Origin of the sequence: Tsuneonella rigui, from assembly GCF_003958625.1 — a bacterium.
In the GTDB taxonomy this organism is placed as follows: domain Bacteria; phylum Pseudomonadota; class Alphaproteobacteria; order Sphingomonadales; family Sphingomonadaceae; genus Tsuneonella; species Tsuneonella rigui.
Genome location: NZ_RSEL01000028.1, coordinates 220,698 through 278,368, shown reverse-complemented (window position 1 = coordinate 278,368; position 57,671 = coordinate 220,698). Strand labels below are relative to the sequence as shown.

Sequence of the window (57,671 nt, the reverse complement as noted above, 5' to 3'; positions counted from 1 at the left end):
TCGATGTCTGGGCGCTCGACGATGCCGGGGATGAGATCGCCTATCGGGGCGTTGCCGGCACGATCGACCGCGCCGACACCGCCGCCTACGCCCGCGCGGCCGACGCGATCAACGCGAGCGGCGCGGACGCGGTCTGGCTGCAGCACGAATACGGCATCTTCGGCGGCGCGGACGGCGAACTGGTGTGCGATTTCGTCGACCGCCTCGCCGCGCCGCTGATCGTCACTTGCCATACCGTGCTGACCAACCCGTCCGAGAACCAGCGCCGCATCCTCGAGCACCTGGTCGAGCGCGCGTCGCGCATCATGGTCATGTCGCAGCGCTCGCGCGACCTGCTGCTGCGCAATTACGATGCCCCGCCGCACGTGGTCGAGGTGATCGAGCACGGCGCGCCGGACCGTCCGTTCGGCCGCGAGGAAGAGTTCAAGGCCCGCCGCGGGCTCGCCGGCAAGACGGTGCTGACCACATTCGGCCTGCTCGGCCCGGGCAAGGGACTGGAGACGGTGATCGAGGCGCTGCCCGCGATCCTGGAGCGGCATCCGAACGTGCTCTACCGCATCGTCGGCGCGACGCACCCCAACCTCGTCGCGCGCGACGGCGAGAGCTACCGGGAGGGCCTCAAGGCCTGCGCCGAACGACTCGGCGTGGCGGACGCGATCGAGTGGGACGAAAGCTTCGTCGAAACCGACGAATTGCTCGACCAGCTCGAGGCGTGCGACATCTACCTGACCCCCTATCCGGGGCTGCAGCAGTCGACCAGCGGTACGCTCAGCTATGCCGTCGCGCTCGGTAAGGCGGTGGTCTCGACCCCCTACGTCCATGCCAGCGAACTGCTTGCCGACGGGGTCGGGGTGCTGATCGAGCCCAATTCGCCCGACGCGATCGCAAAGGCCGTGTGCGGCCTGCTCGACGATCCCTATGCGCTCGCGGCGATGAAGGCACGCGCCTATGCCCGCGGGCGCGAGACGATCTGGCCGCGCTTCGCTGCCGCCACCGCCGCGCTGATCGAGCACGCGGTCGCCGACCCGGCGCGCGAAGCGCCGCGCGCACGGCCGTCGTTCCACGCGGTGCGCGCGATGAGCGACGGCACCGGCATGTACCAGCACGCGATCGGCATCATCCCCGATCGCCGCCACGGCTACTGCCTCGACGACAATGTCCGTGCGCTGATGCTGGTCAACCAGGCGCAAGGCCTCGACCCGCACGAGCGCCAGAGCCTGGCGATGACCTACGCCGCGTTCGTGCAGGATGCGTGGAACCCCGACAAGCAGGGCTTCCGCAACTTCATGCGCTTCGACCGGTCGTGGTGCGAGGACCTGGGCTCGGAAGATTCCAATGGCCGCGCGATCTGGACCCTTGGCCGCACCGCGCAGGACAGCAGCGATCCCGACATCCGCGACTGGGCGATCCAGCTCTACGACCAGACCCTGCCGGCGATCGCCAAGAGCGAGAGCCCGCGCACGGTCGCGTTCGTCATGCTCGGCGCGGCGGCAATGCTGCGCGCCCGCCCGCACGCTCCGTCGGCCGAAGCGCTGCGCGACGGCGCGGAGTTCCTCGAACGCCTGCTCGGCGGCGCGCGGCGGCCCGACTGGGCGTGGTTCGAGGCGGTGCTCGGCTACGACAATCCGCGCCTGCCGCAAGCGCTGATCGAGGCGGGCGAGACGCTCGGCAACAAGAGCTGGACCGAGATCGGGCTCGAAACGCTCGCGTGGATCAATGAGCGGCAAACCGCCGCCGACGGCTATTTCCGCCCGATCGGTTCGGAAACGTTCGGCCGCGAATACGCGCAGCTACCGTTCGACCAGCAGCCGCTCGAGGCGCACGCCGCGATCGACGCCGCGCTCAGCGCCTACCGCGCGACCGGCGACAAGCGCTGGCAGGAGCACGGCACGGCGGCCTGGCGCTGGTTCTTCGGCGCCAACGACCGCGGGGTGGTGCTGGCGGATATGGAGAGCGGCCGCTGCCGCGACGGCCTGACCCCGCGCGGCGCCAATATGAATTGCGGGGCGGAATCGATCCTCGCGTTTCAACTCGGGCATTATTCCATGCTAGCGCTCGCCCCCGACGTGGCCGGCGATTCGAAGTCCGGCGCTGCGGGGAAGTTGGTTGAGCACCGAAACAAGGACGGCCAACGGCCCCTTGCATATACTTGAAACGCGGCTTCACGCCGACCCGTCGCGGGTCGTGCTGCGGCCGTTCCATCTCGGTTGGCAGGCGGCCCGCTCGGGCAGCAACCGCGCTTTGCGGCTGGTCGAGGACGTCGCCGCGCTGAGCGAGAACCGCGTGCGCGAGGAGTACCGCAAAGTGCTCACCGACTTCAAGGAACGCCACTGGCAGACCGAGGCGATGTTCAAGGATCGCTTCGAGGAGGTCGAAGCGTCGCTGCACCTCGGCGAGCGTGATTTCTCGCCGATGCGGCGCAAGCTCATCGGCGCCTACTTCTGCCACGAATATACCTATTCGGCCGCGGCGCTGATGAACCCGTCGATCGTGCCGCATCCCGACCAGTCGGGCTGTCTCGGCGGCGCGGTGCGCTTCGTAATGTCCCTGCGCGCGGTGGGCGAGGGGCACATAAGCTCGATCGTGTTCCGCGAGGGTATCGCGCACCCCGACGGCACGTTCGACCTGTGGCCGCAAAGCGCCTTCGCGACCTCGGTCGAGCTCGATGACGCCAGTCTCTACGATGCGGACCGCGGCGTGACCGTGCACCGCCACCCGGAAAGCTCGCTCTCGAACACGGTGATCTTCCCGATCACCGAGCAGCAGAGCGGCGGGCTCGAGGACCTGCGGCTGGTCCGCTTCCAGCACGGCAACGGCGATTACGAATGGATCGGCACCTACACCGCCTATTCGGGCAAGACGATCCGCTCCGAACTGCTGCGGACCGAGGACTTCCGCCGGTTCCTGCTCGAACCGATCGAGGGGCGTGCGGGCCGCAACAAGGGCATGGCGCTGTTTCCCGAGAAGTGCGGCGGGTACTACACGATGGTCGGCCGGCAGGACGGCAAGAACCTCTATCTCCTCCGCTCGCGCCGGATCGACCGGTGGGACAGCGAGGGCGCCCTGCTGATGGAGCCCAAGTTCCCGTGGGAGTTCATCCAGATCGGCAACTGCGGCAGCCCGATCAGGACCGACAAGGGCTGGCTGCTGTTCACCCACGGCGTCGGCGCGATGCGCAAGTACGCGCTCGGCGCGGCGCTGCTCGACCTCGACGATCCGTCGAAGGTGATCGGCCGAACCAAGGAACCGGTGCTGACCGCCGAGAATGCCGACCGCTCGGGCTACGTGCCCAACGTGGTCTATACCTGCGGCGCGCTCAAGGTCGGCGAGCGGCTGTTCGTGCCCTACGGAATCTCCGACAGCTCCGTCGGCTTCGCGACGGTGAAAATCGACGATTTGCTGCAACTTATGGTGTGACCGGAGCGTTGAGGTGGCGATCATGAGCGAACCCACCATTCACCCCGTCATCCTGTGCGGCGGCAGCGGCACGCGCCTGTGGCCGCGCAGCCGCAAGGCCAAGCCCAAGCCTTTCCTGCCGCTGGTCGGCGACCGCACGCTGTTCGAGGCGACGCTCGACCGCTGGCTCGACGAGGACCACTTTGCCGAACCGGTGATCGTCGCAGGGTCCGCGCACATCGAGCATATCGCCGAGCAGGCGGGCGAGGACGCGACGGTGATCGTCGAGCCTGCGGCCAAGAACACCGCGCCCGCGATCGGCCTCGCCGCCGCGCTGCTGCCCAAGGACTCGATCATGCTGGTGTGCCCGAGCGACCATCACATCGCCGATAGCGCGAGCTTCACCGCGGCCGCGCGCGCCGCCGCCAAGCTTGCCGCCGAGGACTGGATGGTCGCGTTCGGGATCGCGCCCGACCGGCCCGAGACCGGCTACGGCTACATCCGCACCGGCGAGAAAATCGAAGGCGGCAACCGCGTCGACCGCTTCGTCGAGAAGCCTGACCGGGCCACCGCCGAGCGCTTCCTTGCCGAGGGCGGGCACGCTTGGAACGGCGGCATCTTCGCCTTCCGCGCGGGCGCGTTCATGGACGAGCTCGAGCAGCACCGGCCCGCGATGGCGGAGGCGGTACGCAAGGCGGTCGCCGGTGGGCGCTACGAGGGTCAGCAGTTCCATCCCGCGGCCGAACCCTTTGCCGACATCTCCGGCGAGTCGGTCGACTACGCGGTGATGGAGAACACCACCCGCGCGGCGGTTGTCCCTGCCGACATGGGCTGGTCCGACATCGGCAACTGGGAAGCCCTGCGCGATGCGCGGCCGGGCGACGAGGCGGGCAATCGCACTTCGGGCCAAGTCGAGCTGGTCGAGTGCCGCAACGTCCTCGTCGAAACAGACGGCCCGCGCGTGTCGGTCATCGGGCTCGATGACGTGATCGTGGTGGTCGATGGCGACGAGGTGCTGGTCACCAGCGCGGCCGGCGCGCAGCTCGTGGGCAAGCTGTCGGGGGCGGCTAATCAATGACGAGGTGGCAATGAGCCGGGCACTCCCCACCAAGTCGGTCGAAAAGCCGTGGGGCCAGGACCACCTGCCGCCGCCTTTTGCCGCGCCGGAGGGTCAGCGCATCGGCGAGATCTGGTTCGAGCCGCCGGCCGAACTGCCGGAGCTGCTGGTCAAATACCTCTTCACCAGCGAGGCGCTGTCGGTCCAGGTCCACCCATCGGACGCGCAGGCACCCGCGGGCAGCCGCGGCAAGGAGGAATGCTGGCTGGTGCTGACCGCCGAACCCGGCGCCAAGCTCGCGGTCGGGTTCAAGGAGCAAGTCTCACCCGAGCAGATGCGCGCGGCAGCGCTCGACGGTTCGATCGAGGACCTGCTCGAATGGCACGCGGTCAAGCCTGGCGACTTCATTTATCTCAGCGCAGGGACGGTGCACGCGATCGGCGCGGGACTGTCGCTGATCGAGGTGCAACAGAACTCCGACATCACCTATCGCCTGTACGACTACGGTCGCCCGCGCGAGCTGCACCTCGACGAGGGGATCGCGGTCGCGAATGGCGGGCCGCACGATCCGGCGCTGCGGCGGCATGTGCCCGAGCGCGGCGACATCCAGCTGGTCGATGGTCCGCACTTCCGCCTCGACCGGCTCGACGGCGCGCCCAACGCAGCGACCGCCGCGCGCTACGGCGACAAGCCGCTGCTGGTCATTCCGGTGGATGGCCCGGTCACGCTGGCGGGAGAAACGATCGCAGCCGGCGAATGCGGCTTGGCCGACAGCCTATCCGCGATCACCTTCGGCGACTACCGCGCACTGATCGCGCAGCCGCTCTGACGGCGGCTTGACGAACATAGATTAGCAAGAGAAGCTGCTCCCCGGTCGCGGCAAGGGGGGAGGGCCCATGCGCCATTTGCGACACCTGCTCGGCGCGAGCGCGCTGCTGCTGACGCTGACTGCCTGCGATATGACGGTAACGGCGGGCGGATCGAGCCCGGCGGCGAGCGGCGACGGGACCGGCACCGTGCCGGTCGCGGCATACCCTGAGCGGGTCTATTGGGGTGACACCCACCTCCACACCGACAATTCGATTGACGCCTTCGGCTTCGGCGCGCGCCTCGGCCCTGAGGACGCGCTGCGGTTCGCGCGCGGCGAGAAGGTAATCTCGAGCACCGGGGTGCCCGCGCAGCTCGAACGGCCGCTCGATTTCCTCGTCATCGCCGACCACTCGGACGGGCTCGGCGCGACCCGGCGGCTCTACGATGCGCCCCGGATGCTGATCCGCGACGAGACGCTGCGCAAGTGGCACGACATGATGCACGAGGGGCCGCAGCAATCGCAGCGCGCGGTGGCGGAGCTCATCACCGCCGCCGCCAATGGGACGCTCCCCGCCGCGCTGCGCGATCCGGCCAACCAGGCCAAGGCGACCGAGGAAATCTGGCGCCGCCACCTCCAGACGATCGACCGCTTCAACGAGCCTGGAAAGTTCACCGCGCTCGGCGGCTTCGAATACACGCTGATGCCCGACGGCAATAACCTCCACCGCGTGGTGCTCTTCCGCGACGGCAGCGCGAAGACCAGCCAGGTCCGCCCGTTCCCCGGTCTCGGCGGCAACGTCGACGAGCTGTGGGACTACATGGACGCCTACGAGAAGAAGACCGGCGGCCACGTGCTGGCGATTCCGCACAACGGCAACGTGTCGAACGGGCTGATGTGGGAGCTGACGATGCCCGGCGGCGGGCCAATGACCGCCGAGTACGCGCGGCGCCGCGCGAGCCACGAACCGGTGGTCGAGGCGACCCAGATCAAGGGCGACAGCGAGGCGCACAAGTTCCTTTCGCCGAACGACGAGTTCGCGAGCTTCGGCGTCGCCGGATGGGAGCTCGGCAACCTGCCGCTGACCCGCCGGGCGACGCCCGACATGTTCGGCGGCAACTATGTACGCGAGGCGCTGAAGCGCGGTCTCACGATCGAGGCCCGGACGGGGGTCAATCCCTATCGCTTCGGCATGGTCGGCGGGACCGACAGCCACACCGGCCTGCCGACCGCGGACGAGAACAACTTCTTCGGCAAGCACACCGGCAACGAGCCGAGCCCCAAGCGGGTGATGAGCCCGCAGAACTTGGGCACCGATCAGGGCCGCTTCGGCTACCACTACCTCGCCGGCGGCTACGCGGGGGTGTGGGCCAGGGCGAACACCCGGGCTGAGATCTTCGACGCGCTCAAGCGGCGCGAGGTTTATGCCACCACCGGCCCGCGCATGACCGTGCGGATGTTCGGCGGCTTTGATTTTTCGCCGCAGGATTTCGGCGGCCAAGGTTGGGTCCAGGCCGGATATAAGCGCGGCGTGCCGATGGGCGGGGAGCTGGCTGACGGCGGGAAGGCGCCGGTGTTCATGATCGAGGCGCTGAAGGACCCGATCGGCGCCAATCTCGACCGGGTGCAGGTGATCAAGGGTTGGGTCGACGCGGGCGGCGTGAGCCACGAGAAGGTGTTCGACGTCGTCTGGTCCGACGCGGCAAAGCGGCCGATGTCGGGCGGCAAGGTCCCGGCGGTGGGCGACACGGTCGACCGGGCCAAGGCGAGCTACACCAACACCATCGGCGCCAAGCAGCTCCGTGCGCTGTGGCGCGATCCCGAGTACCGCGCCGGCCAGTCGGCGTTCTACTACGTGCGCGTGATCGAGATCCCGACCCCGCGCTGGGTGCTGTTCGACGCGCTGCGTTATCACCTCACGCTGTCGGCCGACGCGATGAAGGATGCGGTGGCGCAGGAACGTGCGTACTCCTCGCCGATATGGCTGATTCCGCACAAGACGTGACCGCAAGCCCATCGCGCCCGAGAGGCGTCTTTCGGAGGCTCGTGCGCGAGCCGCTGGTTCATTTCCTGGTCGCGGGCCTCGCGATCTTCGCGGTCCTGTCGTGGCGGGTACAGCCCGACGATCCGGCGAGCCGGGTGATCGACCTCAGCCGCGAGGACCAGGCGCGGCTGTCGGTCAACTTCGCCGAAGTCATGGGCCGTCCGCCGACGCAGGCCGAGCTCGACGCGCTGATCCAGCGCTGGGTGCGCGAGGAAGTGCTCTACCGCGAGGCACTGCGGCTCGGGTTGGAGGAAGGCGACGCGGTGGTGCGCAAGCGCCTCGCGCAGAAGATGGACGTGATCGCCGCCAGCGCGGCGGACGCCGAAAAGCCCGACAATGCGACCCTGGCGAAGTGGCTGCGCGACCATCCCGACCGCTTCGCGCAGGACATGCAGCTGACCTTCGACCAGCTCTACTTCACTTCGCGAGGCCGTGCGGTGGTGGCCAGGACCCTGCTCGAGGGCGGGGCCGACTGGACCAAGGTTGGCGATGCGATCTCGCTGCCCGCGCACTTCGACGCCGCCAGCCGCAAGACGGTGAGCGATGAGATGGGGCCGGACTTCGCCGCCGCCCTCGAAGGACTCGAACCCGCCAAGGCGTGGCATGGCCCGATCGAAAGCGCGCTCGGCTGGCACCTCGTCCGGCTGACCGCGAAGCAGCCTGGCGTGCTCCCGCCGCTGTCCGCGATCCGCGCGCGGGTGGAGGACGACTGGCGCGCCGAGACGGGGCGCGCGCGGCAGGACGCCGCCTACCGCACGCTCCGCGCATCCTACACGGTGCGGATCGCCAAGTGAGATTCCTCGCCGCGCTGGTGCTGCTGCTGTGCGCGGCGGCGGTATCGGCAGACGAACTGCGGCCCGGCTACATCGAGCTGCGCCAGCGCGACACCGCGCACTGGTCGCTCGGGTGGAAGCAGCCTCTGACGACGCCCGGCGAGCCGCAACTGGTGGTGCCGCTGATCCCGGCCAACTGCCGGATTGCGGACGGCCCGCACAAGCGTGTCGCGCCGCTCGCCCTGGTCGGCAGCGCGAACCTGACCTGCGTCGGCCCGCTAGCCGGCAGCCGGCTGGGGTACCGCGAAATCCTCGGCGGCGGAGACGTGCTGCTGCGGATCGCGCCGCTGGCCGGTAAGGTGCAGAGCTTCCGGCTGACCCCGGAAGCGCCTTCGACTGTAATGGCCGCGAAGCCTTCGGCGCTTCAGATCTGGCGCACCTACGGCGTGCTTGGGGTCACGCACATCCTCGCCGGGTGGGACCACCTGCTGTTCGTGATCGCGCTGGTGCTGCTGGTGCGGCGCGGGTGGGCAGTCGCGAAGGCGGTGACGGCGTTCACCTTCGCGCATTCGCTGACGCTGGCAGGAGTGACGCTCGGCATGGTCGGCCTGCCGCAGCAGCCGGTCGAGGCGCTGATCGCGCTGTCGATCGTATTTCTCGCAGCCGAACTGCTGCGAGACGGGCCGAGTGTGACTCTGCGCTATCCGTGGGCGATCGCGTTCGCCTTCGGGCTCGTCCACGGGTTCGGGTTTGCCGGTGCGCTCAAGGAGATCGGCTTACCCGAGGGCGAGGTTCCGGCCGCCCTGCTCGCGTTCAACTTGGGCGTGGAGGCAGGGCAATTGGCGGTGGTCGTCACCGTCCTTGCGGTCCTTGCGCTCATGCAGCGACTGGCGCGGCCAGCCTTCGCGCCGGCCATGCGCATTGCCGCGTACGGGATTGGCATCACCGCTTCGTACTGGCTGATCGACCGCCTCGTCGCTTGAGCCTCGCGGTTAGCTTGCCATTCACCCTCCTGCGCCTACATTCCACGGTGACGAAAGGACGGCGCACTCGATGAACGACGACAAGGATCCGCAAGGACAGGGCCCCGGCGGTCCCAACCCCTGGATCAAGAGCCTGATGGTGTGGGGCGGCATCTTCCTCGCGCTGCTGCTGGTGGTGTCGATGTTCGGCCAGGCCGGGCAGGCGCCGGGCTCCGCGATCGGCTATTCGGAGTTCAAGAGCCGGGTCGTGGCGGGCACGGTCAAGAGCGTCCAGATCGCGCCCGACAAGATCACCGGCACGCTGAAGAGCGGCGATACCTTCACCACTACGCCGGTGTACAACGATACCGAGCTGCCCAAGCTGCTCGATAGCGCGGGCGTCGCCTATTCAGGCAAGGAAGCCGAGCAGACGAACGTCTTCCTCGTCCTCCTGATCCAGTCGCTCCCGTTCATCCTCATCCTCGGCATCGCCTTTTTCGCGCTGCGCCAGGTCCAGAAGGGCGGGGGCGCGGGCGGCGCGATGGGCTTCGGCAAGTCCAAGGCCAAGATGCTGACCGAGAAGCAGGGACGCGTCACCTTTGCGGACGTCGCCGGCATCGACGAGGCGCGCGAGGAGCTGGAGGAAATCGTCGAGTTCCTGCGCGATCCGCAGCGCTTCTCCAAGCTCGGCGGCCAGATTCCCAAGGGCGCGCTGCTGGTCGGCTCGCCCGGCACCGGCAAGACGCTGCTCGCCCGCGCCATCGCGGGTGAGGCGGGCGTGCCGTTCTTCACCATTTCCGGCTCCGACTTCGTCGAGATGTTCGTCGGCGTCGGCGCGAGCCGCGTGCGCGACATGTTCGAGCAGGCGAAGAAGAACGCGCCGTGCATCGTTTTCATCGACGAAATCGACGCGGTCGGCCGCCATCGCGGCCACGGCCTCGGCAACTCGAACGACGAGCGCGAGCAGACGCTGAACCAGCTTCTGGTCGAGATGGACGGGTTCGAGGCGAACGAAGGCATCATCATAATCGCCGCCACCAACCGGCCCGACGTGCTCGATCCCGCGCTGCTGCGTCCGGGCCGTTTCGACCGACAGGTGGTGGTGCCGGTGCCGGACATCGACGGGCGCGAGAAGATCCTCGCCGTGCACATGAAGAAGGTGCCGCTGGCGCCCGACGTCAACGCGCGGACGATTGCCCGCGGCACGCCCGGTTTCTCGGGCGCGGATCTCGCCAACCTCGTCAACGAGGCGGCGCTCCTCGCTGCCCGCCGCAACAAGCGCCTGGTCGCGATGCAGGAGTTCGAGGACGCCAAGGACAAGGTCATGATGGGCAGCGAGCGCCGCTCGATGGTCATGACAGACGACGAGAAGAAGATGACCGCCTACCACGAGGCCGGCCACGCGCTCGTCTCGATGCACGAGCCGGCGTCGGACCCGATCCACAAGGCGACGATCATCCCGCGCGGCCGCGCGCTGGGCATGGTCATGCGCCTGCCGGAGCGCGACAACTACTCGTACCACCGCGACAAGATGCACGCCGACCTTGCGGTGAGCATGGGCGGCCGGGTGGCGGAGGAACTGATCTTCGGTCACGACAAGGTGTCGTCGGGCGCGAGCTCGGACATCCAGTATGCCACCAGTCTCGCGCGCAACATGGTCACCAAATGGGGTATGAGCGACAAGCTCGGCCCGCTGCAGTACGAGCAGACGCAGGAGGGCTACCTCGGCTACGGTGGTAGCCAGCGCACGATGGGCTCGGACGAGACCAACAAGCTGATCGACGCCGAGATCAAGGCGCTCGTTGAAGGCGCGCACGCGCGGGCGACCGACATCCTGAAGACGCAGGAGGACAAGCTCCACCTGCTCGCGCAGGCGATGCTCGAGTACGAGACGCTGAACGGCGACGAGATCAGGCAGCTGCTCGACACCGGCACAATCGATCGGCCCGATGCGCCCAGCGCGCCGACGGCCAAGCCGGTACGCGGGTCTGCGATCCCGAAAGCCGGGCGGCGGTTCGGCGGCGAGGCGCCGGCGGCGTCCTAACACCTCGACGTCGGCCCGGACTTGATCCGGGCCAGTGCTTGCCTTTGCGACGTCTGCGAGAAGGCAGCGCCGCCCCGGATCAGGTCCGGGGCGACGAGGTTGAAGGTGAGACTTAGCGCCGCACGCCCAGCTGGCTCGCGGCCTGCTCCAGTGCTGCCCTGCGCCCCGGATTGGCCGAGACCGCATCGTTGAACGCCTTGCTCGCCGCCGCATCCTGGCCAAGTGTCTTGCGGCTGCGCATCAGCATGATCCAGCCATCGACGTTCGCCGGATCGGCCTTCAGCTTGGCTTCGAGGTTGGCGACCATACCCTCCGCCATCGCGCGCTGCTCGCCCGGCGGGATGCTCCCGGCAGCAGCGATCTGTTCCTGCGACGGACCGGGAATCGCATCGAACGCCGGATGCGCGGGCTTGGGCTGCCGGCCGGTCGCGGCGGCGATGCGCGCGGTCACGTCGATGTCGTTGATCTTGCCGACCTGCTCGATCGTCCGCTTGAGATCGGCCTCCCACGGCGCCCCCGGCGGCGTCTCGGCAAGCAGCGCGAGCCAATCGTCGATCGCACCCTTGTGATCGCCGCCGATGTCGCGGTTCACCGCGAGGAAGTAGCGCGCCCGCGCATCCTTGGGATCGAGGCCGGCGGCCTTCTTGAACGCAGCCAGAGCGCGGGGCGGCATCGGGTTGTCCTCGCTCGCCATCACGAGCGCTTCGCCCAGGCTGGACCATAGCACGGCATTGCGCGGAGACGCGTCTGCGGCCTTCTGGTAGGCCGACGCAGCATCGACGAAACGTCCAGCATCGAAATAGGCAAAGCCGAGCCGCTGCCAGCCCGCCGAGTCGCCCGGATTGGCCTTGGCATCCGCCTCCAGCGCCGAGAGCGCATCGCCCGTACCCGCTGCGGCGGGAGCCGGCGGCGTGGGGTCGTACACCAGCCGCCAGCCGATCGTGCCGACCGCCAGCGCGACCGCCGCCAGCGCCACTATTGCACCCTTGCCGACCGGCTTTGCCACACCCATTCCCCTCGATTGTCGCGGCCGAACTAGCAGCGCACCGGATTCGCGGCAAACCCGCTGGATATCTGCGCTCGCCTGCTTAAGATGCGGACAGACCTGAGGGGGTGGGTGTGGCCGGGACGGACGGCATTGTCGATGTGGCTATCGTAGGGTCCGGCCCCGCCGGGCTCAGCGCCGCCGCGCATGCCGCGGCGAAGGGCATGAGCCACGTCCTGCTCGAGAAGACCGACCACCTCTCGGATACGATCTACAAGTATCAGAAGGGCAAGCACGTGATGGCGACGCCGTCGCATCTCGTGCTGCGCGCCGATCTCGATTTCGATGCCGGCAAGCGCGAGGCGATCCTCGACACCTGGAATCGCCAGCTCGGCGAGGCGCAGGCCAACGTCATGCTGAATGCCGAGGTCACCGCGATCGAGGGTGCGGCGGGCGACTTCAAGCTCACGCTCAAGAACGGCCGGACCGTCCGCGCCAAGGCGGTGGTCATGGCGATCGGCACGCAGGGTAACCCCAACCTCGTCCGCTGCCCTGTCGGTGAGGGCGCGGTGGTGCAGTACCAGCTCGACGATCCCGGCGAGTACGTCGACGAGCATATCGTGGTGATCGGTGCGGGCGACGCGGGGATCGAGAACGCGATGGGTCTCGCGGCCGACCCGCAGCAGGGCAACAAGGTCACCATCGTCAACCGCAGCCGCGACTTCGCGACGGCGAAGGCCGCCAACGTCCAGGCGCTGCTGGCGATGGAGGGCGAGGGCCGGATCACGGTCATGCTCGAGACCACCGCCTCGGCGATCAACCAGGGCGAGATCGTGTTCGACACCCGCGACGGCGAAGTGCGCGCGCCGTGCGACCGAGTGATTGCCCGCATGGGCTCCGCGCCGCCGCGCGCCTTCGTCGAAGCAGCTTGCGCCGAATTCGAGGAGCGCGAGGGCAAGCGCGCGATCAAGGCGGGCACCGGCATCGCCTTCACCAGCGCCGACCGCGTCGCCTATCCCCGCCTGACCCCAACGTTCGAATCGACCGTTCCCGGCATCTACGTGATCGGCGCGCTCGCCGGGTACCCCCTGATCAAGCACTGCATGAACCAGGGGCACGACGTGATCGAGTTCCTCGCCGGGAACACGAGCCTGAAGCCCGCCGACGAGCCGATCCTCGAAGAGAAATTTGCCGATCTGCCCGGCAAGCAGTCGGTCGACGAATGGCTCGCCCTGTTCGGCCGCAACGTGGTGATCCTGCAGGAGCTGTCGACGCTCCAGCTGCGCGAGTTGATGCTCGATTCGGACGCGCGCTATTTCAAGGCGGGCGAGGTGATCTTTACTCGCAACGATCCCGGTTCGTCGATGTTCGCCATCGCGCAGGGATCGGTAGCGGTCGAGGTGAACCCGAAGGATCCGTCGGTCACCGTGCCGATCGGCGAGGGGCTGATCTTCGGTGAGGTCGGCCTCATCTCGGGCCGCCGCCGCGGCGCGACCATCCGCGCGGCCGAGCCGACCATCGCGCTCGAATTCTCGCGCAACGCCGCGCTCAAGCTGCTCGCCACCGCGCCGAGCGCGGCGCGCGCGGTCAACCGCATCTCGATCGAGCGGCAGCTGCTGCAGATGTTTGGCTCGGGCCTCACCAGCGAGGACCTGGAAGAGATCGTCGAGGCGGCGGTGGTCGAGGACAAGCGCGCCGGCGAAGTGATCATCGAGGAAGGCGCCGACGACAAGGATGTGTTCGTGATCCGCCGCGGTTCGGTGGTGGTCGAGAAGAGCATCGGCGGCCACCCGGTGTTCCTCAATTACCTTCCCGCCGGTTCGTACTTCGGCGAAATGGCGGTGATCGACGGGTCGAAGCGCACCGCCACCGTCAAGTCCGCCATCAAGAGCCAGGTGGTCCGCTTCCCGGGCGACGCGTTCAACCGGCTGCTCGAACGCAAGCCGGCGCTGCGCGAGAAGGCGCTCACGGACATGGCCGCGCGGCGCAAGCTCAACGCCTTCGTCGAGGAACGCAAGGAGAGCTTCGGCGACGCCGCCGACTATCACTCGCAGACCGCGCAGTTCCTGGTCGACAACGGCATCGGCGAAGCGACCGACGTGCTGCTGATCGACGAGACGCTGTGCGTCGGCTGCGACAACTGCGAGAAGGCCTGCGCCGACAGCCACGACGGGCTGAGCCGCCTCGACCGCGAGGCGGGGCGCACCTACGCGCACCTCCACGTTCCCACCTCGTGCCGCCACTGCGAACACCCGCACTGCATGGCCGACTGTCCGCCCAACGCGATCAAGCGCGGTCCCGACGGCGAGGTGTTCATCGACGAGACCTGCATCGGCTGCGGCAACTGCCAGCGCAACTGTCCCTACGGCGTCATCCGGATGGACGCCAAGCCGCCCAAGAAGCCGGGCCTCCTGTCGTGGATGTTCTTGGGGCTCGGCCCCGGCCCGGGCGAGGCGAGCTATTCGTGGCGCAAGAAGAAGGCCGAGGCCTCTGGCAAGGAAGTGCCCAAGGTCGCGATCAAGTGCGACATGTGCTCCGGCATCGAGGGCGGTCCCGCGTGCGTCCGTGCCTGCCCTACCGGCGCGGCGATCCGTGTGGGCCCTGAGAAATTCCTTTCGGTCGCGCAGATCGGCAAGGTGGGCTGATGGCGACCCTCGCCCCGGAAAAGGCCGGGCGGCCGACCGACCACGAGAGTTTCCTCGTCCACAAGCGCTTCCGCTGGCTGTGGATCGCGGTCCTGCTCTGCATCGCTGCCGGGGTGGGCTACGCCTACGCCGACGTAAAGCCGCGGCCCAATGGCGGGTCGTGGTACGGCTACACGCTTGGCACCATCGCGCTGCTGCTGATCGTCTGGTTGTCGCTGCTGGGCGTGCGCAAGCGGGCGATGACCGAGGGGCGCTGGTCGCTCAAGGCGTGGACCAGCGCGCACGTCTATCTCGGGTTGTCGCTGGTGGTGATCGCGACGCTCCACACCGGGTTTCAGCTCGGGTGGAACATCCACACGCTCGCCTACGCACTGATGATGCTGGTGATCGCCTCGGGCCTCTACGGCATCACCGTCTATGCCAAGCTGCCCGAGAAGCTCAGCAACAACCGCGGCGAGATGTCAAAGCGGCAGATGGTCGAGAGCCTCGCCGCGCTCGACCGCCAGCTCGATGCGGCCGCCCAGCCGCTCGCGCGCGAAGAATCGGACCGGGTGATCGCCGCGCTCGAACAGGACCCGTTCCGCGCGGGGGTGTTGGCGCGCCTGACCAATTCGTACCCCGGTTGCCGGACCGCCCGCGCGCTCAAGGATTTCGCTCGCGATCACGAACTCGACGCCCACGAGCAGCGCGTGGCAGGATTGCTTCATAAGCGCGCCGCGCAGCTCGCACAAATCCGCCGTCAGATGCAGCTCCGCGCGCTGCTCGACGTGTGGCTTTACGTGCACATCCCGGCCACCGTCGCCCTGCTCGGCGCGCTGACCGCGCACGTCGTCAGCGTGTTCTTCTACTGGTGAGCGCGGCGTGAGCTTCCGCCTTCGCCAGGTCGATACGACCGCCACCGGGCGCGAGATCGTCCGCGAGCGGATGATCGAGGGCAATGTCCTGACGATCGGACGTTCGGCGGAAAACGATATCGCCATCCCCGACCTCGCGGTCGAGCAGCACCATGTGCGGGTGACCGCCGAAGGCCGCGCGCTGACTTTCGAGGCGATGGGCACGCTGGGCTTCACGCTCAACGGCCGCACTCGCCAGCTCGAGACCGACGACGACGGCTCGGCGGAGCTGGTGCTCGGCGCCTACCGGCTCGATTTCGCCGCCGGGCCGGACGGCGAGTTCGAGGTGACCCTTCGCAAGCGCGAGCAGCGCGAAGGTGGCAAGGGCGATGGCACGCACGGCTTCACTCTCGCGAGCGCACTTCCCGGCAAGCGGCCGGTCGCGTGGGTGCTGCTGGTCGCCATCTTCCTCGCCTTCCTCGCGATCCCCATCTGGTCGTTCACGCACCGCGAGCGGGTGAAGCCCGATCCCGACAAGCCCGGCCAGGTGCTGATGGACGCGAGCTGGACGCCGGGGGCGCTCAGCACCGCGCATCACAAGCTCGAGGGCAATTGCGAGTCCTGCCACACCGACGCTTTCGTCGCGGTGCGGGATGAGGCCTGCCTCACCTGCCACCAGACGATCGGCGACCACGCCGCGCGGCCCAAGCTGACCCTCGCGCGCGGGCCGATGTCGTGGGGCGACCAGCTCCAGCGCGAGGTGGCGGACGTGTTCCACAAGCCGGGCGCGGGTGCCTGCACCGACTGCCACACCGAGCACGAGGGCGAAGGGCGGATGAAGCCGCCCGCGCAGAAGTTCTGCGCCGATTGCCACGGCACGATGGACGATCGGCTGAAGACCCCGCTGGGCAACGCCTCGGACTTCGGCAAAGTGCACCCGGGCTTCCAGGCGGCCGTTTTGACCCAGCCGGGCCAGGAGAAGGCGCAGCGCGTCGCGCTGTCGGCGCACCCCAAGACCTTCAACGGGATCAAGTTCCCCCATGCGCTGCACCTCCGCCCCGGCGGCGGGCCGTCGCGGATGGCGATGCGGCTGGGTGCGCGCGCGGGCTACGGCAAGCCGCTCGACTGCGCGAGTTGCCACAAGCCGACCAAGGACGGCTTGCGTTTCCAGCCGGTGGTGATGGAGACCAGTTGCGGCAGTTGCCACAGCCTCGTCTATGATCGCTCCGGCGGCAACTTCCGCACCCTGCCGCATGGCGACATCGGCAAGATGCGCGCGGCCCTCGCCGGTGCCGACCGCGCGCCGCGGCGGCCGATCGCCAGCGGCCGGCGGCGTCCGGGCGAGTATGCGCCGGGCGGGCTCTATTACGGCAACTTCGCGCCGCCGCAGCGCGCATCGGTGCCGCTCGCCTCGCGGATGCTTTCAGTCGGCGGGGTGTGCAGCGAGTGCCACTATCCGGGCGGCAACGGCGTGCTGCCGGTCACGCAGCCGGCGCGCTACATGTCGAACGGGTGGTTCGACCATGCCGACCACAAGAAGGAGAAGTGCGCGACTTGCCACGCGGCCTCACAGTCCAGCTCCGCGAGCGACCTGCTGCTGCCCGACATCAAGACTTGCCGGACCTGCCACTTGGGCGAGGATGCGAAGAAGCCGAAAGTCGCTTCGAGCTGCGCGATGTGTCACAGCTATCACCCGCGCGGCAGCCTCCCGCCGGTCGAGATAGGGAATACACAACGAAAGGTGGCTATGAGCCGCCCGCCGGATCGGCCACAAGGGCCGTGACGAGGGCGCGCTTCAGGGGGGTGTGGCGATGCTGATTGCGCAGCTGACCGATATCCATATCGGCTTCGATCCCGAGGAGGAGCCGGAAGAGCTCAACCTGCGGCGCTTCCGCGCGACGCTTGCGCGTCTGCTGGCCGGTCCCAACCGGCCCGATATGCTGGTGGTATCAGGCGACATCACTGACAACGGCGATGTCGAGAGTTTCGAGGATGCTGCCGCGCTGCTCGAGGCCTGCCCGTTCCCCGTCTGGCCGATGGTCGGCAATCACGACAGCCGCGAAGGGCTGTTTCGCGCTTTCCCCAACGTGCGCGGCGAGGGCGGGTTCGTGCACTACGCGGTCGACGCGGGCGGGCTGCGGCTGATCCTGCTCGATACGCTGGAGCCGGGCCGGCACGGCGGCGCGTTCTGCGGCGCGCGCGCGAAGTGGTTGGCGGACGAGCTCGCCGCGCATCCCGACACGCCGACCGTAATCTTCATGCACCACCCGCCGGTGGTGAGCGGGATCGACTGGATGGACCCGGCCGCAGACGAGGACTGGATCGCGCGCTTTGGCGCGGTCGTGTCAGGCCAGGACCAGATCGTGGCGATCCATTGCGGGCATCTTCACCGCCCGATTTCAACCACCTTTCGCGGGATCCCGCTGAGTGTGACGAGCTCGGTCGCGCCGCTGGTGGCGATGGACCTGCGCCCGGTCGATATGCACCACCCCGACGGGCGCGATCTCATCACCACCGAGCCTCCACGCTATGCGCTGCACCGCTGGGACGGCGAGACGCTGATCAGCCACTACGAGGATGTCAGCGGCTGGCACGCGCTGGCGCACTACACCGACAAGCTGCAACCGATGATCCACGACATGTTCGGCGAGCGCGGACCCAGGGATTGAGGCTCCGGCCCTGTGCGGCGGGCCATCACACGCCGCCGCTGATGCCCATCTCCTAATCCGTCATTTCCGCGAAGGCGGGAATCCATCCAGCGCAGGAGTTGACGCGCAGGCTGCAGATGGATCCCCGCCTGCGCGGGGATGACGGGTGGGAAGGATTAGCGCTCCGCCACCACCGGCCCCGCGCCGGGCACCCAGCGATTCATGTCGGGCGTATCGCTGACCTTCCACGGCACGCCCTTCGAGGTCAGGAACAGCTTTTCCATCTCGCTGCGGTTGAACGGGCGCGAGCCGAGACGGCCGAACACGGCGATCTGGCCGCCGGTCTCGTCCACCGCGCGGTCGCGGTCGAGGCCCTTCGACATCGCCAGCGCGGGCGAGGGCGTGCGCGCCCAAGCGATTAGCTCGGGCATCGGCGCGGGGCTAAAGCCGTAGAAGTTGGGCTGGCTTGACGGTGAGGTAAGCTGGATCACCTTCATCCCGTTGCGGCCGTCGGCGACGTAGGCGAACAGCGAGGCGTTGGTGGAGGCGACCACCACGTCCTCGGCATCGTTCAAGCGGCCGTCGAACGTTTCCTTGCGGTACACGCTGGGCGCGCGCGGGTTGGTCACGTCGAGGATCACCAGCCCGTCGCCTTTGGCGGCGACGTAGGCGTAGGTACGGGCGACGTAGAGCCGGCGAGCGTCGGCCAGCGGCACGGTCGCCTCGGGCACCAGCACCGGATGGCGCAGGTCGGTGACGTCGAGCAGTTGCACGCCTTCGCGCGTGGTGACCCACAGATAGCGGAACTGGAGCGCGCTCGCGCGAGCGTCATCTAGGGGCACAATCGATTCAACCTGGGGATGGAGCGGGTCGTGCAGCCCGACCGTCACCAGCCCCTGCGCGGCGGTGATGTAGGCAACCTCGCCCGCCAGCACGATGTGCCGCGCATCATTGAGCACCCCGTCGGGATTCCAGGTGACGGCGCGCTTCAGCTTGTTGTTGCGGAAGTTGCCATCGGCGAGCGTGGTGATGTCGACCAGGATCAGCCCTTCGACAGAGTCCGTGATCGCGGCGTAGTTGTAGATCGGTTCGAACGCCTGCTCCTGGTTCATCGCGCGCATCTCGGGGGTGTTGCGCAAGGGGTTGATCGGCTGGTTGGTGGGGAGCGCCATGCAGGTGGCGTCCTTGCTCTTCACGCGGGTGTCCTGGCCCAGCGGCGAGAACGGCGCGGTGGTGATGCGTTCGGAGAAGCCCTTGTTGGCGATCGCCGCCACGTCATAGACCCGGAAGCCGCCTTTCCCTTCCGCGACGTACATGTACTCGCCGCGGAGTTGCAGGCAGCCGACCTTGTCGCCGGTCCCCTCAACCACGTTGGCGAAGCGTTCGAGTGGGTTGGCTTCGCCCGACAGGCCGGCGCCCAAGGTCTTGCCGCGGGTCCAGTCCTTCAATTCGCGGCCTTGCCCCTCGACGAACTGGGTGTAGAAATCGGGGTAGGCGTATTTGTGCAGGTAGCTGCCGAGCACCGCCTGCGGTTCTTCCCATTCGGTGACGCGGGTCGCTTGGATGCCGCCCTCCAGCCCGGTCCAAGCATTGAGGCCGACGAAATTCACGTAGTTGGTTCCGAGCAAGAGCAACTGCGCCATGATGGCGTTGTTGTCGTCCTTGTCGCTCAGGTGGCAGTCCGAGCAGGTCTTGGTCTCGGTCGTGCGAACGGTGTGCGGAAAGTGCGGCGCGAAGGCCTGGCTGGAGAACCCGATCGCGCTCACGGGCGGTTGCTGGATGTAGATCCGCTCTCGGTTCAAGTTGGTCGACGACAGCACGAGCGCCGAGCTGGAGCGCACCGGCGCCACCTCGTTGCCCTTGGTGGTCATGTGCTTGCCGAGCTGGAACATGTCGTCGCGCGCGACCTGCGGGTTGTAGGTCGCGAAGTTGCGCGTGGTCTCGCCCTGGTCGTGGTGGTTCTCGGTCTTCCAGTTCGCCTCGATCGGCAGGTGGCAGCCGCCGCAGCTGGTGGTCCACGAGAGGTGACAGGTGAAGCACGCCATCTCGCCGTCACGGTGCGCGCGGTTCTCGGGGCTGATGCCGGCGCCGAACGCGAACTGCCCGTCTTCCGCGCCCGCCTTGCTCATCAGCTTGGCGCGCGCCGCCTTGGCGTTGAAGTGCGGGTTGCCGGGGTCGACGCTGTCCTTGACCAGGCTCACCCGCCATTCGAGCTTGGGATCGACGATCGAGCGCTGGATCAGCTGCTGGCGGCCCATGCTGTCGTAGGTCCACTCGAACCTCCGCTGGCCGTCGGGGTTGCGTAGCAACGACAGGTTGTTGCCGCGCGGCGGGGCCGCCGGGCCGCTGGTGAACAGATTGGGGTAGGCGTCGGCGGTGCCGTGGCAGTCCTTGCAGCCGATCTCGACCGCGTTCGCGACCTCGCCATAGATCAGCCCGTTCCCGTGGCTGTCCTGCGCGAAGTGGCAGTCTGCGCACTGCATGCCTTTCTCGGCGTGGATGTCCATCAGGTGCACGGTCTTGCCGGGGTTCACGCCCGGCGGGACGAACTTGCCTTCGCCTTCCTTGCGCCACTTTTCCGGATCGTCGGGGCTGACGATATTGCCATCCTTGTCGAGCAGGTTGCCCGCCCGGTCGCGCTTGAACACCCCGCGGAAGTTCCACCCGTGGCCGTGGTAGTCGGCGAACTGGGTGTCCTTGAGCGTGGGATTGAGATCGTAGACGTTGCGCAGGAAATCCTCGTCCGCCCAGTTACCACGCGGTGCCGCGCCTTCGGGATTGCGCTCGTTGACCGCGCGGATTTCGGCAGCGGTCGGATACTTCTGCTGCTTGGGCCACATCGAGGGCGCGTCGGCCTCGTAGTCCCACATGGTGTAGCCGAGGTACGAATTGAGGAACATGTTCGGCTGGTGCATGTGGCAGCTCATGCACTGCGCGGTCGGGATCGAGCGCGTGAACACGTGCTGGAGCGGGTGACCCTTCTCCCGGTCGTCCGCGGCGTGCTCGTCCTCCTCGCCGTATTCGCTGCCGTCACCCTTGAGCGCGCCGTGGCTTCCGGCAGCCGCATGCTCGGTCTTGTCGGCGATGGTCGGATCGGCGGTGATCGACTGTCCGTCGCGGCCATAAGCCGCATATGTCAGCGAGTGCCGCGGCTCGCGGTCGTTGGCGTAGACCACGTGGCAAGTCGCGCAGCCCGAATGGCGGTAATCGCCTGGCTGGTCGTTGGTGCCCATGAACCAGGTCAGCGGATCGTTGAGGCGGGTCTTGTGGACGTTGAGGATCGGGATCGCCACGCGCAGGCCGGTGCCGGGCCCGCGGTTCGATTGCTTGAGGTCCGGCCGGCCGGGCTCATCCAGCCGCTGGATCGATCCGGTAGGGTTGGGCAGGCCGGTCTCGGCAAAGGTCGGGTTGATCACCCGCCCGCCGCCCTCGAACACCCGGAACACATCGCCCGGCGGGGTCACCTGCCAGGTCGGCAGCGGGTAGAGTTCGGCGAGTGCGCCGCGCTTCTTCTGGCGCTCGGTCAGGGTGCCCGGCGGGTCGCCGGCGGAGACGATCTTCGCCGGCTCGCCATCGCGCGTGTAGGCCTCACCGAAGATGTAGTTCTTATAAGGGATGATGCCGTTGTTGTACGATGCCCCGCCGAAGAACATCGAGGCGGTGGACATGATCGACCGCTCGGCGGCCTCGATAACGGGCATGTGGCACGCCCCGCACGCTTCGCGCGCGACGCGGTAGTCGCTCGGATTGACGAAGCGGACGAACTCGGGCGCTTCGCGGTTGAGCAGCGCGTAGCTCTCCTTGGGGTTCGCCGAGGACGGATAGTGCCAGCTGCCCGGATAACGCGGCAACACGTGCGCCTTCTCACGCGCCGCAACGTAGGCCGGATCGTCGCGCTTGAGCTGCGGGTTGCCCATCACCGCCGGGTCGCCGCCGTGACAGTCCGCGCAGCCGAGGCGCACCGCGGTCGACAGGTGCATCGTCGGCGCATCGCTGGCGACGTGGCACGATGTGCAGCCATCGGATTTCGCCGCCATGTCCTCGACCGACTGGGTGACCGGCGCGGCGGGGTAGGCGACATAAGTGCGCTGGACCGGTGCCTCGCCTTCAGAGGCCTCGCTCGCCGACCACGCGGTGGCGCAGGCCAGCAGCAACGCGGCGAACAGCATGAGGAGGCGGTCGAAGCGCATCAGTAGCTCAGGATCACGTTGGCGAGCACCGAATAGTAGTTTCGGTTGCCGTTGGAGTTATCGAACAGGTCGCGAAAGCCCTTGCCCGGCAGCAGCGCCGCCGCCGACAGGCGCGCGACGATGTTCTGCGTCGCCTTGGGCCGCCAGATCGCCGCGGCGGACAGGTCCCACCCGATGTCGCGCGGGATCGAGCCTTCGTTGCGCAACGCTTCGAGCGACGAGGTATTCTCGAACCACAAATGGTTGGCGTTGGTCGACAGGCGGAAAGTCGGCGTCAGATCGAAATCGCCGCCCGCGCCGACCAGCATGGTGCCGGGGTTGTTGAAGTTCGACTGCCCTTGCTCCTTCGACGAGCGCAGCGAATTGAGGACGCCGTTGCGGCCGTTGAGGAATACCGCGCGTCCGCCGCCGGCGAAGGGGATGGATTGGCGGATCCAGTAGCTCGTGTCCGCTCCCGCGAAGACCGGGTTCTCGAACACCGCGTCGAAGCCGGTCTCGCGGTCATCATAGGGATCGTGGTCGCCGCTCGCCCACAGGCCCGACAGGCGCACGCGGATCCAGTCCTGGTCATAGCTCGCCTCCGCCGCGGCGAAGAAGCTGCGGATTTCCGCGGAGCGGCTGGTGAAGAAGCTGTAGCGATCCTGCCCGAACGCGCCGTAGGCGCTCGCGGTCAGGTTGATGCGGCCGATCCGCCCATCCGCGTTATAGCCGACATAGACGACATCGTAGTTGCGCGGGCGCAGGTCGCCCAGCAGTGAGGGGCGCGCGGGGAAGCCGTTGTCGTCGATATAGAACTCGTCGCCCTCACGGTTCATGTTGTAGGCGACGGTGACCTGGCTGGTCAGCGCGGGGATCAGGAAGTCCTGGCGATAGACGTTGGCGATGAACAGGAAATCGTCGCGCGGACGCTGCAGCACCGCGTTAAGGCCGGAATTGGTGTCCTTCTCCAGCCGCCAGAACGCCGCCAGGTTGTACTGGAAGCGATTGCCGTCGCGGTTGCCGAACAGCCGGATGCCGAGCTGCTGGTCGTTGAACAGGAAGCCGCGGAAGTCGGCCTGGAACGGCTGGATGCCGACGCGAATGGAATCGAAGTCGTAGCGGTCCGAGACGTTGCGGATGTGGTAGTCGATGAAGGCTTCCTGCACTCCCAGGAAGCGGTCGAACCGGTTGCTGGGCTTCGACGGCTCGACGAACAGCACGCGCCGCTCGGGCACGTTCACGTAGTTCATGTTGAACGCGAGGGAGACCCGGTATTCGATCTCGGGCGGCTTGAACGCCGTCGAGCCCTTGGTCAGCGCGGCACCGACGATGAAGGTCTGCGACAGGACGTAGCTCGCATCCTTGCCGAATATGTCGAGGCTGTCGGGCCGCTGGGTGGTCTGCACGCCGACGGGTATGGGGAAGGTGCGCGGCTCGATCACGGTGTCGCTCACCGCGCTGGCGGAGAAGAACCAGTCGTCGCCGGTGATGAAGGGCCACTTCTCGGGCTTGAGCGGCCGGTCACCCTTAAGCGTGTTCTGGTGGTAGGGATCGAACCAGCGTTCCTTCACCACGCCCAGGCTCTCGATCAGACGCCAGCGGTCGGGAATCGGGATCTGGTCGGTCGGAAACGCCTCGGGCGGCGGCGCGCGCACCGCGCCGTGGTTGGTCTGGCGCAGTTGGTCGGGGAGTTCGGCGTCGTAGCCCGGCCGGCGGCGGCCTTCGATCGATTCGTTGTCGACCGGCGGCGGTCCGTTATCCTCATCGCTTGCCGGTGCAGTTTGTTCTTGCGGCGGGGCCGGCTCCTCGGCGGGCGCGCCGGCCTGCATGGCGAACGCCAGTGCGGGCAACAAGGTCAGCGCTGCAGACATGCGGAACCAGACCTCCCCCTGATGCGAAAAGTGCGAAAAATCCGCCGCGAATGCAATTGCGAACTTGCGCAATTCGCTCCGGGAGAGAGAATGCGGCAAAACAAACGGGTGCATTGCTGAAGATTCGGGCCGGGGAGACCGATCGAATGCGAAGTGCAGCGACGCTGGCGTGGGGTGGCGGTGCCTTGGCACTTGCGGTGGCGGGTGCGCTCGTCCTGCCTGGCGCCGTCAACTGGGCCGCCGATCACCTCGATCCGCCGACGCGCACCGATCCTGCCTTCGATACCACGCCCGACGCCCCGGCGGATATCGCCGACGTGTATGCGTGGTATGCCGGTAACGATCTGCGCCTGGCGCTGACCTTCGCGGGGCCGAGCGTGGGCACGCAGCCGGCGGTCTACGACCGCGACGTGCTGTACAAGATCCTCATCTCGACCGCACCGCCCGACGATACGCCCGAAATCACCATCAAGGTCCGCTTCGGCCCCGGGGCCAAGCCCACCCAGTTCGGGGTGCGTTACGAGGGCATCCCGGGCGTGACCGGCACGATCGAAGGACCGGTCGAAGCGATCTTGCAGAAGGATGGCGTGAAGACATTCGCCGGCCTGCTCGACGATCCGTTCTATTTCGACCTGCTCGGCTTCCGCGAGACGCGCTCGACCGGATCGATCCGGTTCAACAACCAGCGCAGCTTCTTCACCGGCCAGAACGACACCGCGTTCGTGATCGAACTGCCCAAGAGCCGCGTGGCCGGCGGGACCGGCAAGATCGCAGTGTGGTCGACCGCGGCCCGTTTCGGAGGGCAGAAGTGATGCGCGCGAACCGCCTGCTGCTATCGCTGGCGATCCCCGCCTTGCTCGCCGGCTGCGGCGGCGGCGGGGCTCCCGCTCCCACCGCGACGCCTACGCCGACCCCGGTACAGACCGGCGGGGGCGGGCAGACGGCATTCACTTATGACGTGGAGCCGTGCTTCACCCAGGTGGTCCCTGGCACTGGCGGGCTGACCGTTCGGCAGATGCTGGTGCCCGACAGCCTCAAGCTCGACATGTCGCTGCCGGCGAACTTTCCCAACGGGCGCGATCTCGACGATGCGGTGGTCGACATCAGCCTCGCGTTCCTATTCCTCGACCTGACCAAGTCGGGCCAGAGCCTGCGCACGTTTGCCAACCTGCCGCTCAATCCGGGCGCCAACGACGTGCCCTTCCGCACGACCTTCCCCTACTTCGCGCCCGCGCAGGGACCGGCGCAGCTGGCCGACAACACCGGCACCACGTTCGATTTCCGGACCGATCCGGACTCGGCGTTCGTGCAGGTCGACCGGATGGGGATGCCGGTGGTCGCGACCGTGCTGATCGGCTCGCCGCTCAAGAACCCCTATAACGACGTCTCGCCGTCGGCCGACGTCACCGGGCAGTTCAAGGCCGACGAGACGACGCAGCTCACCAACCTGATGATCGCGATCGGTGACGATCTAACGAACATCCAGCTCGATATCTGCGCCAAGAAAGTCTGAGCTATTTGCCTTCGCAGACGTTCTGCTCGTTGGTGTCGAGGAACGGAGCGAACGGGCAGTTGACGTAGCGTAGCCGCACCCCGGCGCCGACCGGGATCACGATCTTGTCTGCCCGGATGTCGATCGGCGCATTGCCGATCCCGCCCACCCGCGCGCCGCCGTTGTGCGCGCCGAGGAAGCTGATCATGTCGTCCTGGTCGATGCCGTCGCCCGATACGCCGATCGCGCCGACCAGCGTCGAGCCGCGGTAGATCGGCACCGCGCCCGAGAAGATCTGCATCCCGTTGGCGAGCCGCCGCTGGCCGGTGGGGGCGGGCGGCACCAGCGTGCACTGCGCCGGCGTGTCGCTGAACGGCGCGCCCTGCACGAACAATGCGTGCTGGAGCAGGTTCGACTTCACCAGCGCGATCTGCAAGCCGGTTGCAAAGGGACTGAAATCCGCGATCGGGCGACTGAGCGGTCCTTCGGGCCGCGCCGCCTCGCCATCGGGGAAGTGCGGGCGGCTGATGTTGCCGATCGAGCGCGCGCCGAACGCGGTCTTGCCGGTGAATGCGTTGGCATCGTTGAAGAACACCCGCGCGCGCTGGAGGAAGTCCGCGATCTCCGCATCAGGATCGTCGAGCAGCTGCTGCGCCGCGACCGGATTGGAGAAGAACGCGACCGTGCGCGCCTTCTGCAGCGAGACGTCGGTGCCGAAGATCGGCGCATCGGGCGCGCGCACCACGCCGAGCACGTCGCCGTAGGTATCGACCAGGCTGATCGTCACTTGCGCGCGGCTGTCGAGAGGGCGGCGGATTTGTCCGCGCGCGTGGCGCATCACCGCGTAGGCTTCCTCCAGCACCGCGCGTGCTTCGGCCGCTGACAGCGGCTGTCCGACCGCCGCGGCGTCGCTGCCGGCCCGGATCGGATAGCGGTTGGTCCCGCCGCCGTTCGACAGCACGAACGCGTCGGGGAAGGCGAACTCCGCGGAGGTGGCCTGGCGATAGCCGCTCGCCTCGGTCCCGTAGGGGGTGCCGGCGATGATCCCGCCGTTGGAATAACCGGTGACCGCGACCAGCCCGCCGAGCGTGTTGTTGATCGCGGCGAAATCGGTCTTGAGCGGGGAGAGGTCGGTCACCCGCATGTCGGAGAAGCGCAGTGCGGTGCCATCGACGGTGATCTTGTCCGCAGTGATCGCGTCGGGCGGGGCGAAGCCCTGGATGCCGGCGAGCGCGATCGCTTCCTCGTCGTCGACCTGCAGGTCGGTGACGTTGGTGTCGAACGCATAGTCGGGCTCGGCGATCACGCCGATGCCGCCGACCAGCACCCCGTTTTTGTAGAGCGGAAACCCGCCAGGGTCCGCCGCGAGGCCGAGCGGCGAGCGCTTGGGGCCGATGAACGCCGAGACGCCTCCGGCCGCATTGAAGCGGGTATTGAGGTCCGAGCAGGGCAGCTGGCTGAACTGCACGCCCGACAGCGGCCCGCTTTCCAGGCCCACGGTGCCGGGCGAGGGCGGGAAGTTCGCCTGCACGATCATGCTCGCCGTACGGCTGGAGAACGCGTTGCCGCCGCTCGACAGGTAGTTGCCGGTGAGCGCCTTGGCGAGCGCGCCGATCACCGCGACCACCTCGATCCCCTGCACATCGACGTCGACGTCGTTGAGCACGCCGGTCCCGGTCAGGCGGCTGGTGAGCATCTTCACCGGCGCGCCGTTCATGTTGAACACGCCGAGCACGTTGCCCACGCGGTCGGTCACCGCGATCACCGCGGGGCGCCCCCGCGCCTGCGCCTCGCCCGCAGCCTGCGCGATGATGCGCTGGACCTCGGCCACCGTCAGCGCTTCCAGTGCGGGCGCGGTATAGACGGCGGTGGGCGTCGATGGCGGAGTCGGGCCGGGCGCCGAAGTGCCGCCGCCTGAACTTCCACCACTCGATCCGCCGCCACCCCCGCACGAGGCGAGCGTGAGCGCGATCGTCAGCGCGGCGACCCTCGGGCTGGCTCTCACCGCAGCGCCTCGATACTGCGCGCGGCCTGGCCGAGCGCGGTGCGGAAGCTGCCGGGGTTGTAGCCTTCGGGGCTCTCGACCGCGGCATAGGCGCGGTTGATCGAGGCGCGGATGCCGGCCGCCGCGCCCACGGTCACGCGGTTCTCGCGCACCATTGCGTTGAGCAGCGTGTCGGTCGCCATCACCGCCTGCGCCGAACCGGCGTAATCGGTGAAGCGCGGACTGGTCGCCTTGTCGGTGATCGCGGCGATGACCTGGAACGCCTCGTCCGCGCCGTAGCCGCGCGCATCGAGCGCACTTTCGAGCGAAGCGGCCGCTGCCTCCAGCTTCTGAGCCGCGGCAACCGCCTCGGGGCGGCCCTGGCCCATCGCCTTGTGGAACGCGGCGACCGCGCTGTCGAAACCGCTCGCCTGACCGGGCGCGAGCACGCGCGCGACGGCCGAGAGCATGATCATGTTCTCGTCGTTGTAAGGCGGGGTGGCGAACAGGATCGGCCGGCCGGGATTGGTCTCGAACGTGAGCTTGCGCTGCGGTCCGTCGGTGATCTGGCGGTGGCAGCTATGGCAGTCGAAGAAGTAGAATTCGGGGAACATCCCTTGCGTGCCGAACTGCGGCTGGCGGAACAGCGACAGCGAGCGGCGCACCGCTTCGGCCTGCCCCACCGCCCACAGGCGCACGCTGCTCGGGCTGCCCTTGCGGCTGGCATAGTCGGCGTCGGCATCGTGGTGCTGCTGGAGCGCGGAGAACAGGTCGAGCTCGAACGACAGGCGCGGGTGGCCTGCGGCCATGATCCGGTGGCTGGTGAACTGCCCGCCTTCGTCGCTGCCATAGTGGCAATCGAGGCAGACCTTGGCTCGGACCGAAGGCCGCTCGAGGGGTGTCATACCCAACGCGACGTTGGCCGCGTGACTGCCGCCGACGGTGAAGTGAGTCGGCAGCCAGCTTTGCGCCGCGCCGTGGCACGATTCGCACCCCACCCCATCGGACAGCTGGAACTGCGGCCCGCGCGCGCCACCGGTGGTCGCGTGGCAGCCGAGGCACTCGCTGGATGAAGTGGGCTCGATCCCCAGCGTGGCGCCGATCTGGCGGCCGCGCAGGGTCGTGAGCGCGGCGTAGGCGCGGCTATGCGCGCCCGAGGGTGAGCTTGGCTCCTGCCAGGTCGCGATCTCGTCCTGCCGGACCACCGCTCCGTTGCCCTCGGCACGGCCGTGGCAGGTCGAGCCGGCGCAGCTCGCCACGCCCATCAATTGCCCGCCGGCCAATGCCGCGCTGCCTGCGAAGACAGCGGCGATCAGCGCCAGCGCTGCGACGATTTTTGAAAGCGGCCCCCGCGCGCCCCCCGTCAGCTTCACTTACGATCCCTCCTCCGCCGGGCAGTTCTTATCGCCATCCGGAGTGCATTTCACCTGCCAAAGATCGTCATTCCCCACCCCGGTGATCGGTTCGTCGACCAGCGGCGGGGTGATCAGCGGCCGGGTCTCCTCGACCTGCAGCGGTTGGCCCGCGGTACCCTTGCCCGGGTCGTCGGCAGTGGCGAGCAACTGTTCGAGCTCGTCGGCCGACAATCCGCCGAAGGTGTACTCGGGAATCCCGCAGTTCACGCCCGCCGCGCAGCCGTTGATCGTCACCGGCGCGCCCTTGGCGAGGTCGGTTGCGATCACGCCGTTGATGCTCACGCCTTGCTGGGTGTCGAGCCCGACAAGCTCGCCCGTCGGGGTCACGATCACGCCGTTGATGGCGATCTGCGTGTTGGTCCCTTCGCTGTCGATGTTGAGCGCGTTCGCGCGGAAGCCGCGCCGATCGGCGTACTCGGTCGTCGCCCCGCCGTTCTGGATGAACACGCCGCTGCCCGCGATGAGATTGATCGTGCCCGCCTGCAGGTATCCGCCGTCGGGCCCCGCAGAACCGGGCTTGTCGAGCGCGCTGCTGATCGCGGCGAAATCGCTGAGCGAGGCGATCGTGTCGAGCGTGGTCTGATCGGCGACTCCGATCCTGTCCGCGGAGAGCTCGAGCGTGCCCATCAGCGTGCCGCCGGCGTTTTTCATCACGATCGAGCCGCTGCCCGCGATCACGTCGATCCGGGTGGGATCGATCGCGAAGGTGTCGGCATCGGAGACCGTGGTGAGGGCGACCGCGCCGTTCACGGTCACTACGCCGCCGGCATCGACCTTGATCGTGCCGCCGCTGCCGACGTTGCCCTGGTTGCCGAACGTCAGCGCGAGATCGCCCACGCGCGCATCGCCGCCGGCGCCTTCGCCGATTCGCGACACGAAAGTGATCTGCTGGTCGGCAAACAGCCGCGCCGCCTCGGCCTTGTCGAGGCTGAACTCACCCGAGACCCCGGTGCCGCCGATGTTCATCGGCTTGGTGGTGGTCCGGTTGCGCAGCAGGATCGACTGGGTCAGCCCGCGGGTGCCGAGCCGTCCGGTCGCGGCGATGGCGATGTCGCCGGTGTTGACCGTGACCGTCTTGGCCGCGGCGACGCCGTTGAGCGTGAACAACTGGTTCGCGCCGATGGTGAGATCCTGGCTCGCGGTCGCCTGGCCGCCGATGGTGACGTTGGCTCCGTTGAGATCGAGCGACGCGCCCGCGAGCGTGCCGGTGGTGCTCAGGGTTGTGCCTGCAGTCAGCGTCGCGGCGCCTGTCGCCGACGCATTGCCCACCGTCAGCGCTTGCGCCGCCTGCAGGTTGAGGTTGCCCGCGGTCGCCTGCGCGTTGGCTACCGTCAGGGCGCCCGGAGAACGGACGTCGATCGAACGGCCGCTGGCGGTGAGCGCCCCGGTCGAGCTGAGCGCCGTCACCGCGACCGCGCCGTTGGCGGCGGTGAGCGAGGTGGTGCCGCCGCTCGCCACAGTCCCGAGCGACACGCCGGTCTGGCCCGAGGCGGCGAAGTTGCCGCCCGCGCTCAAGGGAGCGGTCGCGGTGACCGACCCGCTGGTGCTGGTCAGGCTGAGCGCCCCCGCGGTGGCGAGCGCGGCATTGAGCTGGAGGCTGGCGAGCGAGCTCAAGGCGATGCCGTTGCCGTTGATCACTCCGCTGGTCTGCAGCGCGCCGCCGGTGCTGGTGAGCGTGACCGATCCGGTCGCGTCGACCGTGCCGAGCGCGAGGTTGCCCGCGGTCTGCACGGCGATGTTACCGGCGGTCGCGTCGAGATCGGCGAAGGTCAGCGCGCCGGTCGAACCGATGTTGATCGAGCGGCCGCTCGCGGTGACTGGCCCCGCCGAAGCGAGATTGGTCACCGCGACCGCGCCGTTGGCGCTGGTGAGCGCGGTGGTCCCGCCGCTGCTCGCCGTGCCGAGCGAAACGCCGGTGAGGCCGGACACGGCGAGGTTGCCGCCCGCGGTAACCGGGGCGGTGGCCGAGACCGCGCCGCCGGTGCTCGTCAGGCTGATTGCGCCCGCGGTGTCGAGGCCATTAACCTGCAAGTCGGCGAGCGAGCCGAGCGTGATCCCGTTGCCATGGATCGCTCCGCTGCCGGCGAGAGCGCCGCCGGTACTGACCAGCGAAACCGATCCGGTCGCGTCGACCGTGGCGAAGGCGAGGTTGCCCGCGGTCTGCACCGCGATGTTGCCGGCGGTCGCGTCGAGATCGGCGAAGGTCAGCGCGCCGGTCGAGCCGATCGTGACCGAGCGGCCGCTCGCGGTGACCGCGCCGGCCGAGTTCAGGTTCGTCACGCCCACCGCGCCATTGACGCTGGCAAGCGAAGTCGTGCCGCCGCTGGTGGCGGTTCCGAGTGCGATCCCGCTGTTGCCCGAGATCGCGAGGTTGCCGCCCGAGACGACCGGCCCGCTGCCGGAGACCGCTCCGCCAGTGCTGGTCAGCGCGACCGATCCGGTCGCATTGACGGTGGCAACGGTGAGGTTGCCGGCAGTCTGGACCGCCACGTTGCCCGCGGTCGCGTCGAGGTCCGCGAAGGTCAGCGCGCCGGTCGAACCGATCGCTACCGAGCGCCCGCTGGCGGTCACCGCTCCGGACGAATTGAGGTTGGTCACGCCGACCGCGCCGTTCGCGCTCGCGAGCGAGGTGGTGCCGCCGCTGGTCGCGGTGCCGAGCGAGACGCCGGTGTTGCCGGCCACCGCCAGGTTGCCGCCCGCGACGATCGGACCGGCGCCCGAGGCCGTTCCCCCGGGGCTGGTGAGGGTAACCGATCCGGTTGCGTCCACGGTTGCGACCGCAAGGTTGCCGGCGGTTTGCACCGCGATGTTGCCCGCAGTCGCATCGAGGTCGGCGAAGCTCAGCGCGCCGGCCGAGCCGATGCCGATCGAACGCGCGCGCGCGGTGACAGCGCCGGCGGAGCTCAGGTTGGTGACAGAGATCGCGCCGTTGGCGGCGGTGAGGCTGGTGGTGCCGCCGCTGCTCGCGGTGCCCAGGGTTATGCCGCTGTTGCCCGATACCGCGAGGTTGCCCCCGGCGGTGATCGGGCTGGTGGCGGACACCGCTCCGCTGGTGCTGGTCAGGCTGATCTGGCCCGGCGCGCTCAGGCTGTTGCCGAGCGCGAGGCTGGCGAGCGAGGACAGCGCAATGTCATGGGCGTTGATCGCGCCATTGACGCCCAGCGCACCGCCCGTGCTGGTCAGGCTCGCAAGGCCGGTGGCGTCGACCGTGTTGACGGTCAGGTTGCCCACGGTCTGGACCACCGCATCGCCCGCGGTCGCCTCGAGATCGGCAAACGTCAGCGCGCCGGATGAGCCGATGCTGACGCCTCGGGCGCTCGCGGTGACCGGACCGGCCGAATTGAGGTCGGTCACCGTGAGGTTGCCGTTGGGCGCGGTGAGCGACGTCGCTCCGCCGCTGGTCAGAGCCGCCAGCGAGACGCCCGTGGCTCCGGTTACGCTGGCGTTGCCGCCCGCGGTGATGGGCCCGGTCCCGGTCACGCTGCCGCCGCTCGAAAGCGAGAGCGATCCGCTCGCCCCGCCTTGCGCGAGGGCCAGGTTGCCGGCGGTGGTGATCGCGAGATTGCCGGCCGTCGCCTGCGCATCGGTAAAGCTGAGCGCGCCCGGCGAGGTGATCGAAACCGACTGGGCCGAGGCTGTCACCGCGCCGGGCGAGGTGAGACTGCTGATCGTCAGCGCACCAGCGTCGGCGCGCAGGTCGGTGGTCCCGCCCGAGACGACTCCGGCAAGGTTCATGCCGAGGTCGGCCGACAGGCTGACATTGCCGACCGCGCTCACCGTGCCGGGGGCGGTGAAGGTCCCGCCCGCATCGACGCTGAGCGCGCCGCCCGAAGCCAGGGTGGTGTCGGACACCACGTTCCCCGCGGCGGTGTAGGAAATGCCGACGCCGTTAACGGCACCGGTGTTGTGGATCGATCCCCCATTGCTGGTCAGCGTGACCGAGCCGGTCGCGTCGACCGCCGCGAGGAGCAGGTCGCCCGCAGTCTCGATCTCGAGGTTGCCGTCGAGTGCATCGGCATCGGCGAACGTAAGGCCGCCGAGCGAGCGCAGCAGGACAGAACCGCCGCTGACCGTGACCGGACCGACCGAGCGCAGGTCGTGCGAAACCACGACCGGGCCGAACGAGGTGAGCGAAGTGGTGCCGCCCGCCGCGAGATCGGTCATGTCGATCCCGAGGTCGCCGCGCACCAGCGCGTTACCGCCGGTGGAGATGAGGCCGGTGCTGCTGAAGCGGCCGCCGACCGATACGAACAGGTTGCCGGTGGCATTGAGCGCACCCGCGCCGCTGATGGTTAACTGCGCATCGCGCGGGGTGATCATGCTGACCTGGCCGCCGACGGTCACCGGCGCTCCGGAGATCGCGCCGACAATCCCGAAGCCCGCAGGACCGGTGTCGCCCGCCGCATAGAGCGAGAGGTCGTTGGTGATCGTCAGTCCGGACCCGAGATTGCCGACTTGTGCCGCGAAGTTCGCCGCGCCGCCGACCGACACAGCTCCAGCGCCGGCATAGCTCGCGCCCGAGATATTGAGGCTTTCGATCACGCGCGGTGCGATCGCGGTTGTCAGCGTATCCACCAGGCTGAACGACGCCGTGCCGCCCGTCGCATCGCCGCCCACGGTTCCCGTGCCCGGCACCCCGTTGGCATCGATGACGACCGCGCCGAACTGGAACGGAATGTCGGCCAGGTTCATTGCGGCGGTGCCGCCGGTCGCGCTGCCGCCGGTGCCGGGTTCTTCGCTGTACGAGAACGCCCCGTCGCCGCCGCGCCCTTCGGCCGCGATCCGGATTTCGCCGCCGATGTTGAGGCTCGCCGAGCCCCCTGACGGCGTGGTGAAAGTGGCGGTGCCGCCGAACCCGTCGGCGCCGTCGCCGCCCGGTGCGGAGTTGGGATTGAAGCCGCCTTCTCCGCCAAAGCCCGAGGCTTCGACCCGCAGGTCTCCGCCGTTGTTGAGCGTGCCGCCCGAGGCGATGAAGCGGGCGGTGCCGCCGGTGCCGGTGCCGGCCAGCGACGCGGTCGCGCCCTCGGTATCGCCGACACCGCCGGCGCCGATGCCTTGCGCCACGACCGTGAGCGCGGTGGTGTCGACCGAGCCTCCGGTCATGCGGAAAGTCGCGGTCCCGCCTGTGCCGCTGCCCGAAGCGTAGGCGTCGCCCTCGAGGTTCTCGGCCGCGACTCCGCCGAAGCCGGTCGCGTCGATGATAATGTCGCCGGTGGTCAGCGCGCCCTGCGCCACCGCCAGGGTCGCGTTGCCGCCCTGGCCGATGCCGCCGGCACCCTGCACGGCGGGGAATTCGCCGAAGCTGCCATTGGGGAGGCCCTGCGCTGTGATGGTGAGCGAGGGTGCGTTGATCGCGCCTCCGCCGCTGCCGCCGGTGCGCATCTCCACGCTGGCGGTGCCGCCGGTCGCATTGAAGCCGTTCGCTGGCCCCTCGTAACCGAAACCATACGCGAAATCGCCCGCGTCCGCGTCGGCGTTGACGGTAATGCCGCTCACCGAATTGATCGTGCCGCCCGCGGTGTAGAGCGTCGCGGTGCCGCCGGTCGCATCCGCGGCAAATGGTCCTTCGGCGCCAAGGCCCTTCGCCTCGATCGTCAAGCCGCTGAAGGCGCTGATCGCGGCGTCGGTCAGCGCGCCATCGAAGCCGCCGTCGATGATGTCGATCAGCCCGCCGTCGGAGGCGCCGACGGTCGCCGAGCCGCCTTTCGCGGTCCCTGCCCCTGAGAGCCCGGCACCGGTCTGGCCATTCGCGACGACTTCGAGGAACGGGGTCCGGATCGTGCCGCTGTCGGCCACCGCCGAGGCGGAGCCGCCAGCTGCGTTGGGGGTGGTATTGAAGCTGTCGGAGCTGCGTTCCTCGAACGCCAGCGAGCCGCTCGCGTTGATCCCGATGCTGTCGGCGGTAAGCGTGGCCAGCTGATCGACCAGCAGCCTGGCGTTGCCGCCGATCGCCTCGTTGACATCCCCGTCGGCGCCCGCCGACGCGCGCGCATCGAGCCCGATGTAGGAGACCTGCATGTCGGCGCCGCCGCCGATGTGCAGGTTGAGGCCGTCGACCGAACCATAGCCCGAACCGGTGAACCCCCCGCCTTCGCCGTATCCGTATCCGCCGCGGCCCGCGCCGTTCAGATAGATGTCGTACCAGTCGTGCGTGCCGCCGAGGATATCGACTTGCGCGCTGCCCCCCGTGCCGTCGCCGCCGTTGCCCCCGTAGGACGTGCCTCCCTGGCCCTCGCCGTAGAATTCGAGGCCGAAGTTGGTGAAACTGGCGGTGTCGTCGGATTGGAACGTCAGACGCCCGCCGGTGCCGTCGCCGCCATTGCCGGAGACGTACGCGTATCCGCCGTAGCCGCTAGCGGAGGCGAACAGCGCATTCTCCAGCGCGCCGCCTTCCAGCACCCGCACGTTGATCGTGCCGCCGGTGCCCGACCCGCCGCCGTTGTCCGCGTCGCCCCCGTCGCCGCTGACGTCGGCGTAGAGGCCGGTGAGGATGGTCCCGCCGATCGCGTCGATCGCGATCGTGCCGCCCTGTCCGGTGACGCCGACGCCTTCGCTGGTCTCGGCCGAGCCGTACGACGTGCCCGCGTAGAGGTCGATTTCACCCGAAGCGGCCGAAATCGTCCCGCCGCTCTGCGCCGAGAGGGTGATGTCGCCGCCGGTGACGAGGTTGGCCGACAGGCCGCTCGTGCCGTAGCCTTCGGCGTCGACCTCGAAATAGCCGCCGCTGAAGCACTCGCTGCATTCGCTGCCCGACAGCAGGGTCGCGATCGATCCTTCGTTGGCGGCGGTCACCACCGCGGTTCCGCCATGCGCGAAGCCCGCGCTGGTCGTCGCGCCGACGTTGTTGGCCGACACGTCGATCTCGAGGTTGCTCGTGGTGAAGCGCCCGCCGTCGGCGGTCAGCTTGATGGTCCCGCCGGTCAGGTCCGGCGAGCTGTCGATCAGCGTGTCGTAATAGTAGTACGAAACGTCCGCCCTGGCGTTGAGGTCGGTGTCGTAGAAGACATCGAGCGAGGCGCCGTCCCTGACGGTTAGATCGATCGTGCCGCCCTTGCCGAACGCGCCGGCGGGGCTGTTGATGCTCGCTTCGGCTCCGGCATCGAGATAGAGCGTGTTGAGGGTGACCGCCGCGCCGCCACCGAAGGTCATGGTGATGTCGCCGCCGATCGGATCTTCCGCGCCGCCGTCGCCGTCGATCGCGCGGGCGTAGCCGTAAATGTAGCCGAAATTCTGGTTTTGCCGGTCGATGGTGAAGTCGATCGTGCCGCCGAAGGCGTCACCGCCCAAGCCCGAGGCACGCTCGAGCGAGTTGCCGCCGATGGCGGTTACGTCGAGCGAGAATTCGTTGATGCTGAGCAGGCCGCCGGTGGGATCATCGTCGAATGACCCGCTGCTGTCGGCGATGGTGACCGCGCCGCCACGGCCCACGCCGCCGTGGCCGCCGATCGCGTCGGTCTCGGTGTATTCATAGCTGCCACCGCCGTGCCCTTCGGCCTGGGCCGAGAGATAGTTCGTGTAGATCGCGCCGCCGAGGCCGGCGTGGACGTCGATCGTCCCGCCATAGCCGTCGCCGCCCTGTTTGGTGCCGAACCCGCCCTCACCACGCGCGTAGAGATAGGCGTAGTCGGCATCGATCGTGCCGCCGTCGGCCGCCAGCGTGATCGAACCGGCGTGGCTGTCGAGGCCGGTCGTCCCGTCCTCGCTGGTGCCGCCGTACGAGCCGGCATCGGCGCTGAGGCCGCCGCTGATGCGAATATAGCCGGCCGAGGTGAATTGCTGCGGCGGGTCGATCGCTTCCGGGTCCGGCGGGATGAGCTCGGCCGGCCCCGCGGTGATCGAGATCGCGCCGCCGTCGCCGGCTTCGCTACGTGAATAGAGGTTCAGACCGCGATCGGCGTTGATCTGACTGCCGCCCACTGCGGTGAGCTCGATCGACTTGTCGGCCGACAGTGAGGCGTAGGATTCGAAGCGCGCTTCGTTGTAGCCCTCGGTCGAGTTGCTGGTCGGCGGTGCGACCTTGATGCTGCCGGTCGCGTGCGCATCGACACCGCTGGTAAAGCGCGTCGCGCCGATATCGATGTTTCCGTCCGGCGAACCCAGGTCGCCCGCGGTGAGCACGATCGCACCACCATCGTAATAGGAGGAGCCGGCAGGAATATACCCGATCGAGCCCGACAGCAGCATCGTCAGCGCGGTGTTCTTGGGCACCGCGACGAATTGCATCCTGCTGTCCGGCGAGGACCTGAACCCGGTGGTGGTGCCCGTGTGGACGATGCCGTTCGCGTCCTCGGCCCCTTCGCCGACGACGATGTCAAAGTTGCCGGCGTTGATCTTGAGGTCGACCTGGTTGCCCGCGACGTAGGCGATCGAACCGTCGGCGCTGACGTAGCCGCCCTGCTCGATGCGCGGCGAAACCAGCGCGATGTAGGAATTGAAGCTGGTGCCCGTGATCTGCGCGCCGGGGTTGATCACGATCGACGAACCGGGCGTGGTGCCGCGGAACAGCACGTTGCCGTTGACGTCGGTCAGGTCGTCGCCGCCGGTGTTCGCGCTGCCGAACACGATGTCGTTGGTGGTCATCACCAGGCCGCCGACCTGGATCGTCGCGCGAGGGCCGACGACGAAGCCATTGGGGGTGTAGAACCACACGTTCCCGCCGACGTTCTGGCCGCCGTCGCCATTGCTCGCCGAGCTGGTGATATGGCCGTTGATGCCGATCTTCGCGCTGCCGCCTGGCAGGATACGATTGAGGACCGTGTACTCGGACAAGTTCGATGAGATAAATGAGGCGCTGTAGTCCTCGGGCAGGAAATCGATCGTGCCGCTGGTCGAGGTATCGGTCGGGGTCCAGTTGACCACCGCCTGCGCGCTGCCGACGTCGATCGTGGTGTTCTGACTGCCAGTGGTGATGGTGACGGAACCGGCGCCGACCGAGCCCGCCCCTTGGAAGCCGCGAGTCGCATCCTGTGCGGCGGCCGCCTGCGGGTGCGCGGAGAGCACGAGGCCGAGCGCGCAGCCCGAGAGCAGCGCGGCGTTGCGGCGGCGGGCGCGCGAGCGATTGGAGGCGGTGCGATCCATCAGCGGTCTCCCCAGGGCAGCAGGCGCGCGGCAATCGTGAACAGGATGCGCGGATCGCTCCGCTCAAGCTGGTAGCCGGCGCGCTTCAGCGGTGCTGCGAAAGTCAGTCCGAAATCGAAGCGGTCGCCCCAGCGGCCGCGGACACCCGCGCCCGCGGTCAGCACATCGCGCGGGTCAGGATTGAGTTTGTCGTCGTCGATCCAGGCACGCGCGAGGTCGACGAACACGAACGGTTCGAAGGCGAACCCGCCGCGCGCGCCCGGGTAGCGGGTGCCATAGCGCAGCTCGAACGACGATCCGATCGCATCGTCACCCACGACAATGCCGGGGTCGAGCCCGCGGCCGATGGTGTAGTTGCCGAAGCTGGCCTGTTCGTACGCCAGCACCGGATTGCTGGCGACTTGCACCAGCGGAGAAACCGCGAAGGTGACCCGCTTGGCGGGGCGGTATTCGAGTGTGCCTTCCATCCGCGCGACGAGCGCGCGGGGATCGGCGAGCACGTTGCTGATCGGCACGTTGGGCGGCAGGCACGCCGCAAGCGGTGAGCAGTCGTGACTGGCGCCGAACAGGCCGATGCCCTTGCGCACCTCGAACGACAGCGCGCTGCGCATGCGCGGCTCGGCCGGAGAAAACCCCCCGGTACCGGACGCGCTTTCCGGGTCGATTGCCGCATGGTCTAGCCGCAGGAACGCGACCGACAGGTCATCCTTGCTGAGCCGCGTGCCCGCGAACGACAGCTTCTGGTCGACCACCTCGAGCCCGCCCGTCAGCGCGAGCGAGCTGGTCTGGCGGCGTTGCAGCACCGCGCGCAGGTGCCCTTCGGCGGCAAAGGTCTTGGTCAGGAAACCGCCGCCGGCAAGGCTCGGCTCGCTGCGGCCGAACAGCACGCTGCCGCCGAGCCGCAGGCCGTTGGCGCCGAGCGCGAACTCCTCGCCCAGGCGGATGATGCGCTGCTCGTCCCAGTCGACGGTGTTGTAGATGCTCGCGGTGGTGCGGTCGCCGATGCCGAGCACGCCGTTGAGGGCGATCTCCGCGAATAGACCCTCGCGCCCGGTGGCCTTCGCGCCCAGGTTCTGCGCGCCGATGGTCAGCTCGATCGGAGTGTAGTCGACCGCGATGTCGCCCACCACTTCGCCTGGCGCGCGGCCGGCGGAGCGCAGCGTCAGCCGTGCGTCGTAGCCGGGCAGATCGCGCAGTAGCAGCAGGTTGCGGGTCGCGTCGTTGGTGTTGAAATAGGGTTCCTTGGTCAGCGGCTCGAGGTGCTCGGCGATCAGCCCTTCAGCGCCGCCGGCCTGGCCGCGTACTTGCAGCTCGGTCAGACGGGCCGCGAGGATGTCCATGCGGGCGACGCCGCCCTTCTCGATCCGCTGCGGCGGGATCTGCACCGCGGCCAGGAAGCCGCGCGCGCGCAGCATCGTCGCGGCCCGGTCACGCACTTCGCACAAGGTGGCGATCGGCAGATCGCGATTGGCAAACTCGGTCCACGCCGGCGCCAGGTCAGCCGCGGAGATACCCGGCAGACCGGTGAACTCGATCGAGGAAAAGGTCACCCGCGCATCGGCGAACGCCGGCTCGGCGAGCGGACAGGGGCCGCGCTCGATATTGTCCTGCACCGACAAGCGAGTCGCCGGCGGCGGAGCCTTTTCGCGCCCGACATTGAGATCGTCACGCGAAGGACCAGTCGCGACTTGCGCCTGCGCCGGGCTCAGCGGAACCAGCGCGAGGGCACTGCTCACCGCAAGCGCCGCGCGCCCCCAACGCATCGCAGGCCATGTTCCGCCGGTGCGAGCCGCCATTCGATCCTCCTCATTCCCCGCTGGCGTTGTTCGCCGCGAGGTTTCCCTATTTCATCGGGCGGGGTCGTTGCCCCGTGAGCGACCTGTTGGCGCGACCGAGTCGCGAAAAGAATTCAGCCGTCGGCGGTGGACATCGCCGTCGACAGCACGTCGAGCTGGGCGGTGCAGCCCTTTTCGATCAGCTTGAGCGCCAGATCCTCGGGCGCGGCGGGCACGCTGTCGAGCACGTGGAAGGTGATCTCGCTGGGGGTCCCGTTCTGCCCGGCGACCACGTACTTCGCGCCATCCGTGACCGGCGACTGGCTGAGATCCCACACCGTCAGCATCTCGCCGTCACCGAAGGCCGCCTTGCTGCTGGCCTTGGCGCCGTCGGGGCCGATCGCATAAAGCGCCTCGCCGGTGGTGGCGGGACGCCACAGGCGTACTTCGGCGGGATTGGCGAGGCACATCGGACCCGATTCGCGGACATCGACGTACCACAGGTTGGGACGCGTGATCGGGCCCTCCTCGTCGCCGCGCACGGCCCCGGTGCGCACCTTGCTCGCCGAGCGCTGGCGGGTGAGCAGGGCGAAAGTGCCGCTGCGGTCGGCGCCGGTGCGCGCGGCGAGCGAAGCGGTCACCGGGCCCTTGAACACCCGGGTGCCCTTCTCGTCGAGCACGGTCAGGGTGTCGCCGTTCTGCAATACGACCTTGTCGGTTGCGGCGAGCTTCTTGCCGACCGGGTAAGTCTTGGCGGACGGCCCGCTCGAAGCGACGACGACGCCGGCCTGGGCGCTGGCGACCGGCATGGCAGCCGCGGCAATCGCGGCCAGAGCCAGAAGCGGACGACGGTTACGAGACCACATAGGCCCCCTCCTCATTCAGTGATCGAGTCCTGCGTAGCAAATTTTCGAGGGCGCTGTCAGTCGGATAGCGCTCCGCGAGCGGTTTTATTTTGTCTGCGGCCCGTTCCGGGTCGTCCTCCGCGAGCGCGGCGGCAAGGTCTTCGCGCTCGGCGGCCGCCCATTCGGGTGCGGGTGCAAACACCTCGACCGCTTTGGCGCGGCCGCGCAGCACCACTTTGCCCATTGGCCGCCACCAGTCGAGTCGGCTGCGCTCGACCGCCTCGCGGCTAGCGAGGACATTCGACTCGAGCGCCTTGTTGGCGGCCTCGAGACGTGCCGCGGTGTTCATGCTGTCCCCGAGCGCGGTATACTGGATGCGGTTCTCGCCCCCGAAGTTGCCGACCACCGCCTCGCCATAGTGCAAGCCGACGCGGGTCTTGCCGATCTTCGGCAGCGACGGGTCGGACTTGGCGACCTCCTCGCGGAACGCCTCGCCCGCCTGCCACAGCGCGTAAGCGGCCCGCGCCGCGCGCTCCCCGTCGTCCTCCCGCGCGATCGGCGCGCCCCAGAACGCGACCACCGCGTCGCCGACGAACTTGTCGAGCACCCCGCCGTGGTCGAGCACCACCTTGCTCAGCATCGACAGGTAGCGGTTGACCAGCTTGGCGACCTGTTCGGGCTTCAGCGCGTGGCTCATCTTGGTGAACCCCTCGAGATCGCTGAAGACCACGAAGATGTCTTTCTTCTCTCCATGCAGCGCGAGCAGCTCGGGCCGCTCGATAATCTCCTGCGCGATGTCCTGCGGCAGGTACTTGCCGAGCGCGCCTTGTGCGAAGTTGCGCTGCACCGCGCCGGCAGTGCGCGCCGCGGAGGTGACCGCGGTAAAGGCGAGAATCCAGCCGAGCACCCAGCCGACCGCGGGCAGGCCGTAAGTGTCGACCCCGTTCCACTGCATCGCGAACGGAATGCCCAGCATGACCACGAACTGCGCGCCGAGCAGTGCATAGATGCGCCAGCTGCCCCATTCGAGCAGGCCAGTGAGCACGGCCATCAGAATGAACAGCAGCGCGAACGCCCACAAGGTGATGCCCATCGGCTGCGGAAGCGCTTTACCGTCGAGCATCTGCGCGATCATCTCGGCGTGGACCTTCAGCCCCGGCGGCTGCGGGGTGCCGGCCGCCTCGCTCAAGGGAGTGGCGACGCGGTCGATATCGACGATGTCGCCGCCGATCAGAATGTACCGCCCGGCCACCGCCGGCGCGAGATATTCCGCAACCGAGGGGTCGAGAAACGTCTGGATCGGCATTTGCGGAATGACCGGCATGTCGCGGTCGCGCGGCAGGCGGTAGACGATCGAACCCGTATAACCGGGCAGAGTCTTCGTGCCGTCGCCCGCCTCTTCCAGCATGCGGCGCCCGAGCACGGGAGGGAGATCGGCGCGTATTTCCGGCCATTGCCGGGTCACGCCGAAGCGATCGCTCAGGCGCACGCTCGCCGGTTTCGACCGCGATCCTTCGAGGCGCGCCAGGAAGCTCTTGAGGTACCGGTCCTGATCGTAGCCGATGTTGCCCGCGTTGGTGGCGAGATCGGCATAGCCGACCGCGACCGGGGTCTTCATCCCCCGCAGCGCGGCGGCAAGTTGGTCGTCCTCATCCTGCGGCTGGTCGAACAGGATATCGATCCCGATCGCCTTCGCGCCCATCGTGTCGAGATTGGTGAGCACTTTTGCCAACAGCCCGCGGTCGAGCGGAGAGCGCTTGCGCACCTGGGCCAGCGTCTGGTCGTCATAAACCACCATCAGCACCCGCGGGTCCTGGTCCAGCCGGTGGCGGTCGGCCACCACGTAGGTGCGGAAGTCGTACATCGCCCGCTCCGCCGGGCTGATGCCGGGCAATTCGCTGTCGGCCGAAAAACCCCAGCCGAAGCGCGCGATGATCAGCGCAATGAGAAGAAGTACTCCGGTCAGCGCCAGCCGGCGCGGGCCCGCCTCGCGCACATTGCGCCAGCCGCGCCGGACGATGCCGCCTGCCAACCCGTCGCTCATGACTGTGCAGCCGCGCTCAGTTCCCGTGGAACAGTGGCTGCTCGCCGTCGCCGATCAGCGCAAAGCCCGCCCAGTAGAACGGGTGTGAAGTCTCGGCGTCGTCCATCAGCTTGGTTTCTGCCGCGAGCAGCGCTTCACCTGTGCCGAGCGATTGCGGCGCGGCGAAGAAGCTTTCGAACAGGCGCTTGGTCGCCTGGTACTCGTCGGGCGCCGGCCAGTGGCTTGCGATCACCTGCCGCCCGCCGGCGCCGATGAACGCGCGCACCAGGCCGTCCAATGCCTGGCCGCCGCCACCCTCGACACCGGCCGCCTGAGTCGCCTCGAGCCCGGCCAGGCTCGCGGTGTTGCACGCCGAGAGGATGACCAGATCGGCATCGAGCTTGAGGTCGAAGATTTCGCCGAACTGCAGCAGGCCGTCCGAACCGGGACCACCAAACGATGTCAGCAGCGCCGGGCTGACCGGGCAGGCCGGCTTGCTCGGAGTAACGATGCCGTGCGTCGCGAAGTGGACGATGCGGTAGTTGTCGAGATCGGGGCGCTGCTCGATCGCGGTGTCGGTGAAAGCCGCACCGGTGATGAGAGACGAGCGGGCCGCTCCCAATTCCTGGCTCGCGAACACCAGCTCTTCGGCCGAGATCGGGCGGTTCCACGCCGCCAGCGGCACCTGGCAGCCGGCTTCGGCGGTGTCGGCGCTGCGCACAAGCGAGGCCTGGGTGACCGGGCCGACCGGCTGGTTCTGGCCCAGCCCGAGGTACAGCGCGCCCGCCTTCGATGAAGGCGCCTTGCGTGCGTCGCGGAAGCTGGCGGGCGACAGCGCGGTGCTGATCGAGCGGCCGCGGCCGAGCCAGCCGACGCCGCGGAAATCGTACTCGTCGCCGCCCGACGCCACCCGCTGGTGATAGGCATCGACCGTCGCCTGGTCGGCGATCAGCAGGTTGGGCGGCAGTTCCATCAGCGCCCCGTCGGGTTCGAACACGAGGTGCTTCACATTCCCGAGGTCGCCGGCGACCGGGCCCATGATCGCTTCGAACAGCGTGCGCGCTGCGTCGACGTCGAACGGATAGGTGGCGTTGACGCCGCCGACGGTGACCGAGATCGAATCGCGCAGCTTGCTCACCAGCGCGGAAACCTCGTCCGCGCTCGCGCCGACCTTCCATGCGGTCGAGCGCTCGGGGGACAGGTACACCGCGTACATCGCGTCGCCGATCTGGGCGAGTTCGAGATAGGCCTCCTGCGGCCCCAGCAGCCCGCGCATCTCGTCAGCCGTCAGGTAATCGTGCGACAGCGAGCGGTAGGCGGGATAGGCCGACAGCGCTGAGAGAATCTCGAGCTGCGACCCGGCGAGCCGGGCACGGCGCGCTTGCAACTCGGCGACCGCGGCCGGGTCCGCCGCCGCCGCGCCCGGTGCCTCCACCTGGGCGAGCGTCAGGTCGAGCCGGTTGAGCTCGCGCCGGACCGAGCCTTCGCGGCGGAACAGGTCGGATGCCTGGCCGTCACCCGCGGCGAGCCGGCGCGCGAGCTGGCCGAGCGTTTGCGCGGCGCCCGGCCGTTCGATCAATTGCGCGGCGGCGAACATGTCCGACACCAGCGCGGGATTCTGCGGCGCGCCTGCCACCAGCATGTCGAAATAGGGTGCGAGCTGGTTCTCGAGGCCGACCAGCGCGGCCTTGTCGCCCTGGGTCTTGGCGACGATCTCGCGGTACAGACCCATCGCCTGGGCTTGGTCTCCGTGACGCGTCAGGAACGCCGCCAGCCGCGCCTTGGCGGCGCTGACCGAGGCGGTTTCCGGGTAGCGCAGCTCGGTCAGCGCGAGCGACTGGCGCAGCAGCGCCTGCGCCTGGTCGTTCTGGCCCAGCGCCTCGTGCGACAGGGCCATCTCGCTCATCAGTTGCGCTTCGAGCCGGGCGGCGGAGACCACGCGACCCTGCCGGATCGCGGCAATCTGTTCGCGCGCCTGCGCCAACTTGGTCAGCGCCTCGGCGGACTTGCCTTCAAGCCGGTCGGCGGTCGCGGAGAGCTGCAGCGCCTGCGCATCGATGATCGCGGCGCGCTCCGGCGTGGTCAGGTGATTGTCCTGCGCGACCGCATCGGTCAGGCCGGCGGACAGGCCTGCATTGAGCCCGTTCGACAAAACCTTGTCGATCGCAACCGAGCCATCGCTGGTCGCGACGGGATCGACCAGCTCGGGCACCGGCCGCACGAGGATTGTCCGCGCCTCAGCCAATTGGCCGCGGTTGATCGCGTCGATCGCCTCGAAATTGCGCAACAGGCGCGACTGGATCGGATCGCGCAGGCCCATCGCGCGCGCCTCGCCGAACACCCGCGCGGCTTCCTGATAGCGCCCCATGTTGCTGAGCTGCAGCGCACGGTTGACGATCACTTCGTGCCGGCTGGTCGCGAGCTCGGTGTTCCCGCTGGTCGCGGCGACCAGGTCGGGCCGAAAGTATTCCTCCGCGCCGCTGAAGTCCCCGGCGTTGTTCTGGCGGTAGCCCTGGCCGATCAGCAGGTCCGCTTCACCCAGGCTGGCGCGCGCCTGCGCGAGCGAGCCGCTGCCCCCGGTGGTGACGATGTCGACCGTCCCAGGTACGACCTGGTCCTGCACGATGCTGGCGAGCGCGAGCCGCAGCGCGCTGTCGTAGGCGGCGATCCCCTCGACCACCGTCGTGCGTCCCTTGCCGGGCGCCATGTAGACCACCCATTCGAGTCCGCCGCTCTCGCGGCACCGGCTGACGGTGGTGCCGGAGGGCAGACCATCGGCGGGCAGCGCCGCGTCGCAGGATAAAGGGGCAGGGCGGTCGCCCGCGACGCGCGCGAGGGCGCCATCGCCCGAGCGCCAGCTATAGGCGGACCCCACGGGCCGGTTCACGTCGCGGCAGATGAGCGCCCACTTGCGGTCGAACAGCGAGGTGCGCGCTTCGCCCAAGCGGACGCCCTGCGCCTCGCACACCGCGCCGGCGTTGCCGATGGCGAAGCTCTCGCCGGCAAGCGGCGACGGGGCGCTGGCCCCAGCGGGCGCGCCGACGCCCGCAAGGGCGATGATGGCAGCGAGCGGAAGTAGTGTGGACCGCACGTCGATTTTCCCTCCCAGAACGCGACTCCGAAGGGGCGCGCGCAACCTGCATCATGGCGCGCGCGGGGGCAAGCCGCCAGTGTCGCAAGGTCAATCGGCGGGCCTTGCCAAGCGCGCGGGTTCTGCGATGCATTCTCCCAAAAAAGGCGGGCCCGGCGAGTCGCGACCATTTGCAGGGGGAGAATACCGATGGCGGTTTCCGATCACGTCGACTTCGCGACTTTCATGAACGGCGTGAATCGCCGCAATCCGGGCCAGCCGGAATTCGTCCAGGCGGTGCAGGAGGTGGCGCAGGACATCTTCGAATTCATCGCCGACAAGGAAGAGTACCACGAGCAGCAGATATTGCGCCGGATCGCCGAGCCCGACCGGATCGTCAGCTTCCGGGTGTGCTGGGAAGACGACAACGGCAACGTCCGCGTCCAGCGCGGCTGGCGGGTGCAGAACAACAACGCGATCGGCCCCTACAAGGGCGGCATCCGCTTCCACCCAAGCGTGACCGAAAGCGTGCTGAAGTTCCTCGCGTTCGAGCAGACCTTCAAGAATGCGCTCACCGGCCTGCCGATGGGCGGCGGCAAGGGCGGATCGAACTTCAACCCCAAGGGCAAGAGCGTGCGCGAGATCATGCGCTTCTGCCAGAGCTTCATGACCGAGCTCTATCGCCACATCGGCGCCGACATCGACGTGCCGGCGGGCGACATCGGCGTCGGCGGGCGCGAGATCGGCTACATGTTCGGCCAGTACAAGCGCATCACCAACCAGTTCACCGGGGTGCTGACCGGCAAGGGCCTCGAATACGGCGGCTCGATGATCCGGCCCGAAGCGACCGGGTATGGCGCGGTCTATTTCCTCGACAACATGCTCAAGCACAAAGGGCTGGAGATCGCCGGAAAGACCGCGGTCGTCTCGGGTTCGGGCAACGTCGCGACGCACGCGGCGGAGAAGCTGGTGCAGCTCGGCGCCAAGCCGGTCACGCTGTCGGACTCGGGCGGCTTCATCCACGATCCCGACGGGTTCACGCAGGAGAAGATCGACTGGGTGAAGGCGCACAAGACCCATCGCCGCGGGCGGATCGAGGATTACGCCAAGGAATTCACCGGCGCGACCTTCCACGCGGGCAAGACCCCATGGGACGTGCCGTGCGATGTCGCGCTACCCTGCGCCACGCAGAACGAGCTGCCGGTCGAGGGCGCCCGCGCGCTGATCGCCAACGGCTGCATGGCGGTGTCGGAAGGCGCCAACATGCCGACCACGCTCGACGGCGTGCACGCGTTCAAGGACGCGAAAATCCTGTTCGCGCCGGGCAAGGCCGCCAACGCGGGCGGGGTCGCGGTGTCGGGCCTGGAGATGAGCCAGAACTCCGAACGCCGCAGCTGGAAGGTTGAGGAGCTGCAGATCATGCTCCGCGACATCATGGACGGCATCCACGGCCGCTGCCTCGAATACGGCGTGCAGGGCGGGCACGTCGACTACGTGAAGGGCGCCAACATCGCCGGCTTCAAGAAGGTCGCCGATGCGATGCTGGCGTTTGGGGTGGTCTGACGCTGCCGGAGGCGGTGGGGCGCTAGTGCCCCATCGCCATCCAGGTAATCAGGCCGGCGAACAGCCCGATCGCCACCCACGCGAACAGGCTCAACACCAGCATGCGCCAAATCCCGCCGAACCGGCTGACGCCGTAGGTGCCGCGTAGCTGCCGGTACATGTGGTAGGGCGCGTAGAGCAGCAGCAGCCCGCCCGCCGCGCCCGCGTTGACGTAGAACAGCAGGCTGGCGACCGCGACCAGCGCGATCATGAAGCTGATAGAGTAGGTCACGAACACCGTGTGATCGTAGCCCTTGAAGCGGCGGTTGAACGGGAACAGCAGCCACACGAACGGCACGCTCAGCGGGATCAGCATCCAGCTGTATTTGTAGGCGCTGGTCTGCGCCTTGTAGATCGCCAGTTGCGGGTTCTCGCGCACATGGTCGATCGCCTGGCCGAGCTTGGTATCCTTGGGAATCGGCGTTTCCGTGAAGCCCTCCTCGAAGTCGGATTGGACCGAGCCGACCACCTGCTTCATCGCCTGCTGGTCCTGCTTCAGCGAGGTGAGCTTCTTCTCCAGCCGCGCCTTCTCCCGCGTGTCGGCCTTGGGTAGTTGCGCCTCGATCTCGGCGATGCGCTTCTGGTTTTCGGCGTACGCGGACTTGGGCGCGCTGAGGTCGGAAGTTTCGGGATCGAGCCCGCCGAGCATGCTGAACAGCGCGAAGCTCAGGAACACCACGAACAGGAACAGCGCGATCGGACTGACATAGCGCGCGCGGCGGCCGTCGATGTACTCGCGGGTCAGTTGCCCGGGCTTCCATGCCAGCATCGGGATCGTGCGCCAGGTCTTGCCCTCGAAGTGCAGGACCCCGTGGAGCAGGTCATGAAAGAACGCGCCCAATGTCCGGTGGACGTGCGCCCGCTGGCCGCAAGCGTGGCAGTGCGGGCCGACCAGCTCCGCTCCGCAGTTGAGGCAGGCGCCCTCGTGCGTGTGGCCGTCGCCACCGCCCCGCTCACGCTCGATCGCGCCTGCGACCGCCGCGCCGGTGCCGATGTCGGCGAGGCCGCCGGTGATGCTCTCGATATCCCCCGTCATGCCCCGCGTTCTGCCTCACTGGCGCGCCGGTTGCCAGCCGGAACAAAGCACGAACCTCACGGGTTTCACCGGGCAAAGGAGTTTGATCGATGACTGTCCAGACACCCACCGAGCATCCCAAGAGCGAGCCCGTGTCCAACGCGGAGAAGGACCCCGCCGACTGGGTCACCGGCGATGAACCGATGACCGGGGCGCAGGCGAGCTACCTCAAGACGCTGAGCGAGGAAGCGAAGCAGCCCGAAGCATACGACAACGAGCTGACCAAGGCAGAGGCGTCCGAGCGGATCGACGAGTTGCAGGAAGTGACTGGCCGCGGCGCCTGAATGCGAAAAGGGCCGCCCTCGCGGGCGGCCCCATCGTGTGTGCATGTCGAAGCGATCAGCCGTCGTAGTCGCCGCCGACGCTGGTCGAGCGGACCGGAGCGGCCGCGGTGATCCGCAGCGCTTCGGCCGACTGGCTGAGGCTGCCGATCTCGTCCGCCTCGTCCTCGTCGTCGGGCAGGATCTTCTGCAGGCCGACGACCACCGATTCGTGCAGCTCCTTCGGGCGCACGGTCTCGTCGGCGATCTCGCGCAGGGCGACGACCGGGTTCTTGTCGCGGTCGCGGTCGATGGTCAGCTCGGCGCCGCCCGAGATCTCGCGGGCGCGCTGCGCGGCCAGCAGGACGAGATCGAAGCGGTTGGGAATCTTGTCGACGCAATCTTCGACGGTAACGCGCGCCATCGGGCACTCCGAATAAACAGGTGTTTCGGGAAAGCGCGCCACCTAGGGAAGAGGCGTCGCCAAGTCAAGAAAATGCCTCTAGGCCGGCCGCGATGGAGTACACCGATCCGCCTCCGTTCGAGATCGAGGCGCAGGACCACAAGTTCGTCTTCTACCCCGCGGGCAAGGATCGGCTGGCCGCGCTGCTCGGCCTGATCGAGGCGGCCGAGCGAACGATCAGGATGTGCTTTTACATATTCGCCGAGGACGCGAGCGGCGTGCTGGTGCGCGACGCACTGGCTGCCACGGCGCGTCGCGGGGTCGCTGTGAACCTGATCGTCGACGGCTTCGGCGCCGATGCGCGTAAAGCGTTTTTTGCTCCGGTGACTGAGGCCGGCGGTACCTTCTGCACCTTCTCGCCGACGATCTCGCAGCGCTACCTCATCCGCAACCACCAGAAGATCGTGGTGGTTGACGAACGGGTGGCAATGATCGGCGGGTTCAACGTCGAGGACAGCTACTTCGCGCCGCCCGAGGTCAACGGATGGAATGATCTCGGGATCACGGTCGAAGGCTCGGCGGTGGCGCAACTCACCCGCTGGTACGACAAGATCGAGCGCTGGACGCTCAATCCCCATGCGAAATGGCGCTCGATCCGCAAACTGGTGCGGGAATGGGATCCCGGTAACGGGCCCGTCCGAGTGCTGATCGGCGGGCCGACCCGCGGTTTGTCGAGCTGGGCGAAATGCGTACGGGCAGATCTCACCAGCGCACGGCGGCTGGACATGCTTATGGCCTATTTCTCGCCATCCAACCGCAGCCTGCGTGCGATCGCGCGAGTGGCGCGGCGCGAAGGGGCACGGCTGGTGATGGCGGCCAAGAGCGACAACGGCGCGACCATCGGCGCGACCCGCTCGCTCTACGACTACCTGCTCAAACGGCGCGCCAAGATCTGGGAATTCGAAGCCTCGAAGCTGCACACCAAGCTGATCGTGATCGACGACAAGAGCTTTGTCGGCAGTGCCAACTTCGACATGCGGAGCCTGTACCTCAACCTGGAAGTGATGCTGCGGATCGAGGATCAGGCGTTAGCGGATCGCCTGTCGCAATTCGTCGATCACCTCATTACGGCCTCGACCCACATCACCCCGAGCGTTCATAAGAAACGCGCGACGCTGCTCACCCGCGTCCGCTGGAACCTGTCCTGGTTCCTCGTTGGGGTGCTCGACTACACCGTCAGCCGACGGCTTAATCTCGGGCTCTAGTCGTAGCCATATCCCGCGCCGCCCTCGGCGAGGTCGCTGAAGCGGGTGATCTTGGCTTCGAACCTCATGCGAATCTTGCCGGTCGAGCCGTGGCGCTGCTTGGCGATGATCAGCTCTGCGAGGCCGAACACCGGGTCCATCTTGCGCGCCCACGCCTCGTGCGCGTCGTGGACTTCCTGCGAGTCCTCCGGCCCTGGCCGCTTCGGCTCGGACGCAGCGATGTAGTAGTCCTCGCGGAAGATGAACCACACCATGTCCGCGTCCTGCTCGATCGAGCCCGATTCGCGCAGGTCGGAGAGGATCGGCCGCTTGTCCTCACGGCTCTCGACCGCACGGCTGAGCTGCGACAGCGCAATCACCGGCACGTCGAGCTCCTTCGCCAGCGTCTTCAACCCGCGGCTGATCTCGGAAATTTCATTGACGCGGTTGTCGTTGGCGCGGCCCGTGCCCTGCAGCAGTTGCAGGTAGTCGACGATGATCAGGCCAATGTCGTTCTTGCGCTTCAATCGCCGGGCGCGGGTGCGAAGCGCTGCGATGGTCAGCGCGGGGGTGTCGTCGATATAGAGCGGCAGCTCGGACAGTCGCTGGCTGGCGAACGACAGCTTCTGGAACTCGTCTCGGCTGAGCTTGCCCATGCGCAGAGCCTCGCTCGAAATCTCCGCCTGCTCGGCGAGGATGCGGGTGGCGAGCTGATCCGCACTCATTTCCAGGCTGAACAGCGCGACGCCGGCGCCGACCGATTCCTTCTCAGCGATCCCGTCGCGGCGGTCGCGAAGCAGGCGCTCAGCGCAGTTGAAGGCGATGTTGGTGGCAAGCGACGACTTGCCCATACCGGGGCGTCCGGCGAGGATGATGAGGTCTGAGTTGTGCAGGCCGCCAATCTTGTCGTTGACCGAAGAAAACCCGGTGGTCTTGCCCGAGACATGGCCGCCGGAATTGATCGCCTTCTCGATCATTCCCAGCGCCTTCTTGGTCGCCGAGCCGAAGCTCGCGGCCTCCGTGGCGGTCGCGGCGCCTTCGGCGACGTCGAACAGCGCGGCTTCGGCAGCCTCGATCTGCGCCATCGGCGCGACGCTCTCGCTGGTGTCGAGCGCGCCTTCGACCAAGTTACGGCCGACGCTGACCAGCTCGCGGAGCAGCGCAAGGTCGTAGATCTGCTCGGCCAGCTCGCGCGGGGCGAGCAGGCCCTGGCCGTCGGCGGTCAGGCGGGCGAGGTAGGTGATGCCGCCCAGTTCCTTGAGCGCCTCGTCGGCCTCGAAATAAGGTTTCAGCGTCACCGGGGTGACCACCGCATTGCGGTCGAGCAGGGTCAGGACCCGCTCGAACACGCGCTGGTGGACGGGCTCGAAGAAGTGCTGCGGGCGCAGCGGCGTCGGCAGCTCCTCCAGCACCCGGTTGTCAATCAGCACCGCGCCGAGGAATGCGGCCTCCGCCTCGATGTTGGCGGGCAGGGCGCGAATCGGGGCCGAATCGTTGGCGGCGGCGGGACGGAGGAGGAGGTCGGTTTCGGCCATGGGCGGCTAATGGTCTATCCGTGGCGTCGCGGAAAGTCGCGCGTGGATCGCGAGGTCTGACAGCCTTGTGGAAACCCTTGCTTGCCACCCTTCGCATCTGCGAGAAGCCGCGCGCCATGGCCGACTACCGGATCGCCAAGATATCGCTCGACGAGGACACGATCCTCTGGCGCAATGCCGACGTCGAGCAGGAACGGCGGGTGGCGATCTACGACCTGATCGAGGACAACACCTTCAAGCCGCTGCGCCCGGTCGAGGCTGGTCACCACGGACCTTACGCACTGCAACTGGCGGTGCAGGACGGGCGACTTGCCCTCACGATCGGCAGCGAGGCGGGCGAACCGCTCGAAACGCTGATCCTCGGCCTCGCGCGCTTCCGCCGCCCGATCCGCGATTACTTCGCGATCTGCGACAGCTACTACCAGGCGATCCGCAAGGCGACCGCGGCCGAGATCGAGACGATCGACATGGCCCGCCGCGCGATCCACAACGATGCTGCCGACCTGCTCCTCGAGCGGCTCGACGGCAAGGTTGAGACCGATCATCTCACCGCACGGCGCTTGTTCACCCTCATCTGCGTGCTCCATATCCGCGGCTGAGAAGGGGCGGGCGCGATTCGTGGCAGGTAAGAAGAAACGCGGCATCGGCTGGCGCACGCGTGCGCTCGGGGCGGCGCTGCTGGTAGTGTTGCTGGCGGCGGGCTGGGGCTGGTGGCGGCTGCAGCACTGGACCCCCGATGCGGCCAAGTATCCCGACCAGGGCGCGGAGATAGGCGCCGCCGACGGCGCTGTTCGCTTCGACACGCTGAAGGCGCTGGGGGCGCGCTTCGTCTATCTCGACGCCAGCGAAGGGGCGCGGGTGCGCGACGCGCGCTTCGCCGTCAATCTCGCCGCCGCGCGTGAGGCCGGGCTCAAGGTCGGCGCGGTGCACCGGTTCGATCCCTGCGTGATGGCCGACGGGCAGTCGGCGAATTTCGTGGTCGAGGTCCCGCGCGGCCGCGATCTGTTGCCGCCCGCAATCGCGCTCGACCGCACCGCCAACGACTGCCACGTCGGCGAAGCCGCGGTCGAGAGCGAGCTCATGACGCTGATCAACCAGATCGAGGCGCACGCCGGGCGTCCGGTGATCCTGCAGGTCTCGAAAGCGTTCGAAAGCCGCTACGGTCTTGCCAGCCGGATCGAGCGCAACCTGTGGGTGGTCGGCACCTTCCGCCGCCCGACCTACGCCGGCCGCCCGTGGCTGATGTGGACCGCCAACCGCTCGCTTTCGACCGAGGCCGCGGACGAGCCGCTCCGCTGGGTGGTCGTGCGGCCCTGACCTCGTACTCATGCCGAGCGTCTATGCCCGGCAGGCAAACGGCCTTCGACAACGCGCGCGTGAGCAGGCTAGGACTGCGGCATGAATGACGAGCAACTGATCGCCGCCGCGCGCGCGGCCGCTGCGCAATCCTACTCCCCCTATTCGAACTTCCCGGTCGGCGCGGCGCTGCTGTTTGGCGATGGCAGCGTGGTCACTGGCACTAACATCGAGAACGCCAGCTACGGCCTCGGCCTGTGCGCGGAGACGGTCGCGGTGAGCAAGGCAATGGCCGACGGGGTGCGCGGCGGACTGGTGAAGGTCGCCGTGACCGGGCCGGGCGAGGAGCCGATCACGCCATGCGGGCGCTGCCGGCAGGTACTCAACGAGCTTGCTTCGCTCGGCGGCACCGACCCAGAGATCCTCTGCGTCGGACCGAAAGAGACGCACCGCGTGTCCCTGAGCGCGCTGCTTCCCTACGCATTCGGCCCGGCTAGCTTGACGTGATCGATCGCCGGGGCGCAATCGGCGGGCTCGGCGCGCTCGCCGCGGCGGGGCTGGCCGCTAAGGCCGACGCTCGGCCGCGGGTGAAGCCGCCGTTCCTCAACCCCGGCGACACCGTCGGCGTGGTCGCGCCCGCCAGCGCGATCGGATCGGACGACGGCCTTGATCGCGCCGAATGGTGGCTCAGGGGAATGGGCCTGGTGCCCAAGTTCGGGCCGCACGCGGGCGGCAGCTACGGCTACCTCGCGGGCACCGACGAAGACCGCGCTGCCGACATCAACGCGATGTATCACGACCCCGAGGTCAAGGCCGTGTTCGCGGTGCGCGGGGGCTGGGGCGGGGCGCGCATCCTGCCGCTGCTCGACTGGGATGCGATCCGCGCCAACCCCAAGCTGTTCATCGGCTTCAGCGACGTCACCGCCATCCACCTCTCGTTCGCCGCGCGCGCGGGCTACGCCACGATCCACGGCGGCAACGCCACCAGCAGCTGGCCGAAGGAGGAGTGGGAGAGCCTCTGGCGCCTCGCCTTCGCAGGCGAGCGGGTGACCCTCGGCGGCTCGGAGCTGGAATCGGCAGTCGGCCGCCCGGCGCGCTCGATCCACGGCGGCAAGGCGCGCGGACGCCTGCTGGGCGGCAACCTGACGATCATATCGACCCTGATGGGCACGGGCTGGCTGCCCGACTTCAAGGGCGCGGTGCTGTTCGCGGAGGACGTGAACGAGGCCGAGTACCGCATCGACCGGATGTTCGCGCAATTGAAGCTCGCCGGCGTCCTCGACGGCCTCGCCGGCATCGTGTTCGGCCAGTGCACCGAGTGCGCGTCTACCGAGCCCGACTACCGCGGGTTCACCGTCGACCAGGTGATCGATCAGTACCTGACCCCGCTCGGCATCCCCGCATTCACCGGCGCCAACATCGGCCACATCCGCAACCAGCTTTGCCTGCCATCGGGCGCTATAGTCGAGATCGACGGCGACGCGCGCACGCTGCGCCTGCTCGAGCCAATCGTTGGCTAAGCGCTCTTCGAGGCGTCCTCGAACACTTTGCGCTGCGCCGCAAACGCGCGCTGGAACGCCGGCCGCGCGCGGGCGCGGTCGCAGTAGGCGACGAGGTTCGGGAATTCGTCTATCAGCTGGCCTTCGAGGCGCAGCAGCACCTCGACCATCATCAGGTCGCCCGCACTGAAATCGCCGTCGAGCCAGTCCGCCTCGCCCAGCCGCGCCCACAGGTCGCCGAGCCGCGTGCGCAATCGCTCGTCGATGTCCTTGCGCCGCTCGGCGCCCCACGGCTTGTCGCTCTCGAAGTACTCGTTGACCTCATGGTCGACGACCGGCTGCTCGATCGTCCCGACTGCGGCGAACATCCACGTGATCGCCCGAGCCCGCGCATCGGGATCATCGGGCAGCAGCGTGCCGGGGTGCATCTCCGCAATGTGCAGCACGATCGCCCCCGATTCGAACAGGACGAGATCGCCCTCCTCATACGTCGGGATCTGCCCGAACGGCTGCAGCGCCTTGTGCGCCGGCGTCTTGAAGTCCTCCCACGGGACGAGCCGGACATCGTAGTCCTGCCCCGCCTCCTCTAGCGCCCACCGCACCCGCATGTCGCGCGCCAAGCCCTGACCCTTGTCGGGCGAGACGGCGAACGCGGTGATGGTCGGTTTCATGGTCAGTCCTTCGCGGTCTCCAGCCACTCGAGCAGGCTGGCGAGGCAGTCGCGGGCGAGGAGCTTGCAGCGTTCCGGGCTCCAGCCTTGCGCGGCGTCGGGCAGGTCGTCGTTGTCCTTGAACGGCATCTCCAGCGTCATCGCCGTGGCGCCGAAGCGCTCGGCGAGCTGGTTGGTGCTCATCGACAGGTTGGCGGTGCCGGGGGCCGACTTGGCGTAGCCCTTGGCGGTCTGGAAGTCGGGCGTGCGGCGGGCGAGGATCTGCTCGAAGCGATAGAACTTCGCGCCCAGTTCGTCGGTCCACGAGGGGATCCCTTCGTAGCCGGCGAGGAAGTTGGCCGCGATTGCCTCGTCACCATGGACGTCCATCGCGAAGTCGACCCCGGTCGCATCCATCGCGTTGCGGATGGCGAGGACCTCGGGCGACTTCTCGGGGGTCGGCTCGTGCCACTCGCGGTTGAGGTTGGTGCCGACCGCGTTGGTGCGCAGGTGGCCGCGGCGGCTGCCGTCGGGGTTGCAGTTGGGCACTACATGGAAGCTGCACCGCTGCCGCAACGCGCGTGCAAGCGGGTCGGCGGGATCGGTCAGGCACTCGAGCGCGCCTTCCATCCACCATTCGGCCATCGATTCGCCCGGGTGCTGGCGAGCGTAGAGCCAGACCTGCGTCTCGCCCTCGCCCATCTCGAGGCAGTCGATCGCCTGCCCGTCGAGCGTGGTGCCAAGCGAGCGGCACGAAACGCCTTCGCTGGCGGCGGCCTCGGCGACGAGGTCGTGGTGCCGCTCCATCGAATAGGGCGCGAAGTAGGCGAACCAGGCGATGTCGCTCGCCGGGGTGTAGGTGATCGTCAGTGTGCCGCCGTCGGCGTCCTTGTCGTAGGTCGTGTCGGCGCGGCCCCAGTAGTCGCGGTCTTCGGACACGCAGGCGCGGTAGCCGGGCCAGCCCTCGGGATAGGCCGACGTGGCGAGGTCGACGATCTTGAACGTCAGTTCGCGCCCCTTCGCGCCGACGACGCGGAAGTGGAACCACTGGCGGAACTCGCTCATGTGGTCGCGCGGAATACCGAGGCGCGCGGTGGCGCCGTCGATGCTCAGGACTTCGATGTTGCCGCTGTCGAACTGGGCGTCGATGCGGATGGGAGAGACTGTCTGGGGAGCGTTCATCGCGCCCCGGTAGTCGCTCCCGATACGCCTGGGAAGCCGGAGAAAAGCTCGTCCGCCATTTCGTTGGCAAGGCGTTGCGGCGCCGCGCTCTTGGAGCGGTTCTTGGGCGCGGCTTCGGCGCGGCCTTCCCACAAATGCGCGCCCGCGCGGTCGACGATGATCACGCCGAGCGTGCTGTCGAGCACCTCGCCCGCGTGCTTGCCGCCGAACGAGAAGCCGATGCCGAGGCCGAGATTGACCCCGCTCCGGCGGCCGTACCAGCCGCCGCCCGAACCGGCGCCGACGCCCACGCTTACGCCCGAGCCCGACCGGGCCGCTTCACGCTGAACGACCTGCTGGTCGAGCGAGACCTCAGCCACCCGCGGCGCGTCGGCGACGACGGTGAAGCCTTGGCGGGTCAGCGCGGCGGCGACAGCGTCGAGCCACACTTGTGTTTCGATCGCGTTGGCATCGAGCCCGGCAGCGGCGCGCACCGCGATCGGTCCCGGCGCGGCGGCCGCGATCGTCTCGGCGGTGTGGAAGCGCGTGACTTCGACGTCGGTAGCGGCAGCGGCCGGCGCAGCGAGCGACAGCAGGATGGCAGCCGGCAGGATAGCCTTCTTCATGGTGCGAACCCTTTGAAAATCGGAAAGTGAAAATGCCCCAAATAGTTCGGCCGATATACCTCGAGGCGCATGGCCGCGCGATGAACATCGGCGGCGTAGGCGTGAACGGGTTGTTTACCACGTTCGCCGTAGCGTGCCGGCATGTCCGGATCGATCGAACGTCAAGCGCACCCTGTCCTCGTCACCGGCGGGGCCGGTTACATCGGCAGCCATGCCGTGCTCGCCTTGCGCGACGCCGGTTACCCGGTCGCGGTGATCGACAACCTTTCGACCGGGTTCCGCTTCGCGGTGCCCGACGATGTCCCGTTCTTCGAAGGCGACATCGAGAACGCCGAGCTGCTGGCGCAGATCTTCGCAGTGCAGGGCACTCGAGCCGTGATGCACTTCGCCGGCTCGATCGTGGT

The 57,671-nt window shown here is 68.2% G+C and carries 38 protein-coding genes (2 of these 38 cut by a window edge); 22 read left to right on the top strand and 16 right to left on the bottom strand.

What is annotated here, in order from left to right:
• The 8 genes from ELY12_RS12810 to ftsH all read left to right on the top strand — a co-directional run.
• Positions 1-2,153 carry the 3' portion of a glycosyltransferase family 4 protein gene (locus tag ELY12_RS12810; protein ID WP_241229863.1) on the top strand. It extends 199 nt beyond the left edge of the window, so the window shows 2,153 of its 2,352 coding nt (coding positions 200-2,352); the start codon falls outside the window, past its left edge; the stop codon is at positions 2,151-2,153.
• A gap of 31 nt (positions 2,154-2,184) precedes the next feature.
• Positions 2,185-3,417 carry a glycoside hydrolase family 130 protein gene (locus ELY12_RS12805; protein ID WP_338142068.1) on the top strand — a complete coding sequence of 411 codons (1,233 nt, stop codon included), beginning with the start codon at positions 2,185-2,187 and terminating at the stop codon, positions 3,415-3,417.
• A gap of 22 nt (positions 3,418-3,439) precedes the next feature.
• A complete protein-coding gene (locus ELY12_RS12800) occupies positions 3,440-4,474 on the top strand; it encodes a mannose-1-phosphate guanylyltransferase (protein WP_126177083.1) in 1,035 nt (344 codons plus the stop codon).
• 10 nt (positions 4,475-4,484) lie between these two features.
• A complete protein-coding gene (locus ELY12_RS12795; protein ID WP_126177082.1) occupies positions 4,485-5,282 on the top strand; it encodes a class I mannose-6-phosphate isomerase in 798 nt (265 codons plus the stop codon).
• A 67-nt stretch (positions 5,283-5,349) separates the two neighbouring features.
• Entirely contained in the window at positions 5,350-7,266 is a 1,917-nt protein-coding gene (locus tag ELY12_RS12790) for a DUF3604 domain-containing protein (RefSeq protein ID WP_241229862.1), read from the top strand.
• A gap of 41 nt (positions 7,267-7,307) precedes the next feature.
• The gene (locus ELY12_RS12785; RefSeq protein WP_164549507.1) at positions 7,308-8,099 is read left to right on the top strand and encodes a peptidyl-prolyl cis-trans isomerase; all 792 of its coding nucleotides are present in this window, start codon (positions 7,308-7,310) and stop codon (positions 8,097-8,099) included.
• Positions 8,096-9,061 carry a HupE/UreJ family protein gene (locus ELY12_RS12780; protein ID WP_241229861.1) on the top strand — a complete coding sequence of 322 codons (966 nt, stop codon included), beginning with the start codon at positions 8,096-8,098 and terminating at the stop codon, positions 9,059-9,061. Before ELY12_RS12785 ends, ELY12_RS12780 begins: the two co-directional genes overlap by 4 nt.
• A gap of 70 nt (positions 9,062-9,131) precedes the next feature.
• Positions 9,132-11,084, top strand: a complete 1,953-nt coding sequence (gene ftsH, locus ELY12_RS12775) for an ATP-dependent zinc metalloprotease FtsH (protein WP_126177080.1) — start codon at positions 9,132-9,134, stop codon at positions 11,082-11,084.
• Positions 11,085-11,196: 112 nt separating this feature from the next.
• Here the strand turns inward: ftsH and ELY12_RS12770 are convergent, their stop codons facing one another.
• Positions 11,197-12,096 (bottom strand): tetratricopeptide repeat protein, encoded by a 900-nt coding sequence (locus ELY12_RS12770; protein WP_420907057.1) that lies wholly within the window; start codon positions 12,094-12,096, stop codon positions 11,197-11,199.
• 134 nt (positions 12,097-12,230) lie between these two features.
• On the opposite strand from ELY12_RS12770, the gene ELY12_RS12765 reads away from it, so the two are divergent.
• The 4 genes from ELY12_RS12765 to ELY12_RS12750 are packed head-to-tail and all read left to right on the top strand — an operon-like array spanning position 12,231 to position 18,216.
• The gene (locus ELY12_RS12765; protein ID WP_241229859.1) at positions 12,231-14,714 is read left to right on the top strand and encodes a cyclic nucleotide-binding domain-containing protein; all 2,484 of its coding nucleotides are present in this window, start codon (positions 12,231-12,233) and stop codon (positions 14,712-14,714) included.
• Positions 14,714-15,568 (top strand): hypothetical protein, encoded by an 855-nt coding sequence (locus ELY12_RS12760; RefSeq protein WP_126177079.1) that lies wholly within the window; start codon positions 14,714-14,716, stop codon positions 15,566-15,568. The genes ELY12_RS12765 and ELY12_RS12760 overlap by 1 nt, the downstream gene beginning before the upstream one ends.
• 7 nt (positions 15,569-15,575) lie before the next feature.
• Positions 15,576-17,330 carry a cytochrome c3 family protein gene (locus ELY12_RS12755; RefSeq protein ID WP_126177078.1) on the top strand — a complete coding sequence of 585 codons (1,755 nt, stop codon included), beginning with the start codon at positions 15,576-15,578 and terminating at the stop codon, positions 17,328-17,330.
• Between the two features lie 28 nt (positions 17,331-17,358).
• Positions 17,359-18,216, top strand: coding sequence for a phosphodiesterase (locus ELY12_RS12750; RefSeq protein WP_126177077.1), 858 nt, complete (start codon positions 17,359-17,361; stop codon positions 18,214-18,216).
• 155 nt (positions 18,217-18,371) lie between these two features.
• Here the strand turns inward: ELY12_RS12750 and ELY12_RS12745 are convergent, their stop codons facing one another.
• On the bottom strand, positions 18,372-22,385 hold the full coding sequence (locus ELY12_RS12745) for a hypothetical protein (RefSeq protein WP_206435826.1): 4,014 nt from the start codon (positions 22,383-22,385) through the stop codon (positions 18,372-18,374).
• Positions 22,385-24,235 (bottom strand): hypothetical protein, encoded by a 1,851-nt coding sequence (locus tag ELY12_RS12740; RefSeq protein ID WP_126177075.1) that lies wholly within the window; start codon positions 24,233-24,235, stop codon positions 22,385-22,387. Before ELY12_RS12740 ends, ELY12_RS12745 begins: the two co-directional genes overlap by 1 nt.
• A 146-nt stretch (positions 24,236-24,381) precedes the next feature.
• Between ELY12_RS12740 and ELY12_RS12735 the strand changes: the two genes are divergently transcribed.
• Both ELY12_RS12735 and ELY12_RS12730 read left to right on the top strand, forming a co-directional pair.
• The gene (locus tag ELY12_RS12735) at positions 24,382-25,047 is read left to right on the top strand and encodes a DUF4331 family protein (protein WP_164549506.1); all 666 of its coding nucleotides are present in this window, start codon (positions 24,382-24,384) and stop codon (positions 25,045-25,047) included.
• Positions 25,047-25,748 (top strand): DUF4331 family protein, encoded by a 702-nt coding sequence (locus ELY12_RS12730; RefSeq protein ID WP_126177073.1) that lies wholly within the window; start codon positions 25,047-25,049, stop codon positions 25,746-25,748. The genes ELY12_RS12735 and ELY12_RS12730 overlap by 1 nt, the downstream gene beginning before the upstream one ends.
• Position 25,749: 1 nt before the next feature.
• Here the strand turns inward: ELY12_RS12730 and ELY12_RS12725 are convergent, their stop codons facing one another.
• The 7 genes from ELY12_RS12725 to ELY12_RS12695 form a co-directional block, all read right to left on the bottom strand.
• On the bottom strand, positions 25,750-27,732 hold the full coding sequence (locus ELY12_RS12725; RefSeq protein ID WP_126177072.1) for a heme-binding protein: 1,983 nt from the start codon (positions 27,730-27,732) through the stop codon (positions 25,750-25,752).
• Positions 27,729-29,084, bottom strand: coding sequence for a cytochrome c family protein (locus ELY12_RS12720; protein WP_241229858.1), 1,356 nt, complete (start codon positions 29,082-29,084; stop codon positions 27,729-27,731). Before ELY12_RS12720 ends, ELY12_RS12725 begins: the two co-directional genes overlap by 4 nt.
• On the bottom strand, positions 29,085-38,204 hold the full coding sequence (locus tag ELY12_RS12715; RefSeq protein ID WP_126177071.1) for a beta strand repeat-containing protein: 9,120 nt from the start codon (positions 38,202-38,204) through the stop codon (positions 29,085-29,087). It abuts the gene before it with no gap.
• Positions 38,204-39,940 carry a ShlB/FhaC/HecB family hemolysin secretion/activation protein gene (locus ELY12_RS12710; RefSeq protein ID WP_164549505.1) on the bottom strand — a complete coding sequence of 579 codons (1,737 nt, stop codon included), beginning with the start codon at positions 39,938-39,940 and terminating at the stop codon, positions 38,204-38,206. Before ELY12_RS12710 ends, ELY12_RS12715 begins: the two co-directional genes overlap by 1 nt.
• A gap of 173 nt (positions 39,941-40,113) precedes the next feature.
• Complete coding sequence (locus ELY12_RS12705) at positions 40,114-40,845, bottom strand: hypothetical protein (RefSeq protein ID WP_126177069.1); 732 nt, start codon at positions 40,843-40,845, stop codon at positions 40,114-40,116.
• Positions 40,832-42,868 carry an adenylate/guanylate cyclase domain-containing protein gene (locus ELY12_RS12700; protein WP_126177068.1) on the bottom strand — a complete coding sequence of 679 codons (2,037 nt, stop codon included), beginning with the start codon at positions 42,866-42,868 and terminating at the stop codon, positions 40,832-40,834. Before ELY12_RS12700 ends, ELY12_RS12705 begins: the two co-directional genes overlap by 14 nt.
• A gap of 16 nt (positions 42,869-42,884) precedes the next feature.
• Positions 42,885-45,938 carry a CHAT domain-containing protein gene (locus ELY12_RS12695; protein WP_241229857.1) on the bottom strand — a complete coding sequence of 1,018 codons (3,054 nt, stop codon included), beginning with the start codon at positions 45,936-45,938 and terminating at the stop codon, positions 42,885-42,887.
• 189 nt (positions 45,939-46,127) lie between these two features.
• Between ELY12_RS12695 and gdhA the strand changes: the two genes are divergently transcribed.
• Complete coding sequence (gene gdhA / locus ELY12_RS12690; RefSeq protein ID WP_126177067.1) at positions 46,128-47,480, top strand: NADP-specific glutamate dehydrogenase; 1,353 nt, start codon at positions 46,128-46,130, stop codon at positions 47,478-47,480.
• 22 nt (positions 47,481-47,502) lie between these two features.
• On the opposite strand, the gene ELY12_RS12685 is transcribed toward gdhA, so the two are convergent.
• Complete coding sequence (locus ELY12_RS12685; RefSeq protein WP_126177066.1) at positions 47,503-48,555, bottom strand: DUF3667 domain-containing protein; 1,053 nt, start codon at positions 48,553-48,555, stop codon at positions 47,503-47,505.
• Between the two features lie 89 nt (positions 48,556-48,644).
• Here ELY12_RS12685 and ELY12_RS12680 point away from each other — a divergent pair, with 89 nt between their 5' ends.
• Positions 48,645-48,878, top strand: a complete 234-nt coding sequence (locus ELY12_RS12680) for a DUF3072 domain-containing protein (protein ID WP_126177065.1) — start codon at positions 48,645-48,647, stop codon at positions 48,876-48,878.
• Positions 48,879-48,933: 55 nt separating this feature from the next.
• On the opposite strand, the gene rpoZ is transcribed toward ELY12_RS12680, so the two are convergent.
• Positions 48,934-49,278 carry a DNA-directed RNA polymerase subunit omega gene (gene rpoZ, locus ELY12_RS12675; RefSeq protein WP_126177064.1) on the bottom strand — a complete coding sequence of 115 codons (345 nt, stop codon included), beginning with the start codon at positions 49,276-49,278 and terminating at the stop codon, positions 48,934-48,936.
• Positions 49,279-49,370: 92 nt separating this feature from the next.
• Here rpoZ and ELY12_RS12670 point away from each other — a divergent pair, with 92 nt between their 5' ends.
• Positions 49,371-50,522, top strand: coding sequence for a phospholipase D-like domain-containing protein (locus ELY12_RS12670; protein WP_126177063.1), 1,152 nt, complete (start codon positions 49,371-49,373; stop codon positions 50,520-50,522).
• Here ELY12_RS12670 and ELY12_RS12665 read toward each other — a convergent pair.
• On the bottom strand, positions 50,519-52,036 hold the full coding sequence (locus ELY12_RS12665; RefSeq protein WP_126177062.1) for a replicative DNA helicase: 1,518 nt from the start codon (positions 52,034-52,036) through the stop codon (positions 50,519-50,521). The genes ELY12_RS12670 and ELY12_RS12665 overlap by 4 nt on opposite strands.
• A gap of 116 nt (positions 52,037-52,152) precedes the next feature.
• Between ELY12_RS12665 and ELY12_RS12660 the strand changes: the two genes are divergently transcribed.
• The 4 genes from ELY12_RS12660 to ELY12_RS12645 all read left to right on the top strand — a co-directional run bounded on the left by ELY12_RS12660 (position 52,153) and on the right by ELY12_RS12645 (position 54,852).
• Positions 52,153-52,635 (top strand): UPF0262 family protein, encoded by a 483-nt coding sequence (locus ELY12_RS12660; protein ID WP_126177061.1) that lies wholly within the window; start codon positions 52,153-52,155, stop codon positions 52,633-52,635.
• 19 nt (positions 52,636-52,654) lie between these two features.
• Positions 52,655-53,353 carry a glycoside hydrolase family 25 protein gene (locus ELY12_RS12655; protein ID WP_241229856.1) on the top strand — a complete coding sequence of 233 codons (699 nt, stop codon included), beginning with the start codon at positions 52,655-52,657 and terminating at the stop codon, positions 53,351-53,353.
• A gap of 81 nt (positions 53,354-53,434) precedes the next feature.
• Positions 53,435-53,839 carry a cytidine deaminase gene (locus ELY12_RS12650; RefSeq protein WP_126177059.1) on the top strand — a complete coding sequence of 135 codons (405 nt, stop codon included), beginning with the start codon at positions 53,435-53,437 and terminating at the stop codon, positions 53,837-53,839.
• On the top strand, positions 53,836-54,852 hold the full coding sequence (locus ELY12_RS12645) for a S66 peptidase family protein (RefSeq protein WP_126177058.1): 1,017 nt from the start codon (positions 53,836-53,838) through the stop codon (positions 54,850-54,852). The genes ELY12_RS12650 and ELY12_RS12645 overlap by 4 nt, the downstream gene beginning before the upstream one ends.
• On the opposite strand, the gene ELY12_RS12640 is transcribed toward ELY12_RS12645, so the two are convergent.
• From ELY12_RS12640 to ELY12_RS12630, 3 genes are read right to left on the bottom strand one after another with little or no spacing between them, the layout of a single operon-like run.
• Positions 54,849-55,502 carry a glutathione S-transferase family protein gene (locus tag ELY12_RS12640; RefSeq protein ID WP_126177057.1) on the bottom strand — a complete coding sequence of 218 codons (654 nt, stop codon included), beginning with the start codon at positions 55,500-55,502 and terminating at the stop codon, positions 54,849-54,851. The two genes, ELY12_RS12645 and ELY12_RS12640, sit on opposite strands and share 4 nt — an antisense overlap.
• A 2-nt stretch (positions 55,503-55,504) precedes the next feature.
• Positions 55,505-56,662 carry a M14 family metallopeptidase gene (locus tag ELY12_RS12635; RefSeq protein ID WP_126177056.1) on the bottom strand — a complete coding sequence of 386 codons (1,158 nt, stop codon included), beginning with the start codon at positions 56,660-56,662 and terminating at the stop codon, positions 55,505-55,507.
• Positions 56,659-57,267 carry a DUF4136 domain-containing protein gene (locus tag ELY12_RS12630; protein ID WP_126177055.1) on the bottom strand — a complete coding sequence of 203 codons (609 nt, stop codon included), beginning with the start codon at positions 57,265-57,267 and terminating at the stop codon, positions 56,659-56,661. Before ELY12_RS12630 ends, ELY12_RS12635 begins: the two co-directional genes overlap by 4 nt.
• Before the next feature lie 141 nt (positions 57,268-57,408).
• Here ELY12_RS12630 and galE point away from each other — a divergent pair, with 141 nt between their 5' ends.
• Positions 57,409-57,671, top strand: the 5' end (the start) of a protein-coding gene (gene galE / locus ELY12_RS12625) for a UDP-glucose 4-epimerase GalE (RefSeq protein ID WP_126177054.1). Its footprint extends 772 nt past the window's final position; only the first 263 of its 1,035 coding nucleotides appear in the window; it begins with the start codon at positions 57,409-57,411; its stop codon lies beyond the right edge, outside the window.

Coding starts and splice junctions, on each gene's coding strand:
- ELY12_RS12800 (WP_126177083.1), top strand. CDS start 3,440: ATGAGCGAACCCACCATTCACCCCGTCATCCTGTGCGGCGGCAGCGGC.
- ELY12_RS12795 (WP_126177082.1), top strand. CDS start 4,485: ATGAGCCGGGCACTCCCCACCAAGTCGGTCGAAAAGCCGTGGGGCCAG.
- ELY12_RS12790 (WP_241229862.1), top strand. CDS start 5,350: ATGCGCCATTTGCGACACCTGCTCGGCGCGAGCGCGCTGCTGCTGACG.
- ftsH (WP_126177080.1), top strand. CDS start 9,132: ATGAACGACGACAAGGATCCGCAAGGACAGGGCCCCGGCGGTCCCAAC.
- ELY12_RS12770 (WP_420907057.1), bottom strand. CDS start 12,096: ATGGGTGTGGCAAAGCCGGTCGGCAAGGGTGCAATAGTGGCGCTGGCG.
- ELY12_RS12760 (WP_126177079.1), top strand. CDS start 14,714: ATGGCGACCCTCGCCCCGGAAAAGGCCGGGCGGCCGACCGACCACGAG.
- ELY12_RS12750 (WP_126177077.1), top strand. CDS start 17,359: ATGCTGATTGCGCAGCTGACCGATATCCATATCGGCTTCGATCCCGAG.
- ELY12_RS12745 (WP_206435826.1), bottom strand. CDS start 22,385: ATGCGCTTCGACCGCCTCCTCATGCTGTTCGCCGCGTTGCTGCTGGCC.
- ELY12_RS12740 (WP_126177075.1), bottom strand. CDS start 24,235: ATGTCTGCAGCGCTGACCTTGTTGCCCGCACTGGCGTTCGCCATGCAG.
- ELY12_RS12735 (WP_164549506.1), top strand. CDS start 24,382: ATGCGAAGTGCAGCGACGCTGGCGTGGGGTGGCGGTGCCTTGGCACTT.
- ELY12_RS12730 (WP_126177073.1), top strand. CDS start 25,047: ATGCGCGCGAACCGCCTGCTGCTATCGCTGGCGATCCCCGCCTTGCTC.
- ELY12_RS12715 (WP_126177071.1), bottom strand. CDS start 38,204: ATGGATCGCACCGCCTCCAATCGCTCGCGCGCCCGCCGCCGCAACGCC.
- ELY12_RS12705 (WP_126177069.1), bottom strand. CDS start 40,845: ATGTGGTCTCGTAACCGTCGTCCGCTTCTGGCTCTGGCCGCGATTGCC.
- ELY12_RS12700 (WP_126177068.1), bottom strand. CDS start 42,868: ATGAGCGACGGGTTGGCAGGCGGCATCGTCCGGCGCGGCTGGCGCAAT.
- gdhA (WP_126177067.1), top strand. CDS start 46,128: ATGGCGGTTTCCGATCACGTCGACTTCGCGACTTTCATGAACGGCGTG.
- ELY12_RS12685 (WP_126177066.1), bottom strand. CDS start 48,555: ATGACGGGGGATATCGAGAGCATCACCGGCGGCCTCGCCGACATCGGC.
- ELY12_RS12680 (WP_126177065.1), top strand. CDS start 48,645: ATGACTGTCCAGACACCCACCGAGCATCCCAAGAGCGAGCCCGTGTCC.
- rpoZ (WP_126177064.1), bottom strand. CDS start 49,278: ATGGCGCGCGTTACCGTCGAAGATTGCGTCGACAAGATTCCCAACCGC.
- ELY12_RS12670 (WP_126177063.1), top strand. CDS start 49,371: ATGGAGTACACCGATCCGCCTCCGTTCGAGATCGAGGCGCAGGACCAC.
- ELY12_RS12665 (WP_126177062.1), bottom strand. CDS start 52,036: ATGGCCGAAACCGACCTCCTCCTCCGTCCCGCCGCCGCCAACGATTCG.
- ELY12_RS12660 (WP_126177061.1), top strand. CDS start 52,153: ATGGCCGACTACCGGATCGCCAAGATATCGCTCGACGAGGACACGATC.
- ELY12_RS12650 (WP_126177059.1), top strand. CDS start 53,435: ATGAATGACGAGCAACTGATCGCCGCCGCGCGCGCGGCCGCTGCGCAA.
- ELY12_RS12640 (WP_126177057.1), bottom strand. CDS start 55,502: ATGAAACCGACCATCACCGCGTTCGCCGTCTCGCCCGACAAGGGTCAG.
- ELY12_RS12635 (WP_126177056.1), bottom strand. CDS start 56,662: ATGAACGCTCCCCAGACAGTCTCTCCCATCCGCATCGACGCCCAGTTC.
- ELY12_RS12630 (WP_126177055.1), bottom strand. CDS start 57,267: ATGAAGAAGGCTATCCTGCCGGCTGCCATCCTGCTGTCGCTCGCTGCG.